Annotated in this window: 57 protein-coding genes, 1 other RNA gene and 1 pseudogene (1 of these 59 running past the window's edge); 17 read left to right on the top strand and 42 right to left on the bottom strand. The window is 58.6% G+C overall.

Annotated features, from left to right (window positions below; all coding sequences use genetic code 11):
* A partial coding sequence (locus G560_RS0112675) for an ATP-binding protein (protein WP_022704681.1) occupies nucleotides 1-266 on the top strand: 266 nt, incomplete at its 5' end.
* 67 nt (nucleotides 267-333) lie between these two features.
* Here the strand turns inward: G560_RS0112675 and G560_RS19270 are convergent.
* The 7 genes and pseudogenes from G560_RS19270 to G560_RS0112640 form a co-directional block, all read right to left on the bottom strand.
* Nucleotides 334-1,095 (bottom strand): EscU/YscU/HrcU family type III secretion system export apparatus switch protein, encoded by a 762-nt coding sequence (locus G560_RS19270; protein WP_022704680.1) that lies wholly within the window; start codon nucleotides 1,093-1,095, stop codon nucleotides 334-336.
* Nucleotides 1,092-1,871, bottom strand: a pseudogene (locus tag G560_RS20025) (flagellar biosynthetic protein FliR). Before G560_RS20025 ends, G560_RS19270 begins: the two are co-directional and overlap by 4 nt.
* Nucleotides 1,868-3,940 (bottom strand): flagellar biosynthesis protein FlhA, encoded by a 2,073-nt coding sequence (flhA, locus tag G560_RS0112660; RefSeq protein ID WP_022704679.1) that lies wholly within the window; start codon nucleotides 3,938-3,940, stop codon nucleotides 1,868-1,870. The pseudogene G560_RS20025 and the gene flhA overlap by 4 nt, the downstream one beginning before the upstream one ends.
* A complete protein-coding gene (locus G560_RS19260) occupies nucleotides 3,937-4,641 on the bottom strand; it encodes a lysozyme family protein (RefSeq protein WP_022704678.1) in 705 nt (234 codons plus the stop codon). Before G560_RS19260 ends, flhA begins: the two co-directional genes overlap by 4 nt.
* Nucleotides 4,642-4,755: 114 nt before the next feature.
* Nucleotides 4,756-5,490: a lysophospholipid acyltransferase family protein gene (locus G560_RS0112650; RefSeq protein ID WP_022704677.1), complete on the bottom strand. Its 735-nt coding sequence runs from the start codon at nucleotides 5,488-5,490 to the stop codon at nucleotides 4,756-4,758.
* Entirely contained in the window at nucleotides 5,490-6,389 is a 900-nt protein-coding gene (locus G560_RS0112645; protein ID WP_022704676.1) for a cell division protein FtsX, read from the bottom strand. Before G560_RS0112645 ends, G560_RS0112650 begins: the two co-directional genes overlap by 1 nt.
* Entirely contained in the window at nucleotides 6,386-7,057 is a 672-nt protein-coding gene (locus tag G560_RS0112640) for a cell division ATP-binding protein FtsE (protein ID WP_022704675.1), read from the bottom strand. Before G560_RS0112640 ends, G560_RS0112645 begins: the two co-directional genes overlap by 4 nt.
* A 186-nt stretch (nucleotides 7,058-7,243) precedes the next feature.
* On the opposite strand from G560_RS0112640, the gene G560_RS20695 reads away from it, so the two are divergent.
* Nucleotides 7,244-8,332, top strand: coding sequence for a zinc-ribbon domain-containing protein (locus tag G560_RS20695; protein WP_081647656.1), 1,089 nt, complete (start codon nucleotides 7,244-7,246; stop codon nucleotides 8,330-8,332).
* An 18-nt stretch (nucleotides 8,333-8,350) separates the two neighbouring features.
* Here the strand turns inward: G560_RS20695 and G560_RS0112630 are convergent, their stop codons facing one another.
* The 7 genes from G560_RS0112630 to argH all read right to left on the bottom strand — a co-directional run bounded on the left by G560_RS0112630 (nucleotide 8,351) and on the right by argH (nucleotide 15,096).
* Nucleotides 8,351-10,894, bottom strand: a complete 2,544-nt coding sequence (locus tag G560_RS0112630; RefSeq protein WP_022704672.1) for a TIGR02302 family protein — start codon at nucleotides 10,892-10,894, stop codon at nucleotides 8,351-8,353.
* Between the two features lie 26 nt (nucleotides 10,895-10,920).
* Entirely contained in the window at nucleotides 10,921-12,186 is a 1,266-nt protein-coding gene (gene lysA / locus G560_RS0112625) for a diaminopimelate decarboxylase (RefSeq protein WP_022704671.1), read from the bottom strand.
* Nucleotides 12,187-12,259: 73 nt separating this feature from the next.
* Entirely contained in the window at nucleotides 12,260-13,015 is a 756-nt protein-coding gene (locus G560_RS0112620) for a class II aldolase and adducin N-terminal domain-containing protein (protein WP_022704670.1), read from the bottom strand.
* Nucleotides 13,016-13,086: 71 nt separating this feature from the next.
* Nucleotides 13,087-13,404, bottom strand: a complete 318-nt coding sequence (locus G560_RS0112615; protein ID WP_022704669.1) for a DUF2834 domain-containing protein — start codon at nucleotides 13,402-13,404, stop codon at nucleotides 13,087-13,089.
* Nucleotides 13,404-13,529, bottom strand: coding sequence for a hypothetical protein (locus G560_RS21635; RefSeq protein WP_269430445.1), 126 nt, complete (start codon nucleotides 13,527-13,529; stop codon nucleotides 13,404-13,406). The genes G560_RS0112615 and G560_RS21635 overlap by 1 nt, the downstream gene beginning before the upstream one ends.
* Nucleotides 13,530-13,543: 14 nt before the next feature.
* Nucleotides 13,544-13,696, bottom strand: a complete 153-nt coding sequence (locus G560_RS21040; RefSeq protein ID WP_022704668.1) for a hypothetical protein — start codon at nucleotides 13,694-13,696, stop codon at nucleotides 13,544-13,546.
* Nucleotides 13,693-15,096 carry an argininosuccinate lyase gene (gene argH, locus G560_RS0112605; protein WP_022704667.1) on the bottom strand — a complete coding sequence of 468 codons (1,404 nt, stop codon included), beginning with the start codon at nucleotides 15,094-15,096 and terminating at the stop codon, nucleotides 13,693-13,695. The genes G560_RS21040 and argH overlap by 4 nt, the downstream gene beginning before the upstream one ends.
* A 24-nt stretch (nucleotides 15,097-15,120) precedes the next feature.
* Between argH and G560_RS0112600 the strand changes: the two genes are divergently transcribed.
* The gene (locus G560_RS0112600) at nucleotides 15,121-15,675 is read left to right on the top strand and encodes a TlpA family protein disulfide reductase (protein ID WP_022704666.1); all 555 of its coding nucleotides are present in this window, start codon (nucleotides 15,121-15,123) and stop codon (nucleotides 15,673-15,675) included.
* Here the strand turns inward: G560_RS0112600 and G560_RS0112595 are convergent.
* The gene (locus G560_RS0112595) at nucleotides 15,652-16,233 is read right to left on the bottom strand and encodes a DNA-3-methyladenine glycosylase I (RefSeq protein WP_022704665.1); all 582 of its coding nucleotides are present in this window, start codon (nucleotides 16,231-16,233) and stop codon (nucleotides 15,652-15,654) included. The two genes, G560_RS0112600 and G560_RS0112595, sit on opposite strands and share 24 nt — an antisense overlap.
* A 135-nt stretch (nucleotides 16,234-16,368) precedes the next feature.
* Here G560_RS0112595 and G560_RS0112590 point away from each other — a divergent pair, with 135 nt between their 5' ends.
* From G560_RS0112590 to yddG, 4 genes are all read left to right on the top strand, one after another.
* Nucleotides 16,369-17,199, top strand: a complete 831-nt coding sequence (locus G560_RS0112590) for an EAL domain-containing protein (RefSeq protein ID WP_022704664.1) — start codon at nucleotides 16,369-16,371, stop codon at nucleotides 17,197-17,199.
* A gap of 149 nt (nucleotides 17,200-17,348) precedes the next feature.
* Nucleotides 17,349-18,524, top strand: coding sequence for an acetyl-CoA C-acetyltransferase (locus G560_RS0112585; protein WP_022704663.1), 1,176 nt, complete (start codon nucleotides 17,349-17,351; stop codon nucleotides 18,522-18,524).
* Between the two features lie 93 nt (nucleotides 18,525-18,617).
* On the top strand, nucleotides 18,618-19,340 hold the full coding sequence (gene phbB / locus G560_RS0112580; RefSeq protein WP_022704662.1) for an acetoacetyl-CoA reductase: 723 nt from the start codon (nucleotides 18,618-18,620) through the stop codon (nucleotides 19,338-19,340).
* A 119-nt stretch (nucleotides 19,341-19,459) separates the two neighbouring features.
* Nucleotides 19,460-20,323 carry an aromatic amino acid exporter YddG gene (gene yddG / locus G560_RS0112575; protein ID WP_022704661.1) on the top strand — a complete coding sequence of 288 codons (864 nt, stop codon included), beginning with the start codon at nucleotides 19,460-19,462 and terminating at the stop codon, nucleotides 20,321-20,323.
* A 5-nt stretch (nucleotides 20,324-20,328) separates the two neighbouring features.
* Here the strand turns inward: yddG and G560_RS20690 are convergent, their stop codons facing one another.
* The 3 genes from G560_RS20690 to G560_RS0112560 form a co-directional block, all read right to left on the bottom strand.
* The gene (locus tag G560_RS20690; RefSeq protein ID WP_081647655.1) at nucleotides 20,329-20,493 is read right to left on the bottom strand and encodes a DUF465 domain-containing protein; all 165 of its coding nucleotides are present in this window, start codon (nucleotides 20,491-20,493) and stop codon (nucleotides 20,329-20,331) included.
* A 100-nt stretch (nucleotides 20,494-20,593) separates the two neighbouring features.
* Nucleotides 20,594-21,352 (bottom strand): tRNA1(Val) (adenine(37)-N6)-methyltransferase, encoded by a 759-nt coding sequence (locus G560_RS0112565; protein ID WP_022704660.1) that lies wholly within the window; start codon nucleotides 21,350-21,352, stop codon nucleotides 20,594-20,596.
* A gap of 35 nt (nucleotides 21,353-21,387) precedes the next feature.
* The gene (locus tag G560_RS0112560; protein ID WP_022704659.1) at nucleotides 21,388-21,603 is read right to left on the bottom strand and encodes a putative signal transducing protein; all 216 of its coding nucleotides are present in this window, start codon (nucleotides 21,601-21,603) and stop codon (nucleotides 21,388-21,390) included.
* A gap of 84 nt (nucleotides 21,604-21,687) precedes the next feature.
* On the opposite strand from G560_RS0112560, the gene G560_RS0112555 reads away from it, so the two are divergent.
* Nucleotides 21,688-22,683 carry a polyprenyl synthetase family protein gene (locus tag G560_RS0112555; protein WP_022704658.1) on the top strand — a complete coding sequence of 332 codons (996 nt, stop codon included), beginning with the start codon at nucleotides 21,688-21,690 and terminating at the stop codon, nucleotides 22,681-22,683.
* Here G560_RS0112555 and G560_RS19250 read toward each other — a convergent pair.
* From G560_RS19250 to G560_RS0112540, 3 genes are all read right to left on the bottom strand, one after another.
* Nucleotides 22,676-23,563, bottom strand: a complete 888-nt coding sequence (locus G560_RS19250) for a 4-(cytidine 5'-diphospho)-2-C-methyl-D-erythritol kinase (RefSeq protein WP_022704657.1) — start codon at nucleotides 23,561-23,563, stop codon at nucleotides 22,676-22,678. The two genes, G560_RS0112555 and G560_RS19250, sit on opposite strands and share 8 nt — an antisense overlap.
* Nucleotides 23,556-25,277 (bottom strand): tetratricopeptide repeat protein, encoded by a 1,722-nt coding sequence (locus G560_RS0112545; protein WP_033419398.1) that lies wholly within the window; start codon nucleotides 25,275-25,277, stop codon nucleotides 23,556-23,558. The genes G560_RS19250 and G560_RS0112545 overlap by 8 nt, the downstream gene beginning before the upstream one ends.
* 136 nt (nucleotides 25,278-25,413) lie before the next feature.
* Nucleotides 25,414-27,063 (bottom strand): electron transfer flavoprotein-ubiquinone oxidoreductase, encoded by a 1,650-nt coding sequence (locus G560_RS0112540; RefSeq protein ID WP_022704655.1) that lies wholly within the window; start codon nucleotides 27,061-27,063, stop codon nucleotides 25,414-25,416.
* Between the two features lie 308 nt (nucleotides 27,064-27,371).
* Here G560_RS0112540 and greA point away from each other — a divergent pair, with 308 nt between their 5' ends.
* Complete coding sequence (gene greA / locus G560_RS0112530) at nucleotides 27,372-27,842, top strand: transcription elongation factor GreA (RefSeq protein WP_022704654.1); 471 nt, start codon at nucleotides 27,372-27,374, stop codon at nucleotides 27,840-27,842.
* A 46-nt stretch (nucleotides 27,843-27,888) separates the two neighbouring features.
* Entirely contained in the window at nucleotides 27,889-28,905 is a 1,017-nt protein-coding gene (locus tag G560_RS0112525; protein WP_022704653.1) for a hypothetical protein, read from the top strand.
* Here G560_RS0112525 and G560_RS0112520 read toward each other — a convergent pair.
* The 6 genes from G560_RS0112520 to G560_RS0112495 form a co-directional block, all read right to left on the bottom strand.
* On the bottom strand, nucleotides 28,902-29,498 hold the full coding sequence (locus G560_RS0112520) for a GNAT family N-acetyltransferase (protein ID WP_022704652.1): 597 nt from the start codon (nucleotides 29,496-29,498) through the stop codon (nucleotides 28,902-28,904). The genes G560_RS0112525 and G560_RS0112520 overlap by 4 nt on opposite strands.
* Nucleotides 29,495-30,112, bottom strand: coding sequence for a hypothetical protein (locus tag G560_RS0112515; protein WP_022704651.1), 618 nt, complete (start codon nucleotides 30,110-30,112; stop codon nucleotides 29,495-29,497). Before G560_RS0112515 ends, G560_RS0112520 begins: the two co-directional genes overlap by 4 nt.
* 51 nt (nucleotides 30,113-30,163) lie before the next feature.
* Nucleotides 30,164-30,298, bottom strand: a complete 135-nt coding sequence (locus G560_RS0112510) for an aa3-type cytochrome c oxidase subunit IV (protein ID WP_022704650.1) — start codon at nucleotides 30,296-30,298, stop codon at nucleotides 30,164-30,166.
* A 95-nt stretch (nucleotides 30,299-30,393) separates the two neighbouring features.
* A complete protein-coding gene (locus G560_RS0112505; RefSeq protein ID WP_022704649.1) occupies nucleotides 30,394-30,858 on the bottom strand; it encodes a DUF6173 family protein in 465 nt (154 codons plus the stop codon).
* The gene (locus tag G560_RS0112500) at nucleotides 30,851-31,885 is read right to left on the bottom strand and encodes an MBL fold metallo-hydrolase (RefSeq protein WP_022704648.1); all 1,035 of its coding nucleotides are present in this window, start codon (nucleotides 31,883-31,885) and stop codon (nucleotides 30,851-30,853) included. Before G560_RS0112500 ends, G560_RS0112505 begins: the two co-directional genes overlap by 8 nt.
* The gene (locus tag G560_RS0112495) at nucleotides 31,882-33,591 is read right to left on the bottom strand and encodes an acyl-CoA dehydrogenase family protein (protein ID WP_022704647.1); all 1,710 of its coding nucleotides are present in this window, start codon (nucleotides 33,589-33,591) and stop codon (nucleotides 31,882-31,884) included. Before G560_RS0112495 ends, G560_RS0112500 begins: the two co-directional genes overlap by 4 nt.
* A gap of 120 nt (nucleotides 33,592-33,711) precedes the next feature.
* On the opposite strand from G560_RS0112495, the gene G560_RS0112490 reads away from it, so the two are divergent.
* Together G560_RS0112490 and mscL are read left to right on the top strand one after the other, a co-directional pair.
* Nucleotides 33,712-34,677 carry an L-threonylcarbamoyladenylate synthase gene (locus G560_RS0112490; RefSeq protein ID WP_022704646.1) on the top strand — a complete coding sequence of 322 codons (966 nt, stop codon included), beginning with the start codon at nucleotides 33,712-33,714 and terminating at the stop codon, nucleotides 34,675-34,677.
* A 166-nt stretch (nucleotides 34,678-34,843) separates the two neighbouring features.
* Entirely contained in the window at nucleotides 34,844-35,275 is a 432-nt protein-coding gene (gene mscL, locus G560_RS0112485) for a large conductance mechanosensitive channel protein MscL (protein ID WP_022704645.1), read from the top strand.
* Between the two features lie 71 nt (nucleotides 35,276-35,346).
* On the opposite strand, the gene ald is transcribed toward mscL, so the two are convergent.
* Entirely contained in the window at nucleotides 35,347-36,465 is a 1,119-nt protein-coding gene (ald, locus tag G560_RS0112480) for an alanine dehydrogenase (protein WP_022704644.1), read from the bottom strand.
* A 137-nt stretch (nucleotides 36,466-36,602) separates the two neighbouring features.
* On the opposite strand from ald, the gene G560_RS0112475 reads away from it, so the two are divergent.
* Nucleotides 36,603-37,061: an Lrp/AsnC family transcriptional regulator gene (locus G560_RS0112475; RefSeq protein WP_028914057.1), complete on the top strand. Its 459-nt coding sequence runs from the start codon at nucleotides 36,603-36,605 to the stop codon at nucleotides 37,059-37,061.
* Here G560_RS0112475 and pssA read toward each other — a convergent pair.
* The 5 genes from pssA to rpsU form a co-directional block, all read right to left on the bottom strand.
* Entirely contained in the window at nucleotides 37,058-37,804 is a 747-nt protein-coding gene (gene pssA, locus G560_RS0112470) for a CDP-diacylglycerol--serine O-phosphatidyltransferase (RefSeq protein ID WP_022704642.1), read from the bottom strand. The two genes, G560_RS0112475 and pssA, sit on opposite strands and share 4 nt — an antisense overlap.
* Nucleotides 37,801-38,526, bottom strand: coding sequence for a phosphatidylserine decarboxylase (locus G560_RS0112465; RefSeq protein ID WP_269430446.1), 726 nt, complete (start codon nucleotides 38,524-38,526; stop codon nucleotides 37,801-37,803). The genes pssA and G560_RS0112465 overlap by 4 nt, the downstream gene beginning before the upstream one ends.
* 71 nt (nucleotides 38,527-38,597) lie before the next feature.
* Entirely contained in the window at nucleotides 38,598-39,023 is a 426-nt protein-coding gene (locus G560_RS0112460; RefSeq protein ID WP_022704640.1) for an EamA family transporter, read from the bottom strand.
* Nucleotides 39,024-39,197: 174 nt separating this feature from the next.
* Nucleotides 39,198-39,626: a hypothetical protein gene (locus G560_RS21035; protein ID WP_028914056.1), complete on the bottom strand. Its 429-nt coding sequence runs from the start codon at nucleotides 39,624-39,626 to the stop codon at nucleotides 39,198-39,200.
* A 316-nt stretch (nucleotides 39,627-39,942) separates the two neighbouring features.
* Nucleotides 39,943-40,149 (bottom strand): 30S ribosomal protein S21, encoded by a 207-nt coding sequence (gene rpsU, locus G560_RS20685; RefSeq protein ID WP_081647654.1) that lies wholly within the window; start codon nucleotides 40,147-40,149, stop codon nucleotides 39,943-39,945.
* Between the two features lie 105 nt (nucleotides 40,150-40,254).
* On the opposite strand from rpsU, the gene G560_RS0112445 reads away from it, so the two are divergent.
* Together G560_RS0112445 and G560_RS0112440 are read left to right on the top strand one after the other, a co-directional pair.
* Nucleotides 40,255-40,989 (top strand): COQ9 family protein, encoded by a 735-nt coding sequence (locus tag G560_RS0112445; RefSeq protein ID WP_022704638.1) that lies wholly within the window; start codon nucleotides 40,255-40,257, stop codon nucleotides 40,987-40,989.
* Nucleotides 40,990-41,007: 18 nt separating this feature from the next.
* Nucleotides 41,008-42,000, top strand: a complete 993-nt coding sequence (locus G560_RS0112440) for an NAD(P)H-quinone oxidoreductase (RefSeq protein ID WP_022704637.1) — start codon at nucleotides 41,008-41,010, stop codon at nucleotides 41,998-42,000.
* 48 nt (nucleotides 42,001-42,048) lie between these two features.
* Here the strand turns inward: G560_RS0112440 and G560_RS0112435 are convergent, their stop codons facing one another.
* Entirely contained in the window at nucleotides 42,049-42,693 is a 645-nt protein-coding gene (locus G560_RS0112435; RefSeq protein ID WP_022704636.1) for a ribonuclease T2 family protein, read from the bottom strand.
* Between the two features lie 126 nt (nucleotides 42,694-42,819).
* On the opposite strand from G560_RS0112435, the gene G560_RS0112430 reads away from it, so the two are divergent.
* Nucleotides 42,820-43,587: a DUF1013 domain-containing protein gene (locus G560_RS0112430; protein WP_022704635.1), complete on the top strand. Its 768-nt coding sequence runs from the start codon at nucleotides 42,820-42,822 to the stop codon at nucleotides 43,585-43,587.
* 70 nt (nucleotides 43,588-43,657) lie between these two features.
* On the opposite strand, the gene G560_RS20360 is transcribed toward G560_RS0112430, so the two are convergent.
* The 4 genes from G560_RS20360 to G560_RS0112410 form a co-directional block, all read right to left on the bottom strand.
* Nucleotides 43,658-44,533: a LytTR family DNA-binding domain-containing protein gene (locus G560_RS20360; RefSeq protein WP_022704634.1), complete on the bottom strand. Its 876-nt coding sequence runs from the start codon at nucleotides 44,531-44,533 to the stop codon at nucleotides 43,658-43,660.
* A gap of 421 nt (nucleotides 44,534-44,954) precedes the next feature.
* The gene (gene recR / locus G560_RS0112420; protein WP_022704633.1) at nucleotides 44,955-45,554 is read right to left on the bottom strand and encodes a recombination mediator RecR; all 600 of its coding nucleotides are present in this window, start codon (nucleotides 45,552-45,554) and stop codon (nucleotides 44,955-44,957) included.
* Nucleotides 45,555-45,899: a YbaB/EbfC family nucleoid-associated protein gene (locus G560_RS0112415; protein ID WP_022704632.1), complete on the bottom strand. Its 345-nt coding sequence runs from the start codon at nucleotides 45,897-45,899 to the stop codon at nucleotides 45,555-45,557.
* Nucleotides 45,900-45,934: 35 nt separating this feature from the next.
* A complete protein-coding gene (locus G560_RS0112410) occupies nucleotides 45,935-47,683 on the bottom strand; it encodes a DNA polymerase III subunit gamma/tau (protein ID WP_022704631.1) in 1,749 nt (582 codons plus the stop codon).
* Between the two features lie 95 nt (nucleotides 47,684-47,778).
* Between G560_RS0112410 and G560_RS0112405 the strand changes: the two genes are divergently transcribed.
* Complete coding sequence (locus tag G560_RS0112405) at nucleotides 47,779-48,222, top strand: phosphatase domain-containing putative toxin (protein ID WP_022704630.1); 444 nt, start codon at nucleotides 47,779-47,781, stop codon at nucleotides 48,220-48,222.
* A gap of 10 nt (nucleotides 48,223-48,232) precedes the next feature.
* On the opposite strand, the gene rsgA is transcribed toward G560_RS0112405, so the two are convergent.
* The 4 genes from rsgA to G560_RS0112390 form a co-directional block, all read right to left on the bottom strand.
* Nucleotides 48,233-49,285 carry a ribosome small subunit-dependent GTPase A gene (gene rsgA, locus G560_RS19235; protein ID WP_231575840.1) on the bottom strand — a complete coding sequence of 351 codons (1,053 nt, stop codon included), beginning with the start codon at nucleotides 49,283-49,285 and terminating at the stop codon, nucleotides 48,233-48,235.
* A gap of 72 nt (nucleotides 49,286-49,357) precedes the next feature.
* Nucleotides 49,358-49,456: signal recognition particle sRNA small type (ffs, locus tag G560_RS20680), an RNA gene on the bottom strand.
* Nucleotides 49,457-49,492: 36 nt separating this feature from the next.
* Complete coding sequence (locus G560_RS19230) at nucleotides 49,493-50,125, bottom strand: HAD family hydrolase (RefSeq protein ID WP_022704628.1); 633 nt, start codon at nucleotides 50,123-50,125, stop codon at nucleotides 49,493-49,495.
* A 57-nt stretch (nucleotides 50,126-50,182) separates the two neighbouring features.
* Nucleotides 50,183-50,483: the 3' end of an amino acid aminotransferase gene (locus tag G560_RS0112390; RefSeq protein WP_022704627.1), read on the bottom strand. It continues 884 nt past the right edge of the window; 301 of the gene's 1,185 nt are visible here — the last part of the coding sequence; its start codon lies beyond the right edge, outside the window; its stop codon occupies nucleotides 50,183-50,185.

The raw sequence follows: 50,483 nt of genomic DNA, 5'->3' as shown, positions 1-50,483 counted from the left end.
TGCCGTTCAGTGCCTCTGGCGGTGCATTGCTCTTCCACCTTCTGAGCAAGCTGTATGAACGCACCAGCGTCATCATCACCACCAACCTGAGCTTCAGCGAATGGGCCAGCGTGTTCGGCGATGCCAAGATGACCACCGCACTGCTCGATCGTCTTACCCATCGCTGCCACATCCTCGAGACTGGCAATGACAGCTACCGCTTCAAGGCCAGCTCCGAAACAGCGAAGAAAAAGCGAAAGGAGGCAACAGCATTGACGCCATCATGACATAGAGAACATAACTAATGGGTGGGTCAAATCGCGGTGACAATGCCGGGTCAGTTCTCAGTGACAATCAACACTCTTGGGCCTTTTGACGCCGCTTTGCTTTTAGATAGGGGTCGCCTTCTGAGTTTTTATGTTCGTCCTCAAGCTCTTTGCGGGACATTCGATTGGATCGCAAATGTTCAGCACGCTGCCAGATATAATCGATCCCGCCGATCACCAAGGCCAGCACTGTCACCAGGGCCAAGAACTTCACCACCTTCATGAGCAAGAGTGCAGTAGAAAGTGCCGGAGTTAGGTAAATCATATTTGCGAAATCATTGACTTGATAGGTGAGAAAGCCAAAAAGCAGAACGGAAATGATCAGCAGTTTGAAGAAGCTTTTCGTAAATTCGAACAGGCCTTTGCGCCCGAATTTATTTTTCACGCCCGATAGGGGCGATATTCGATTTAGCTTTGGTTCAAGCTTTGAAGGCGTGAACAGCCATGTGCGTTGCAGCGCAACCATCAGTGCGGCTGCCGCGAATGGCAGGATAAAAAAGATCGAAAGCGCGCCTGCGAAGCTGCTTAGGATCCCGAGCAGGCTGTTGCCCGCGCCGTTCAAAAGCTGTGTTGAGAGTTGATCCGCCTGACCCAAAAGAATACTCGCATTCTCACCTGCCTTAAGAAGACTGGTACCACCAATTGTTGCCCCTGCCAAAAGGAGGCCCGCATAGGACCCTGCGGTGACAAGGTCATTTGAACGGGGGATTTCCCCTTTTTCTCGGGCATCGGCGAGCTTTTTTTGAGATGCCTCGTGTTCTTTTTCAGAGGCGTCTTGATCATCGCTCATGACAGGCCTTCAAACGGGTTGCCAAGATAGGCGTTGAAAGCATCAATCCAAAGCTTGAGCAGGAGAGGTGCTGCTATTGCGAGCAGAACCAACCCACCAAGCGTGAGCGCTGGCGCGCCGACAAAGATGACCATCAATTGGGGCATCGCCCTATTGATGACGCCCAGGGCAATGTTGTAAATGACCGAGGCGGCCAAGAACGGTACCGCCATCGTAAAGGCCAGTTCAAAGGCGTGGCTTATCTGATTTAGCCCTCAATTTGCCAGGCCATCTCCACTCGGAAACTGGCCTGGAGGCATCACGTCGTAAGAATAGATAAAAACTTCCGCCACTCGGATGTGAAAGCCAGATATTACGGCCAAGGCAAGCCCCGTCATGACAAATATGTGGGACATGGTTGGTTGCTGTTCGGCAGCTTGCCCACCAAAGAGCTGGGAGAGCGAGGTGGATTGCGCGGCCAAGGTCCCCGCAATTTGTAGGGCATGCACAAACAATCGCAGACCGATACCAATCGACAGACCCGCCATCACTTCGGTCGCTATCTGCGGCGCAAGTGCAGCTGTTAACGGGGCTACACGGTCCAGTACGGCAGGTAAAACGACGGCGGTAAAGCATAGGCCAAGTGCAAGGCGAATGCGTTGCGGCACGACTTGCTCTCCGAAGGCAGGAAGCAATGCCATTGCCGCGCCGATCCGCAAGAAAACCAGAAACGCGGCCCAAAGCCAGCCTTCGGTCAGATTGCTCGCCTCGGTCAATGGGGTAAGAAAATCGGTCATGCGGGAACTTGCCCGATCATCGCGGGGCGTGCCTCAAGTCCGATTTCCTCATATGACAGAACTGGTGTTGTCACCCCACGAGCGCCCAGTACGGTGCGAATGAAGCGGCGGCGCAGGGACGATGTGACAAGGGCGGGCTGTACCCCATTTTCCGCGGCCTTGTTCAGCTTTTCGGCCATGTTGTTGGCCAATCGGCTGAACTGATCAGGGGGCAGGGCAACATCGCGCTGACCTTTGTCACCGTCGATTTGGTAGGTCACAAAGGCTTTTTCCCACTCGGGGGCCAGCTGGATCAGCGGAATTGTACCGTCTTCGCGGCGCAATCCTGCAACAAGCTGAAAGCCAAGCCGCTGACGAACATGTTCGCAAATTGCTTCAGGCGCGCCCATGCCGCGCGCTTCGGCGATGCTTTCCAAAATGAGCGGCAGGTTGCGGATGGAAACGCGTTCTTCCAACAGTAAACGCAGCACGGCAAGTAACAGATCGACAGGCACCTTATCGGGCACCAATTCATCCAAAAGACGCTTGTTAGCTTGGGCGCGGGTCGGTTCCGACAAGTTTACGAATTCATCTAACAGGCGACGCAAACCGCGCAATGACAACAGCCGAGAAAGGTTGTTTTTAAGCACTTCCAACAGGTGTGTCGCCAGAACTTCGGTCGGTGACACAACAGTGAAACCCTGAATGGCAGCGTCCTCTTGGGCATCAGGGGGAATCCATCGCGCTGGGGCGCCGTATACAGGTTCGCGGACATCCATGCCGTCTGGTGGCGGCATGCCATCAGACAGTAGCGCCAAAACGCGGTCTGGCAGCAGGCGATCCCGCACCTGTTCCACGCCTTGCAAGCGGATCCTATAGGTGCCGGCAGGCAGCGACGCCTCATCTGTTAGGCGAATCTCGGGAAGAATGATGCCAAAGGCGCTGGCGATGTGGTTGCGCATATTGGCGATACGGGTGTCGAGGCCAGTCGCCGGATCCAGCACCATCGGCACAAGATCTGGGGCGAACTCGATGTGGATGTCGTCAAAATCAAGGATATCGCCAAGTTTGCGTTCAGTGGCGGGAGGCGCAGCCTCTCCCTCTTCGACTTTGGGTTTTGCGGCTTCATTTGCCCCCCAATAGGCCGCGCCTCCCAAAACCAACGCGCCGATGATGAAGGGAACGAAGGGCATCCCCGGCACCAGTGCAAAAAGCGCCATCAGAAAGGCAACCGTAGCCAAAGCGCCGGGATAGCGGCCCAACTGGGCAAAAAAGGATACGTCGGCAGCACCGGTTTGCCCCCCACGCGCCAAAAGAAGCGCTGCACCGATAGAGATGATCACTGCCGGGATTTGACTGACCAGCCCATCACCGACGGTCAGAATGGCATAGGTTTCAAAAGCCTGGCCGATTGGCATGCCGTGAACCACTGTGCCGATGATCAGCCCCATCACGATGTTCAGAATTGTGATAAGCAAGCCTGCAACAGCATCGCCCTTTACGAATTTCGAAGCGCCATCCAAAGAGCCGAAAAAGTTGGTTTCGGCCAGTTCGGTTTCGCGCCGCCGCTTTGCCTCGGTGTGGTCGATCGCGCCGGCTGACATATCGCTGTCGATTGCCAGCTGTTTGCCGGGCATCCCGTCAAGCGCAAAGCGTGCGCCGACTTCGGCCATGCGTCCTGCGCCTTTGGTGATCACCATAAAGTTTACGATCAGCAGGACGCAAAACACCACAACGCCCAGCAAAACAGACCCGCCCATAACGAAATTGGCAAAGCCTTCGATCACTTTGCCTGCCGCGCCTGTGCCAGTATGACCTTGGCCAATGATGAGTTTGGTTGATGATACGTTGAGCGATAGCCGCAGCATGAGCGAGGCCAAAAGGATTGTAGGGAAGGCGGAAAATTCAAGTGGGCGCTGGATGAACAGCGTTACAGTAAACATCAAAATAGCTAGCGCAAATGAAATTGCCAGCCCAATATCCAGCATCCAAGACGGCACCGGTAACACCATCATCACGATCACGGCCATCAGGGCGAGCGCGAGCAGGATGGTTGGCTGAAAGACACTTCGCAAGGTCAATTGGTTCATGGCACGTCCCCGATAAGTGGGCGCGCACGTGACGGGGTTTGCAACAGGGGGCCGCGCGCCGACACCAAGCCGAATCTTTCATAAACCTGCCGGTGTTTTGCGCGCTCTGGATCTGCAAAGGCCACCATTGCGGGTGCATCGAAAGAGGGGGCCATCGTGCCGAGGTGCCTATCAAAAATAGTCTCTAGTCGCCGAACATAGGCTTCGGCCCGTGCCCCATCACGTGAATGATAACGGCCCACTGCGGCGCGCCAGTCGCCGGTTTTGATATAGAGATCTTGCAGAAAGTTTGCAGCGTAAAGAGCGTTGTTTTGCGGCGAAAGCATATCCGACACGCTTTGAAACGCAGTTGCGTGCCAGCGTATGTTCAGTTGAAAACAACCGATATCCACGTTGCTTTTGCCTTGCGTAATCTGTTCTTCGGCAAAAGCGATTGCGGTGTATTGATCGGGAAACCAATGACCTTTGAGGTCGGCCATGACGGCCCAGGGCCAGGCGTCAAACCCCCCGCCGCTGGCCTGCGTATTGCCGGTTTCAGCAAGGGTAACGGCCCGCAGGATCGACAGAGGAACACCTGTCTGGTGTGACGCAAACTGCGCGGCCTCCTCGCACAGCGCTGCGGGTGAGGCGATTCCCTGTGCTCCGCAAAGCCCATAGACCATGGCAAAGATCGTTCGATGTAATGAAAGCCAAAAATTCATAAAGGTCCCATGGCTGTTTGGGGCGTTCTGCCCTAGCACCAGACCTTAACTATGATTCCTTTCCAATGTGTTTACCGCAGGCGGATGTGTTCGCGTTTTGATCGTGTGTCGACCCTAGTCGGACACGCGAAACCCGGCCTCGGCCATCACCGCATCGGATGCGGTTTCAACCTCGCGTTCCAGTCGCTCCATGAACGCGGCACTGGTCAGTCCAGGCGGAATTGTTGGTAAAAATTCGACTACCGCCAGCCCGCGTTTGCGCAAAATTCCGCGTTTGGGCCAAAGCACGCCGACATTGGTTGCAACTGGCACGCAATCCTGACCCAGTTGCAGATACAACGCTGCGGTGCCGACCTTATAAGGTACTTTGACGCCCGGTGCGACACGGGTGCCTTGGCTATAAATGATCAGCTGTCCTGCTTTTTGCGCACCTGATTTCACAGCAGCCATCATCTTGGTAATCGCCACCCCGCGTTTGCCACGATCAACAGGTACGCAGCCGATCCGCAGGCCAAACCAGCCTAAAACCGGGGCATAGACCAACTCTTTCTTCATGATGAAGCGGCCACGCGGCACGGCATGAAAAATCATCAAAATATCCAGAAAACTTTGGTGTTTCGCGGCAATCAGCACGGGGTGGGTTGGGGGCGTGCCGCGCACCTCGCAGCGCATGCCGGTTAGAACGCGCAATGAAAAAATCACCCAGCGGCAATAGGCATGGCACCCCGCCAGCGCGCCGTCAGGGGTGATCAGCGCATAGGGCAGGTACAAAACACCGACCACGAGCATCGCGATATACATCTGGATGATGAAGATTAACGACAACAGCCATTGGAGGGCATAGCGCATCAGGTCAGTTCCTTTAGTTTGCGAAAGGCGGCAAAGCGGGTGGCGAAGAACGCAACAAGAGCGGCGAGGGGAGGTAGCACGAACGGCCAGAGCCAGCCCGCACCTTGAAAACCCAGACCCGTCAGAAACCCGCCTGCCACATCGGCGGACGGCAAGAAAGCCACCCCGATCAGCCCCAAAAGCGCGCCAACCGCCGAGCCTGTCAGTGTGCGCAGCGTGAAGCGCCGCACGAAGGCGCGGGCGATATAGGCATCCTTAGCGCCCACCAAACGTAACACACGGATCACTTGGGCATTGGCGGAAAGTGCGGCATTCGCGGCCAGCGTAATCATCGCGGCCATCGTCGCCCCGATTAGCAAAATGGACGTCAGCCCCAGCAGTCGCAACCGACCCGCGGCCAAGGCCAGCGGTTTGCGCCAACGCGTGTGATCATCCAGCACGGCCCCCGGGGCCTCGGCTGCAAGGCGTTGGCGAAGGCCCTCGCTGTCATAGCCGTCACTGTCTTCGGTCACTTCGATCAGGCGCGGAACGGGCAGGGCATCCAAGGGCAGATCGGGGCCGAACCAGGGTTCCAACAAGGCGCGCTGTTCGGCATCAGACATCGCGCGGGCGCGTTCAATGCCGGGGGTAGTGGCCAACACATCCAACACGGCGCGGGTTTGCGCATCCATCTGGCCTGCGGGCGCAGAAATGCGGATGGTGGCACTGCGGGCTAGCGCATCACCCCAACGGTCGGCCAACCGCCCCGAAGCCAGCGACAGCGCCATGGCGAACACCGCCAGAAAGGTCATGGCGGCGGCGGTAAAACTGGTCAGCCACGCGGTATGCCCCGAAGGCGGGACCACACGGTCGGCTTGACTGTCGCCACGGAAAATCTCGGTCAGGGCCAGCAGTTTCACAGATCGGCCCCCGCGAGTTGCACCCTGCGTTTGACGATCCGCAGTACACGGGCGGGCACCTGCTGTTTCGCCGCACGGATCAGGTTCAGGTCATGGGTCGCCACCAGAATGGTCTTTCCCATTTTGTTCAGCTCGACCAGCAGTGTCAGCAGCCGCAGCGACATGTCCCAATCAAGGTTGCCGGTGGGCTCATCCGCCAGCACCACATCGGGCGACATCATCACGGCCCGCGCAAGGGCCGCGCGTTGGCGTTCGCCCCCCGACAGTTGCGGCGGCAAGGCATCGGCCAGCTTGGCCAAGCCGACCCAGTTCAGCAAATCCTCAAGATCGGCCAGTTCGGACGTTCGGGACGACACAATCGCGGGCAAGGTTACATTGGTTGCCAAAGGCAAATGGTCAATGAACTGGCAATCTTGATGGACGACCCCAATTCGGCGGCGCAACAGCGCCACCTCGTCCCGGTTCAGGCTGCGCACCTCGCGGTCAAACAAGGTCACACGGCCCGCAGTTGGCAGCAATTCCGCATAGCACAGTTTCAGCAGAGTCGATTTTCCCGCCCCCGATGGGCCTGTCAGAAAGTGAAACGACCCGGGCGCCAGACGCAAGCTGACCTCGGATAGCAATTCCCCCCCGCCATAGGAATAGGCGACATTTTCTAAAGCGATCACACGATGCTCCGTCTAGTTTGGCGTGTGATGCAGCGCCACACCGCTTGATTTGTTGCAGTTTTGCCCAGAGTGAGGGAGGTTTCAACGCCCTATTGTACACACAATGAGGACAAAGGCTTGGATATCCTTAATTTCGGGTCTACAAAGTGGTATGGGACGATTAGCTAAGGCGCGGAGAAAAAGCAAATGCGGCTAGTATGCCCGAATTGCGAAGCTCAGTATGAAGTTGATGATGGCGCCATCGCGGATGCGGGGCGTGATGTCCAATGTTCAAATTGCGGCCATACTTGGTTCCAGCTTCCCCCCGACCTAGAGGCAGAGCGTGATGCCGAAGACGCGCTGTTTGGTGCAGCCAAGAGGCCACAGGCATCACAGCCTAACACGCCCCCAGCCGCCGTTTCACAGCAAGGCCAAGTCGTTGGCAACGATGCAAGTAAAGCTGGTGTTTGGGATGATGACGCCAAAGAAGGCAATAATGATATCGGCCCCGTACCGGCCCCAATTCGTAGACCCGAAGGAATTGGCACGCCAAAAGCAGCGATGCCGGCAGCCGCAACACCCCCTTCTGCGATGCCAAGCCCGCCGCCCATGCCCGCGCCTCCTCCATTGCCTTCGAGGCCGCAAACTGAAGATGCAAAAGCTGACGCGGTTAAACCCGACGCCGTAAAGCCGGAGCCGTCGGCCAGTGCTATGACCCCACCACCACTGGCCCCTCGCCGTAGCCTTGACGAAAGCCTGATGGCAGTTTTGCGTGAAGAGGCCGAGCGTGAAACCGCTGTGCGCCGTTCTGAAACGCCGCGGTCCTTGGAATCCCAGCCCGATTTGGGGTTGGAGGAAACCACAGGGGCAGCAAGTGCTGCGAAAGCGGTTCGTGACCGCTTAGCGCGTTTGCGCGGGCCCGAGCCAGAACCTGAAACACCCGAAAAACCAACTGCGCGCCGCGACTTGTTGCCCGATATCGAAGAGATCAATTCGACCTTGCGCGCCAGCACCGAAAACCGTAGCGGCGATGAACTGGCAATGGCACAACCGGAGTCAGACAATCCTGCATCAAGTTCGGGGTTCCGTAGCGGATTTTCCTTAATGCTGTTGATCGCGGTTGTCTTGATCGCGACCTACCTTGCAGCGCCCAAGATCGCCGAACAGTTTCCGCCAACCAAAGCTGCGCTGGAAAGCTATGTGTCAATGGTTGATGCCGCGCGGATCTGGCTTGATAGCGTGATGCGCAATGCTATTTCGGGCCTGCAAAACCTGACAGGTGGGGCGCAAAGCTAACCGCTTGCGCGCCCGCTTTCAGTACATATCCAACAACCGTTTCAGATAGTCGCGTTCGCTTTCGGGGCGCGCTTGGTCGCCTTGGCGGCGGCGGATTTCATCCAGCAAATCCTGCGCGCGGCGGTACACGTCATCACCTTGCAGCAGGTTGCGGTCTGACCCAATGCGCGCGCCTTCGCCGGATTCTCGCCCTAATGGGTCGCGAGCGGAATTGGGGTCGGCGCGGCCAACAGCCTCGCCTTGGCCGTCATTTCCGTTCTCGCGGCGCTCTTGTGCCATGGCCTCGCCCAGATTGCGCATACCTTCGCGCATGGATTCCATCGCCTCGGCCTGACGGTCCAATGCGCCGGGCAAGTCGCCCTCGCGCAGCGCACGTTCCGCCTCTTCCATCGCGCGGCCCGCTTCATCCAGCGCGCGGCGGCCTGCTTCGCCTTGGTCAGACCCCGCACCTGGCAGCATATCGCCGTTCAACCGCCCAAGGCGGTTGCGCAATTCGCTTTGGCGGTCTTGCAGGCTTTTGCCCTGGCCCTGACCTTCGTTGCCCACACCTTCTTGGGATTGCCCGTTTTCGCCCTGTTCCCCTTGCTCGCCTTGTTGCCCATCTTGCTGGCCGTCTTGCTGCTCACCCTGCTCGCCTTGTTGCCCCGGGTTTTGCAATTCGGAAAAGCTGTCATCGGACAGGTCTTGCTGGTCGCGAAGGGTGTCGCCAAGGTCTTTCATCGCTTTCTGGCCGGGTCCACCTTGGCCGCCTTCGCCTTGGGTGACTTGCATATTTTCCATTAACTGACGCAGCATTTCCATCAGCTCGGCGGCCTCTTCCATCCGGCCTTCTTCCAGCAGCTTTTGCAGCTCTTTCAGCATGTCTTGCAACTGGTCGCCAGTAATCTCCATCGACTCCTGCTCGTTCGCGGCCTCGCCATTCGGGTTGCGCTCGGCCTCTTGGGCAAGCTGGCGCATGTAGTCGTCCATCGCCTCACGCAGTTCCTGCATCAGCTTGTCAATCTCGGCGGGGTCGGCGCCGTTGCGGATCGCTTCGTCCAGCTGGTCTTGCGCGCGTTTCAGACGTTCGCGCGCACTTTGCAAATCCCCCTCTTCGATCAGCAGAGCAATGTCCCAAAACGCTTCGGCCAATTCATCCCGCGTCTCTACGGTCAGCGCATTTGCCTCGGCGTCCAAACGGCGCAAGGCCACACGCAGCCGCAAATAGGCCTTTTCATTGCGGATAAGCCCTTCGGGGCGATGGGTCAGTGCCTTGAAAATTTGGGTGCTGCGGGGGGCATTGCTGCGTGACCACAGCAAATCGCGGCGCATTTCAATCACTGCGGCCGCCAGCGGGTCAAAGAACCGCTTGCCGGGCAGGGTGACATGCAAGGGGGCGGCAACGCCGGTTTGGCCCGGTGTGTCGGTGACGGACAAATCGATCGTCACGGGCAAATTGGCAAAGACGTGTTTGGACAGATCATCCACCAAAGTTTCGGCAAAATCGGTGCGCTGCCCGCTGATCGGCAAAGGCAAATCCAGTGTCACAGGATCGATATTTTCGGGATCAACAGCCAACCCATAGCGGCGGTCCAACGCGCCCATATCCAGCGAAATCACAGCTTTGCCACCCGTCACGCCAAAATCATCCTTGGCCTCGAACGGCAGTTTCAAACGGCCGTCGGCCTCTCGTGTCAACTCGCCCACAGCACTTACGCTGGGCGGTGCATCGCGGCCCACCTTGATCGACCATGTCCTGCCATTCGGGCCGTCAATCGCCAGTTCGCCGCTTTGGGTGATGTCAAAGTCCTGTGTCGGCGCAGTTGCATCGCCAGCCTCAAGCCGCCCCGATACGGTTTCGGTCAGCGATAGCGCGCCGACCTCGCCGTAAAAGCGCAGCTGCACACGGCTGCCGCTTGGCACTTCAAATTCCACGCGGTCAATGTCGTTCAAATACAGCGCGGGCTTGCCGGTATAGGGGGGTGGCTGCACCCAGCCTTCCCAGCTTGGCCCGTTGGCCAGTGCTTGCGCCGCCGTTGGCCCTAGCCCGGTGATCGACGCAACCCGCCAAAGTGAGCCGAACAGCAGCGCCATCACCAAACCCGTCAGCGCAATATACCGCAGGCCAAACGGGTCACGCGCGGCCAAACGCAAATCGGGTGCCACGGCTTTTGCACCCGCCGCTGCACGGGCCATGCGGGCCTGATGCGCGGCCCATACGGCCTGTGATGCGGGGTCACTGGCGCCAATCGCTTGGGTGTCTGCCAGTGTTGCAATCGGTCGGCCAGGAAGCGTAGCATCCAATCGGTCCAGCGCGTCTTGGGGCAGGGGGCGTCGAAACTGGCGAAAACCACGCCACGCGGTCCAAAGCACTGCCACGGCTGCCAGCGCAAGCCCCGTCCACACGGCGGGCAACGGCACGAAATCTTGCAAGCCAAAGGCCAGCACAGCCAGCGTGCCAATCAGCACCGTCCACAGCGGCCAGAAACAGCGCGCCAGCCGTTCAGCCCACAGCCCCGCCTGCGTCAGCGCAAGCGGGCGTTTCAACTGGGCTGCAACGTGGTCGCGCGGTGCTTGCGTCATTTACCCTGCCTTTTGGCCGCATTCCATCACAGCCATTCGGGGATGGTATCCCGAGAAAGCATTTCGTCAAACGTTGGACGTGCGCGGATGACCGCAAAGTGATCATCTTTCACCAAAACTTCGGGGATCAGCGGGCGAGAGTTGTATTCAGACGACATCACCGCGCCATACGCGCCCGCCGAGCGGAACGCGACCAGCGCGCCTTCGGTCAATTTCGGCAGGTTGCGCGATTTGGCAAAGGTGTCACCAGATTCGCAAATCGGGCCTACGATGTCATAAGGGGTTTGCTCCGCCGCCGCCGCCGCCTCAACCACCGGAATGATGTCATGGTGCGATCCGTACATCGCAGGGCGGATCAGGTCATTCATCGCGGCGTCAATAATCAGGAAATCGCGGTCTTCACCGTTTTTCACATAGATCACTTCGGACACCAAAATCCCCGCATTGCCGGAAATCAGGCGGCCGGGTTCAATTTCAATTTCGCAGCCCAAATCGCCCACGGTGCGCTTGATCAGTGCGCCATAGTCCATTGGCAAGGGCGGCGCGTTGTTGTCACGGGCATAGGGAATCCCCAAACCGCCCCCAAGGTCGAGCCGTTCAATCGTATGCCCATCGGCGCGCAAGGCGCGGGTCAGGTCGGCGACCTTCAGATACGCCGTCTCGAACGGTTCCAGCGCGGTCAATTGGCTGCCGATATGCACGTCGATACCAACAATTTTCAGGCCGGGAAGGCGGGCCGCCTCGGCATAGACTTCGCGGGCACGCGAAATCGGGATGCCGAATTTATCGCCCTTTTTCCCGGTTGAGATTTTCTCATGGGTTTTGGCATCCACATCGGGATTCACCCGAATGGTGATGGGTGCCACCAGCCCCAAGCCCTGCGCCACCTCGGACAACGCGCGCATTTCGGGTTCTGATTCGACGTTGAACTGCCGGATGCCGCCAGTCAGAGCCAGCCGCATTTCCGCGCGGGTTTTGCCCACGCCGGAAAACACGATTCGATCACCCGGCACACCTGCCGCCCGCGCCCGCATATATTCGCCAGCCGATACCACATCCATCCCCGCACCCAAATCGCCCAGCAGTTTCAGCACGGCCACGTTGGACAGGGATTTGATCGCAAAACACACCAGATGCGGCAGGGGAGACAGTGCCTCGGTGAACAGTTGGTAATGGCGGGTAAGGGTGGCGCTGGAATAGCAGTAAAACGGCGTGCCAACTTGCGCTGCAATGTCGGCAATCGCCACGTCTTCGGCATGCAATACGCCGTCTTTATACAGAAAATGGTCCAAACTCGCCCCCGTGGTGCAACCTGCTTGGCCAAGCGTTTACATGGTATCGCAGGCACAGCCAAGCACCGGAAGGTCAGTTGCGGAAATCGGGTTCGGATTTGTCCAGCAGGGTCTTGATGTCGGACATGAAACGGTCGGCTTGGCCATCGTAATGGTCCATCGCATCGGCCACGCCTTCGGCAACCGTATCCGACAAAAACCGCAGTTTCTGCCCCGTTTGCAACGCGCGGATATAGGTTTCAGCGGAGCGTTCGAAATAATACAATCGGTTGAACGCATCGGCGACCGAACTGCCCAGCACCAAAACGCCGTGATTGCCCATCACCATCACCTTATGCTTTGGGTCTTGCAGCATCGCGGCGCAGCGCGTGCCTTCATCCTCAAACGCCAAACCGGCATAGCCTTCGTCGACCACCACGCGGTTGAAAAACATCGCGGTGTTTTGGTCAATCGCAGGCAGGCGGCTGTCGGCCAAGCTGGCCAGAACGGTGGAAAATATCGAATGGACATGCATCACACAGCGGGCATGCGGCACATGGCGGTGGATCGACCCGTGCAGGCCCCATGCGGTCGGGTCCGGCGCATCGGGGCGGTTCAGCGCCTCGGGGTCATCGGCGTTCAGCAACAGCAAATCACTGGCCTTGATCAAGGAAAAGTGCCGCTGATTTGGGTTGATCAGGAAATCCTTGCCATCATGCGACACGGCCAGCGAAAAGTGGTTCGCCACCGCTTCGTGCATGTTTAGCCGCGCAGTCCAGCGAAAGGCGGCGGCCATGTCTACGCGTTCGGCCTCAAATGTCATGTTCGGGCTGTGGGTCATCGTGTTCATGGCTTTCCCTTATGGATAGCATCCAGCGTGGCCTGCGGACAGGCGTTTGCCAAGGGGAAACTACCACAAGTTCAGGTGACAGGCCGCGTGCGCAAGAACAAATAAAGCGGAAGGCCGCAGGACACCCCGATGCAAAACGTGGCCGGAATGGCGATCAGCGCCGACCAGTTTTTCCGCACGCGTGTCTCTGCGATAATCCACAGGGTCAGCGCAAGGGCCGCAATCGTCAGATCCCATGTCAGGCCCGTGGTGGATGCGTTTACATACCACGCGTCAATCAACCCGCTTAACCCCGTGCCTGTTTCCGCCATATAGGTCACGAACCAATACATCGGATGCACAGCCCCCCAAACGGCTAGCACCAGATAAGCCATGCGCAATGGTGACATCAGTTTGTCACCGCCACGCCAACGCGGGCATCGCCCGAAACCGAAAGGCCGGGGGCTGATGGAGGGCCATCTGCCCCGCAAGCAGCAAGTGTGGCGAGTGTGGCTAGAAGATATAGTGCGCGCATAGGGCTTCCTTTTGTTATGGGCTGACCGAAATATTGGCGCCGCCAACCCGTGCGGTGACCGCAGGGGTAACCGTCACGCCACCGGCACCAATACCGATATTGGCGTTCAAACGTGGCGCGGAACACGCCCCAAGCCCGACTACCATCACGGCAAAGACCAGTTTCATTTCAACACATCTTTCCAACGGGCAATCTGCGCGCGCACTTGGGTAGGTGCCGTACCACCATAGGACATACGGCTGCGCACCGAATTTTCCACACCCAACACATCAAAAACATCGGCCCGAATACCCGCATGCACCGTTTGCATCTGTGCCAGCGTCAGCTCTGGCAGGTCAATCCCGGCCTTTTCGGCCATCGCGACCAGCGTGCCCGTCACATGGTGGGCATCGCGGAACGGCAGGTTCAATTCGCGCACCAACCAATCGGCAAGATCGGTTGCCGTCGAAAACCCGCTGGCCGCTGCCAGTTTCAGATTGTCGCGCAGCGCGGTCATATCGCCAACCATCCCCGTCATCGCGGCAAGGCCCAGCATAAGGCTGTCAGCGGCATCAAAGGTTTGTTCCTTATCTTCCTGCATGTCCTTGGAATAGGTCAGCGCCAATCCCTTCATCACGGTAAACAGCGCCACCGTGGCCCCCAAAATCCGCCCCAACTTGGACCGCAACAATTCCGCTGCATCGGGGTTTTTCTTTTGCGGCATGATGGAACTGCCCGTGGTCCATTTGTCCGACAAACGGACAAAGCGGAACTGGGCGGATGACCAAATCACCAACTCTTCTGCAAAGCGCGACAGGTGCATCGCGCAAATGCTGCTGGCCGATAAAAATTCCAACGCGAAATCGCGGTCGGACACCGAATCAAGGCTGTTGGCCGTGGGCCGATCAAAACCCAAAGCCGCAGCGGTGGCGTGGCGATCAATCGGGAAAGACGTGCCTGCCAGCGCCGCCGCCCCCAACGGACATTCATTCATCCGCGCCCGCGCATCGATAAACCGCGACCGATCGCGCGCAAACATTTCCACATAGGCCAGCATATGGTGGCCCCACGTTACGGGCTGCGCGGTTTGCAAATGGGTAAAACCGGGCATCACCCAATCGGCCCCCGCCTCGGCCTGTGCCAGAAACGCCTTCATCAACGCCTCTAGCCCCGTAATCGCCGCATCGCATTGGTCACGCACCCACAGCCGGAAATCCACCGCGACTTGGTCATTGCGCGACCGCCCTGTGTGTAACCGTCCCGCAGGCTCGCCGATAATTTCCTTTAGCCGTGCCTCCACATTCATGTGGATATCTTCCAATTCCACCCGAAACGGGAACTTTCCGCCCTCAATTTCTGACAACACCGTGAGAAGCCCTTCACGGATCGCTTCGGCATCTTTATGGGTCAGAATACCCTGTGCGGCCAACATCGCCGCATGGGCGCGCGACCCTGCAATATCTTGCGCGGCCAAACGGCGGTCAAACCCGATAGAGGCGTTGATCGCCTGCATGATCGCGTCGGGTCCGCCTTCAAAGCGGCCGCCCCACATGGCGTTTGCAGTTGCGGATTTGGTCGTGTCGGTCATGGGTTGCCCCTTAAGGAGAATGAAATGTTGCGGAATATCCTAGCTGTCCTTTATACCGCCTGTGCGCTTGGTGCAAATCCCGTGCAGGCCGATGTTGCGGCGGCCCAATCCGCCCTTGCAGGCGATATGCGCAAGCTGGTGTTTCACGAACAGGCCAAGGATTTACCGCCCGAGGTTTTGGCCGATATGGCAGGCGCAGATCGCAATTTGGCCGAATGGCAGGGCCAATGGGTCGTGCTGAACTTTTGGGCCACATGGTGCGCACCATGCCGCAAGGAAATGCCCAGCCTTGACCGTTTGGCCGCTGCTGTTGCCGATACCGGCGTGACCGTTGTGACGGTGGCCACAGGCCGCAACCCGCCCGCCGCCGTGGCGCGGTTTTTTGAAGAAATCGGCGTGCAAAACCTGCCCGTTTTGCTTGATCCGAAATCGGCCTTGGCGCGTCAGATGGAGATTATTGGCCTGCCGTTGACCGTGATATTGGACCCAGAGGGCCGCGAAGTCGCGCGCCTGATTGGCGATGCGGAATGGGACAGCGCCGATGCCCGCGCGATGCTAGATGCCCTTACCGCTCCCTGATCCCGCCAGTTTCGCGTGGCAGGGGCAGCCGATCATATGGTCGTTCACCATGCCCGTGGCCTGCATGAAGGCATAAACAATCGTTGGCCCGCAAAAGGTAAAGCCTGCCTTTTTCAGATCTTTTGAGATTTGTGTCGAGAGCGGGGTAAATCCCGGAACCTCGGCCATTGTTACGAAATTGCTTTGCAGCGGGGCGCCATTCACATAGGCCCAAAGCCAGTTGGAAAACCCGACATCGGCCTCAATCTTCAAATAGGCGCGGGCGGATTTTATGGTGCCTTCAATCTTGCCGCGATGCCGCACAATGCCGGCATTGGCCAGCAAGCGCTGCACGTCCTCCTCGCCCCATTTGGCGATGACTTCGGGATGGAACCCCTCAAACGCATCCCGAAACGCATCACGTTTTCTCAATATAGTAATCCACGACAGCCCCGCCTGAAACCCGTCCAAGATCAGCTTTTCCCACAGCGCACGGCTGTCCCATTCCGGCACGCCCCATTCCGTGTCGTGATAGGCAAGATACATCGGATCGGTGCCAGGCCAAGTGCATGTCGTCATGGGGCGCTTTCTGATCAGGGGCAATAAGTCCCTAAAATTGGAACAATCCGTGAATTTTTACCAGCCCTTTACGCTGGTTGGGTCACAGTAGCTGAACAATTCAGGGGGATTCCCTATCATCTGCGGGGGCACAGCATGGCATTTATCAATCGCATAGACCGACGGCCAGGCGATGAAAGTCCGCTGGCTGCTGTAATTGCGGCCCGTGATCGTGAAACCATGTCGATGGTGCGCCAAGCGATCCAGGAAAAACGGATGCGCCTTGCTTTTCAGCCTGTTGTTGTGGGCTCTGACCCGTCGCGCATCGCCTTTTACGAAGGGTTGATGCGCGTCATCGACCCCACGGGCCGCGTTATTCCCGCCCGTGATTTCATCGACGCGGTCGAGGCGGATGAGCTGGGCCGCCAAATCGATTGCGTCGCGCTGGAAATCGGGTTGACCGCGCTTGCCCGTTTTCCACATGTACGCCTGTCCATCAATATGTCGGCGCGGTCGGTCGGGTATCCGCGCTGGATGAAAGTTCTGCGCAAAGGCCTGTCTGCCGATAAAACCATCGGCGAACGGCTGATTTTGGAAATCACCGAAAGCTCGGCGATGCTGGTGCCGGAATTGGTCATCGCCTTTATGGATGATCTGCAATCGCAAGGCGTGTCCTTTGCCCTTGATGATTTTGGTGCAGGCAATACCGCCTTTCGTTATTTCCGCGATTTCTTTTTTGACGTGATCAAGATTGACGGGCAGTTCATCCGCAACATCCATGCCGACTGCGATAACCAGGCGTTAACCCGTGCCCTTATGTCGATCGGACATCATTTTGACATGCTCACGGTCGCAGAATCGGTTGAAGAGGTGGCCGACGCCGAATGGCTGCAAGCGGCCGGAATCGGTTGTATGCAAGGCTATTTGTTTGGGGCGCCAACTGTGCGCCCCGATTGGGGAAATGCCCGCTCGGACAAAACCGCCTAACCCGCTTCCCATGCGTCACTCTTACCTCTGCAAGCTGGTGTGAAAACCTTGCTTTTTGATCCTGCTGGCCTTAGCCATGCTGCAGGGCGGCGCAGGAAACTGTTGTCGTATTCCGGCAAAACTGCCGACAATGGGGGAAGGAACCTAGCATGACCAATGTGGTAATCGTTTCAGCAGCGCGGACTGCTGTAGGCAGCTTTAACGGCGCATTTGCAAATACACCCGCACATGAAATGGGCGCGGCTGTTATTTCCGAAGTGATCGCCCGCGCAGGCGTTGATAAGGCCGAAGTTGAAGAAACCATTCTGGGTCAGGTTCTGACGGCTGGCCAAGGCCAAAACCCTGCGCGCCAAGCGCATATTCTGGCAGGATTGCCGCAAGAAGGTTCGGCTTGGTCGCTGAATCAGGTCTGCGGCTCGGGCCTGCGCGCCGTTGCCTTGGGCGCACAGCATGTGCAACTCGGCGATGCCTCGATCCTTATCGCGGGTGGTCAGGAAAACATGTCGATGTCGCCGCATGTGGCACATCTGCGGTCTGGCACCAAAATGGGCGACATGAAGATGATCGACAGCATGATCAAAGACGGTCTTTGGGATGCGTTCAACGGTTATCACATGGGCCAAACCGCCGAAAACGTTGCTGAAAAATGGCAAATCAGCCGTGAAATGCAGGATGCCTTTGCCGTGGCCAGCCAAAACAAGGCAGAAGCCGCGCAAAAGGCCGGACGTTTTGCCGATGAAATCGTCGCCTTCACCATCAAAACCCGTAAGGGCGACATCATTGTCGATGCGGATGAATATATCCGCCACGGTGCCACGCTCGAATCAATGCAAAAACTGCGCCCCGCTTTCACCAAAGACGGCACAGTCACCGCTGCGAACGCCTCGGGCCTGAACGATGGCGCCGCCGCCGTTTTGCTGATGACCGAGGCGGAGGCTGCAAAACGCGGCCTGACCCCGCTCGCCCGTATCGCGTCTTATGCCACCGCGGGTCTCGATCCCGCAATCATGGGTGTGGGCCCAATCCACGCCAGCCGCAAAGCGCTGACCAAAGCTGGCTGGAACGCCGCCGACCTTGATCTGGTCGAAGCGAATGAGGCCTTTGCCGCCCAAGCCTGCGCTGTGAACAAAGACATGGGGTGGAACCCCGATGTGGTCAACGTGAACGGCGGCGCGATTGCCATCGGCCACCCGATCGGTGCGTCTGGCGCGCGTATCCTCAACACCCTCCTGTTTGAAATGAAGCGTCGCAGCGCGAAAAAGGGCCTTGCGACCCTGTGTATTGGTGGCGGCATGGGCGTGGCCATGTGCCTTGAACGTCCATAACGCTTTTGGTTGAAAAATGCGGGCGCAACAATGTTGCGTCCGCATTCGATTATCGCTAACACTATTTCAAAGCAATCTCGTGGAGGAGATATTATGTCTAAAGTCGCCCTTGTCACCGGGGGGTCGCGCGGTATTGGCGCGGCCATCGCCACTGCCTTGAAAAGTGCAGGCTATACCGTCGCCGCCAACTATGCGGGTAATGATGACGCCGCCGCCAAATTCACCGCCGAGACGGGGATCAAAACCTACAAATGGAACGTCGCTGATTATGACGCGTCCAAGGCCGGTATCGCGCAGGTCGAGGCCGATCTTGGTCCGATCGACATCGTGGTCGCCAACGCAGGCATCACCCGCGATGCACCCTTCCACAAAATGACGCCCGAACAGTGGCATCAGGTTATCGACACCAACCTGACCGGAGTGTTCAATACGGTTCACCCCATCTGGCCGGGCATGCGTGAGCGCAAATTCGGCCGGGTTGTGGTGATTTCGTCGATCAATGGTCAAAAAGGTCAGTTCGCCCAAGTGAACTATGCCGCAACCAAAGCAGGTGATCTGGGCATCGTGAAAAGCCTGGCCCAAGAAGGCGCGCGCGCCGGCATCACCGCCAACGCCATCTGCCCCGGCTATATTGCGACCGAAATGGTCATGGCAGTGCCGGAAAAGGTGCGCGACTCCATCATCGCAGGCATCCCCGCAGGCCGTCTGGGCGAGCCTGAGGAAATCGCGCGCTGCGTGGTCTTCCTCGTTTCCGACGATGCGGGCTTTATCAACGGTTCGACCATCAGCGCGAACGGCGCGCAGTTTTTCGTCTGACCGCGATCAAACCTACTCAAAAGGGGCTGGCAAACCGCTGGCCCCTTTTGTTATTGCGGTTTCATCTTGGCCAAAATACCTAAGATCAGCCTTGGCCTCACTCTGAAAGCCCCCAGCACATGTCCCGCACCCGCGCCACGACCATCGGCTTTTCTGCCGTCCTGATGTGGGCGTTTTTGGCCTTACTCACCATCGGCTCATCCCCCGTTCCGCCTTTCCTGCTCAGCGCGATGTGCTTTGGCATCGGTGGTGCAATCGGGTTGGTCTGGACGGCGCGGCGCGCAGGGCTTGGCATCCTTAAAACCGTGCCTTGGCAGGCCTATGTCTTTGGCACACTCGGTCTTTTTGGCTATCACGCGCTCTATTTTACTGCCTTCCGGCTTGGGCCGAATGCCTCGACGGGGCTTATCGCCTATCTGTGGCCGCTCTTTATTGTGTTGTTTTCCGGCCTCCTGCCGGGCGAACATTTGCGCAAGGGCCACATTGCGGGCGCGATCATTGCGCTCATCGGCGCGGCCCTTATTGTCCTCACCGCAAAATCCGGCAGCGCTGCAATCTCCTACCCCGCCCTCGGCCTCGCCTTTCTATGCGCGCTAACTTGGTCCAGCTATTCCATCCTGTCGCGCAGATTTGGCGCCGTGCCAACGGAAAGTGTTACGATCTACTGTCTTGCTACCGCAGCCTTGTCCGCGATCGCGCATCTCGTGATTGAGCGCACCCAGTGGCCCAGTGGCATTCTGGGTTGGGCTTCAGTCGCAGCGCTGGGGATCGGCCCCGTTGGTGCCGCCTTCTTCACATGGGATATCGGAATGAAACGGGGTGACATCCAGCTTTTGGGCGTCGCATCCTATGCCGCCCCGCTGCTGTCTACCCTCATCCTTGTCGCGGCTGGCATTTCAGACCCTACGGCAACCTTGGCCATCGCGACCGTGCTCATAACGGCAGGTGCGGCACTGGCGGCACGCGCCAGCGCCGTGGGTTAATCCCGCTATTGGGCCAGCCGCGTAATCTCTTCCTTCAGCTTGAGCTTTTGTTTTTTCAATTCGGCAACCTTAAGGTGATCTGCACCGGGGCTGCGCTGGGCTTGTTCAACCATTGACGAAAGGTTTTCATGCTTTCTGCGCAATTCCTGCAGGTGCGAAGCGATAGTCATTCGTTTCCTCCTTTAATTGGTTATCGTAACACCATTGCAACATAAACTCTGCATCTTGTCACCAAAAACCGGAACGCCTCGGCCATCCTTTGCCTAAAACTTATGTAAACAGCGCTCCAAGCCCTTCACCCCGCCGGAAAACGGCCTCGGCCGCTGGCGAATGGTTGTCACGGTCGCCGGGATGTGTGTCGCCATCATGCAAGATCAACGGGGCCAACAGCCGCAACCCTGCCCGCCCGCCTTTGCGGGTTCGGATCAGCACGCGCCCTGCCTCACGCCCGTTGCGCGCCGCCACTGGCAGGATGGTTATTGATCCCATGCTGCTGCCCAATCCCACCATCACATCGCCCATTCGGTCGGCCCGTACAATCAGCGTTAACCACCCCAAAGGGGCCACCCGCCGCTTGGCGGCGGCGATCCAATCGGCAATAGACACCTGTTCGCGCAAGGCGGTGTCGCGGCCTGTGTCGGCGGCGGGGGTGCCTGCTGGCGGGTAATAGGGCGGGTTGGTGATGACATGGTCAAAGTCGCGGCGCAGTGGGCGCGGCATGTCCAGCACAGACCCCTCGTATACGTCAAAGGCAATCCCTGCGCGGGCTGCATTCCGCCGTGCCAGATCGGAATATTCCGTCTGCAGCTCTAGCCCCGAATGTACCACCCCCTGCACCCTTACCCCCAAACACAGCGATGCCGCCCCTGCGCCACATCCCAGATCCAGCACCGACTGCCCTGTTCGGGCAGAGCAACAAGCGGCCAGCAAAACGGGGTCGGTGGCGGCACGGTATCCCTGCTTGGGTTGCCACAATTGCAAACGCCCGCCCAGAAACGCATCGTCGGTCACTGCATCATCGGGGAACATAAACGCCCTTTTTGCTGCCCCGCCTACGGCCCTGCTTATTGGCCAGTCGGGATCTCATTATCTTTCAAAACGGCACGCGCGATAAACAGGTCCCTGTCCAGCACCATCAACCGCCGTGGCAAAATGCCCATCGAACCGTCCAACACGCTCATATGGACGTCCAGCTCAAACGTCTCTATACCTTCGCCATTAAGTATGGCGGTGGCCCAAGGGATAATTGTGGGGTCGGTTGTGCGCAAAAGTTCTTTCATAGCTCGGACATAATCGTTAGGCGCTTGTCTGTCGAGGTCTGTGTCATAGTTGTGACTGGACACAAGAGAAGGCTGGGGGACGTTATGGATCAAGACATCGCAAAACCGCAGGATAGGCTGGCCGCATGGTTGGCGTCCGATATGGCGGCGGTGAATGAGCTGATCCGCCTGCGTATGGCGTCCGAACATGCGCCGCGCATACCCGAAGTGACCGCGCATTTGGTTGAAGCTGGCGGCAAACGCCTGCGTCCCTTGCTGACCTTGGCGGCGGCGCGCATGTGTGGTTATGACGGCCCTTACCATGTGCATTTGGCCGCAACGGTTGAATTTATCCACACCGCAACCTTGCTGCATGATGACGTGGTGGATGAAAGCGAACGCCGTCGTGGCCGCCCCACTGCCAATCTGCTCTGGGACAATAAAACATCCGTTCTGGTCGGTGATTACCTGTTTTCCCGCAGCTTTCAGCTGATGGTCGAAACAGGGTCGCTGCGGGTGCTGGACATCCTCGCCAATGCATCTGCCACGATCGCTGAAGGCGAGGTGCTACAACTGACGGCCGCCCAGGATTTGGCAACGACCGAGGCGATTTACCTACAAGTCGTGCGCGGCAAAACTGCCGCCTTGTTTTCTGCCGCAACCGAGGTGGGCGGCGTGATCGCAGGTGCCCCCGAGGCACATGTCCTGGCGCTGTTTGCTTATGGTGATGCGCTGGGCATCGCCTTTCAGATTGTAGACGATTTGCTCGATTACGGCGGCTCGGCACAAGCGATTGGTAAAAACAACGGCGATGATTTCCGCGAACGCAAATTAACGCTGCCGGTGATCAAAGCGGTGGCGCTGGCCAATGATGAAGAACGCGCCTTTTGGCAGCGCACTATCACAAAAGGTGACCAGCAGGACGGCGATCTGGAACAGGCGATAGCAATCATGGCGCGCCACGGCGCAATGGAGGCCGCCCGCAAGGATGCGCTGGGCTGGGCCGATATTGCCCGCTCATCACTGGCCGAACTGCCTGCCCATGAGTTACGAGATATGCTGCGCGATCTGGCCGATTACGTCGTGTCTCGGATCAGCTAAGCGCCGCCGCACGCCCCGGATAAACCACACCCGATGCAACCCACCATTTCGGGTTCTGCGCCTGCACCGCGGTGGCAATCCGCTCGGCTTCGGCTTTGGTTTCAGACAGGGCAAAACAGGTGGCCCCTGATCCCGACATCCGCGCAATCAGCGTGGCGTGCTGGGCGCGCAAGGCGGCCAAAACATCGGCGATAACGGGCGCAATGGCAAGGGCTGGGGCCTCCAGATCATTGCGCTGGCTTTGCAACCAATCGGCCAAAGCGCGGACATCGGCCCAATCCGGCAAAATCTCGGGCATCGCAGCATTGGTGTTGCTGCGCAATCCGGCAAAAACCTGCGGCGTCGGCACCTCGACCTGCGGATTCACCAAGGTGATCCAGCATTCGGGGCAATTGACCAACGCCATGTCCTCACCAACCCCGCGCATCCGTGCAGGGTGCGACATCAGGCATACGGGAACATCGGCACCAAGGCGCAGCACCGCCGCGCGGTCGAGGGAGGCAAACATTGCTTCTATGGCCTTTGCATCCCCATCCTCGTTCAGCATCCGCAGAATGGCACGAATGGCGGCCGCCGCATCGGCAGACCCACCGCCAATACCCGACGCAGGCGGCAGGTTCTTTTGCAGCGTAAATGCAACGCCTCGATCGGCTGAAAACACCGCCGCTGCGCGCAGCACAAGGTTGTTCATATCGGCAGGGATGGCCGCCCCGAAAGGCCCCTCCAGCGTTAGCGATGACACGCCCGACTGCGCGGCATAAAGCCTGTCTGCGATCCCCGCAAACACCACCAAACTGTCCAGAAGATGATATCCGTCTTCCCGTTGCCCCGTCACATGAAGCGTCAGGTTTACCTTGGCATAGGCAAACTCATTAATCATTCGCAACGGCGTCCAGCGATTTTGCGCCTTCTTCAATCAGAACGGCATCCAACCCAATCTCCAGTTTGCGGCGGATGCGTGTTGCCAGTTCCTCGGTTGGGTCAAACGACAGCGCACGCCGCCACTGGAAATTCGCCTCCAGCGTGCGACCTACAGCCCAATACACATCGCCCAAATGGTCGGTCACCACGGGATCGACGGGTTCCAGCACCGACGCACGTTCCATCGGTTCCACCGCATCGGTATAACGGCCCGCTAGGAAATAGCCCCATGCCAGACTGTCAATAATATAGCCGCTGTCAGGGCGCTGGGCTACCGCGCGCTCAATCATCGACAAGGCCTCGTCGAAATTCTCGCCGCGTTCCAAAAAGCTGTATCCCAAATAGTTCAGCACTTGCGGCTGATCGGGGGCCAGTTCCAACGCCTTGCGGAAATCGGCCTCGGCGCGGTCCCACAGCTTTTGACGTTCCAACGCAATGGCGCGGCTGTAATAAACGGACCAATAGCCCGGCATTGCAGGCTGCGGAACTAAGGCGATGGCTGCATCGTAGGCCGCATTCGCCTCGGCCCAGCGTTCAGCCCCGCGTAACATGTCAGCCAGCGCCAGATGCACTGACAGTTGGTCGGGGTTATTGCGTGTCAAGGCGGTCAGCACCTCAAGCGCTGCGTCCAGCTTATCCGCCCCAAGCAAAGACCGTGCGCGGCCAATCTCGGCGGCGAAAAACCCACCATCCGTTTGCGGCACAACCGCATAGGCGGCCGTCGCCAGATCATATTGTTTCAGGTTTTCCAACATCGCGCCGGCCAGCAATGTGGCCTCGGCATGATCTGGGCGCAAATACATCGCCACGCGCGCATATTGCAGCGTAAACTCGTCTGCGGCCTCGCCGTTAAGCGCCAGACCAAGGGTGAAAAATACCTCGGCCAAACCATCCGTCACGTCGCGCACAATATCAAATGGAACCGGCTCGCCTGCTTCCAGCCGCGTCCGCAGCGCTCGGATTTGGGGGTCGGTGTCCCCTGGAAACGACGCGTCCAGCACGGCAATCGCGTCGGTGTTGCGCTCCAACTGGCTCAGGATTTGCGCATGGGCCACGGTGCCTCGCCGCATCGACGCTATTGCCCCTTCGGCTTCGCCTGACATAATTGCTTCGGCGCCTTCAAAGTCGCCCACCGAGGCCAAGGCAAGCGCTTTGTGAAACAGCGCAAACCCTTTCAAGCCTTCGGTTTCCCCCATCGTATCAAAGGCGTCCAGCGCCTCGGACATCCGGCCAGTGCCCAGTTCGGCCCAAGCATTAACCAAACCGTCCAACAGCAAAGCACCCGTGCGCCCATCCTTTGGCTTGGCCTGCAAGGCGGCGTAATCCTCGCGCTTTGCCTCATCGGCCATCAACACCAGTTCAGCCGCGGGCGAATTCACCCCCATCGCCTTCAACTTTCCGGCTACCGCAATCGCGCCTACCATATTTCCCGCACCGATATGGGCCGCAATAGCTCCTTCCATCAAGGCTTGGTCGTCGGGTGCCGCTATCATCGCGCGGGTAAACCAATGCGCGGCCTCGCGGTAATCATTGGCTGCGCCCGCCACGCGCGCAGCCAAATAGGCCCCGCTGTCAATGTTCTCTAAAACCGCTTCGGCAGTTTGGGCCTGCACGACCAAGGGCTGCGCCCAAAATGCCACCAACGTGGCTATGAGTAGCGGGCGAAACGGCATATTGGTCTCCTGATGACTAGGGGCCAAGGTAATCCTTGGGGCAGGGCAAGGCAATGCGACGCAAAGACGAAAGGCGGGGATTGCCCCCCGCCTCGCGCGATTGTTAGCGCCGTTTACCGGATGCGTGGCCGATTGCCTACATATTCGGGTAATTCGGCCCGTCCCCGCCCTGCGGTGTGGTCCAGTTGATATTCTGGCTTGGGTCTTTGATGTCGCAAGTTTTGCAATGCACGCAGTTTTGGAAATTGATCACAAAGCGCGGGTCTTTGCCCTCTTCACTCACCACTTCATAAACGCCCGCAGGGCAATAGCGCTGTGCAGGTTCGGCGTATTCGGGCAGATTCACCTTGATCGGCACGCTTGCATCTTTCAGATGCAAATGTGCAGGCTGGCTTTCCTCGTGGTTGGTAAAGGAAAACGCCACGTTGGTCAGACGGTCAAACGACAACACGCCATCAGGGCGCGGATAGGCGATCGGTGCGAAATCCTTGGCCTTGCCCGTGGCCGCCGCATCGGTTTTGCCGTGGCTTAGCGTGCCAAACAGCGAAAAGCCCAGCGTGTTGGTCCACATGTCCAGACCACCGCCCATAAGCGACGCAATCAGCCCGAACTTGGACCACAAGGGTTTGACGTTGCGCACTTTTTTCAGGTCTGCCCCAATCGCGCCACCGCGCACGTCGGCCTCATACGCTGTCAATTCATCCGAACTGCGCCCCGCGCCAATGGCAGCATACGCCGCCTCGGCCGCCGCTTTGCCCGACAGCATCGCGTTATGGTTGCCCTTGATGCGTGGCACGTTGACCATGCCCACCGAACAGCCCAACATCGCCACACCGGGGGCGACCATTTTCGGCATCGACTGATAGCCACCTTCGGAAATCGCCCGCGCGCCATACGCCACGCGCTTGCCACCGCGCAACAACTCGGCCACCATCGGATGGTGCTTGAACCGCTGGAATTCCATGTAGGGGTACAGATGCGGGTTTTGATAGTTCAAATGAACCACAAAGCCCACATAAACCTGATTGCCTTCAATGTGATAGATGAACGAGCCGCCGCCTGCATTGCTGCCCAGCGGCCAGCCCATCGTATGCGTCACGGTGCCCAGCTTGTGCTTTTCGGGGTCAATCTCCCAGATTTCCTTCATGCCAAGGCCGAATTTCTGCGGCTCTTTGCCCTCTGAAAGGTCGTATTTGGCAATCACTTCCTTGGCCAGCGACCCGCGCACGCCTTCGGACAGGAACACATATTTGCCATGCAGCTCCATCCCTGGCTCATAGTTCGGGCCGGGCGTGCCATCAGCGGCAAGGCCCATCACCCCGGCCACAACGCCCTTAACCTCGCCCTTGTCGCCGTAAACCAGTTCGGAACACGACATGCCTGGGAAAATCTCAACCCCCAAACCTTCGGCCACTTCGGCCATCCAGCGGCAGACATTTGCCATCGACACGATGTAATTGCCGTGGTTGCTCATCAACGGCGGCATCGGCCAGTTCGGAATACGCACGCTGCCACCTTCGCCCAGCATGTAAAAATTATCCTCGGCCACAAGCGTTTTGATCGGCGACCCCATGTCGCGCCAATCGGGCAGCAAGGCGTCCAAACCCGACGGGTCCAAAACCGCGCCCGACAGTATATGCGCGCCCACCTCGGACCCTTTTTCCAACACGACCACGTTCAGATCCGCATCCAGCTGTTTTAACCGGATCGCCGCCGAGAGGCCGGCAGGCCCCGCACCCACGATTACAACATCATATTCCATCGCTTCGCGTTCAATCTCGGCCATCTGGCTATTCCTCTACTGTAGGTGGTGCCGCGTAGCTTGCGGACCGGACATAATCTTTCGCGTCTGGGTATCCCAGCTTGGCGATCGTTTCAATCATTACCGCACGCATATGCCGCCCTGGCCTGCTCAAAACAGCCCCGAACGTGGCGTCTTTGCGACGGGTCGGCAAGAACCTCGCATGCCCCGCCCTGACACTGCCATTCCCCTTGCATTTACCGCCCCGCTGCTGTTGGGTAAGGTCAAGCAAACCTGAAACGAGGTCATGGCCCGCAACGGCTGTGGCTTTCTTACTTTATACGTGTAGGCCTATGGAAAAAATCCCGATGACACGCGCGGGCTTCACCGCGCTCGACGAAGAATTAAAAGTGCTGAAATCGGTGGAACGCCCGGCAGTAATCCGCGCGATAGCCGAGGCGCGCGAGCATGGCGATTTGTCTGAAAACGCCGAATACCACGCCGCCCGCGAAAAGCAGAGCTTTATTGAGGGCCGCGTCAAAGAGCTAGAGGCAATTTTGTCGCTGGCCGATGTGATCGATTCCAGCAAATTCACTGGCACGATCAAATTTGGCGCTTTCGTCAAACTTGTCGATGAAGACACGGACGAAGAGCGCAGCTTTCAAATCGTCGGTGAGCCCGAGGCGGATCTTGAAAAAGGCCTGCTCAACATCAAATCGCCTCTCGCCCGCGCCTTGATTGGCAAAGACGAAGGTGACACGGTTGAGGTGAAAACCCCCGGTGGTCAGCGCAGCTATGAAGTGCTTTCGATCAAATACAGCTAAGCGGCGCGTTTAGGGACGATTTGCGACCATAGGACGAGACAATCGGATGACCGACTCCAAGGCCCACACCAAACCACTCGTTGCAACGCCACCTGTAGATGACAGCAAGCTGGGGCCATCTGAAATGGTGGCTTTGGCGCTGGCCGTGATCTGGATCGTGGCGATCGTGGCGCAGCTCATCTTGTCCACTGAAAGCGTGCTGACTGGCCCCTTGTCAATGTTGATGCTGCTTTTGGTCGTATTCTTGCCTCTGGCGCTTTTGTGGGGCATCATATCCACTGCCCGCACCATCCGCGCGCTGCATGAGGAAGCATCGCGATTGCAAGTTGCCGTCGATGCCATGCGCCACGCTTATATCGTGGGCCAGCAGGGCGTGGGCGTCACCCAGCCGTCGGTTGAGAAGAAGCTGGATGAAATTGTCGCGGCACAGCGCAAAACCGAATCTGCATTGGCCATGTTCTCGTCGCGCCGCGACACCACCTTGACCGTGCCCTCGGCCGATCGCAAGGCGGCGCTGACGATGCCAATTAAAATGGCAAGCGACGAAGAGCCCTTCCTCGCCCTTGGCACCCCAGCCGAAGAATTGCGCGCGCCGCTGACCGTGGCGGATTTCGTGCGCGCCGTGCATTTTCCCGAAAGCGCCGAGGACAAGGCTGGTTTCCGCGCCCTGCGTCTGGCGCTGGAAGATCGTAAAACCTCGCGCTTGATCCGTGCGGCCCAAGATGTGCTGACCCTACTCAGCCAAGAAGGCATCTATATGGATGACCTGAAACCCGAGCGCTGCCGCCCCGAGGTTTGGCGCCGTTTTGCCAGCGGTGAACGCGGCCGTGAAATTGCGCCTTTGGGGGGTATCCGCGACCGGTCCAGCCTTGCGCTGTCGGCAGCGCGGATGCGCGAAGACCCCGTGTTTCGCGATGCCGCACACCACTTTTTGCGCAGCTTTGATAAAACTTTTGCCGAATTTGAAAAGAACGCGACCGACGCCGAATTGGCGGATCTGGCCGAAACCCGCACCGCCCGCGCCTTTATGCTGCTTGGCCGTGTGACAGGGACGTTTGATTAAAGCGTCTTGACCATCGTGGTCGATGCGTCAAACCCGAAAACATGGCGCAACAGCCCCAGCCTGTCCGTCTTTACCGCAACAAAACCAAAGCGTTCGTATAAGGCACGGGCGCGCGGGTTGTTTGAAATCACATCCAGCCGCACACCGCAAAAGCCGTGCGCTTGGGCTTCTTTGCAAACGGCGATCAACAGCAGTGTGCCAATCCCTTGTCCTCGTGCTGCGGGGGCCACGCAAATTCCGTCCATTAGGAACCGCTCGTTTTCCACATCGCGTTCCAGCAATGACAACACAGTCGCCCGCCAAGCGGCACCAAACAGGCCATAGACAGCTTTCAAATCGGTCCATTCGCCGCCCGCGAATGCCCCTGCGTGGGTTTTGAAGCCTGCGAGGCCCAGCAGATCGCCCCTATCTACCCCGCCTTGGGACAACGCCAAAATAACGTGATCTGCGCGCAGCGCGTTGTACAAAAACGCCAGCGCCCTTGGTTTTGGTCCCATTACGCGGCACAGCTTTTCGCCAAAGGCCTCCCAGTACAGCTCCGCCGCCTCGGCGCGCAGTCTGTCGGGCAGGCCGTGATGCAGCACAACCGTCATTGCAGGCGCGGGTCACCCGCCTGCACCAGCAAAACGCCGTGGTTGTTGTTCGTGTCCGTATCCGTGTATTTGCGCGCTTTCACCCCGGGTAACTCACCGAACGCCTCCATCAGTTTTTTCGGGAACCAAGTGCCGGGCAGGCCTTCAAATCCAGGAACGCCACGCAGCACGCTTGAAATTGCCAAGGTGCATTGCGCCTTTGGCACCGCGCCATAGGCCATTGCCCGCTGCATCACCAATTCTGCGACCTCGGCTGATACGACAATTGTCTGCTCCACTACGTCAAAGGTTTCGCGGGCGTGATAGTCGATGTAGAAATCCAGCATCAGCGGCGTCATGCCAAAATGCACGTCATTGCGCTCGGGCAGTTGGGGATGGTGCCAAGTGCCGGCCGGGTCAAAGATAACACGCTGCGATCCGTTAATCAGCAGGCCCGCATGCGCGCCAGACCCGTCTCTAGTGGCCAGCACCGTAAACAGCGTTACCGACGGCGGGCCTCCCGCCACGTACCGCGCGCGGGCGACATCGGCGTCAGGTGCCCATTTCGGTTCGGCAGGGCCGCCGCAGGCCGCCAAAGTAAACAGCAGAACAAAACACAGAACAATACGGCGCATAGCTACCCCTTGGGCGCAGCTTCACGCGCCGTACAATCTTGAAAGAATGGATCAGGCGTTTGCCAAAGCCATGAAAATCAGAACACCGATTGAAATCGCGGCGCCCCATGCTGACAGGCGCAAAAAGCCTTCAAAGGTCTTTTGCTGAACCTTCGTGTCCATGCTGCCATGCTTGTGTTCGGCCATCGCGGCGTCTCCTTTTCAAAATTGTCCATTCTCGTTTAACTGATTCATGTCTCGCTGTCACGGGGTCAGTGTATGCGACTTGGCTGCGGGCCTGTTCACGCCTCACCCAAATCCTGCGCCAACCGAAACCCTATGCGCCGTGCTGGCTCTTCCGCTGGGGTTGCTTTGGAAATTGCGCGCAATACCACGTTTAGCTGGGTCACATGCTGGATCAATTGCATCTTGGTGCCAGCCTCGTCGCTGCCGTAAAAGGTCAGGATATCGGGGTCGAAAAACCCAACCCCTTCAATCCGCAACACACCCGCCGTGCTTCCGGTGAAGCCCATCGCCACCTCGTGATTCTTGTCCAGCTGCTCCTCGAAATTCTTCAGATACAGTATCAACCGCTCATAGGCCCATTCCGCTGGGCTTTTCTGCCCGACAGGCTTGCGCGCCACGGCTTCGGGCAAGGGCAGTTGCTCAGGGGTTGCGGGGGTTTCGTCATCGCAATGTACCACACGGGCGCGTGGCATTGCGGTCGCCTCCATCGCCTCGGCAGCGGTCATAATCTCGTCAGCCATGCCTCACCCATTCCCACGCACCATCCTCCCGCATGGTCCGCGAAACCTCGCCCCGGTGCAAGAGGTGGTTCAAATGCGCCACCGCTTCGACCAAGGCAAGGCCATAGGCACTGCCGGTAATTTCACGTTTGAACAACGGCATAAAACATTCGGCCGCCGTGCGCGGCGTGGCCAGCGCCGCACGCAAACGGTCCAGCGCGCCAAGGTGGTTTTCAATCATCTGATGCAGCCGCAGGGGCAGGCCGGTAAAGGGCAGCTTGTGGCCGGGCAAAACGAAATGGTCATCACGGGCCAGCGGTTGAAAGGCCGCACAACTGGTCAGCCAATCTCCCAAAGGGTCGGCATCGGGTTCGGTTGGATAGACCCCGATATTGGCGGAAATAGACGGCAATAACTGATCACCGCCTAGCACCAGATCATCATCCAGCGACCAGAACGTCGCGTGTTCGGGCGCATGGCCGTTGCCCATCCGAATGGCCCAACGCCGCCCGCCCATGGTTATCGTCCCGCCCTCTTGCAGCCGCGTAAACCCCAAGGGCAACGGGGCCACAACATCGGCAAAATTAAAGGGCCGCTCTACCATGCGCTGCGCCAGCAGCCCCGCCTTCATCCCCGCCGCCCGCCAAAACGCCACTTGTTCGGGCAAGGGGGCGGCCTGCACATCAAGCGTCAGCATGCGCGCATACAGCCATGCGGTGCGCGTTGTCAGCAGTTCCGCCCCTTGCGCCTGAAACCAACCGGCAAGGCCAATGTGGTCGGGGTGGTGGTGGGTCGCCACAACGCGGGTTACAGGCTTGCCCGCCAAAGGGCCCGCCAGCAACCGCGCCCAAAGCCCGCGCCCGCGTTTGCTGTCAAATCCGGTGTCAATCAGCGTCCAGCCGTCACCGTCATCCAGCGCGAACACATTCACATGGTCCAGCGCCATTGGCAGCGGCAGCCGTATCCACAACACACCATCGGCCACTTCAGCCGCTTGGCCTTCTTCGGGCGGAGCGTCAAACGGATAGCGGATCCCAGCCTCCTTCAAGCCACCAAATCCTCATCCGAGAGTGCATAAAGCCCCGCAGCCCCTTCGCGCACCTGCGCAAGCAGCGCCACATGTTCCGGCAACAGCCGCTTGATCGCCACCCGCGCCAGCGCAGTGCGGGGACCATCCACGCCTTCGGCCATCGCGGCGCACAGGTGGTAATGGCTGCCCAACACCCGTGCAAAGGCGCGCAAATACGGCACGGCCCCTGCAAAACGATCGTTCATATCTTGTGCGACCAAGCCTTCGGTCGCTTCACGCAAGCTCTCGGCCGCATTCCACACAGCAGTCGCCATATTGGGGTACTGCGCCCGCACGCCATGCGCGTTCTGCTCGATCTCCTCGATCAACCGGAACGCCGCCTCGCCGTTATCCATCATCTTGCGGCTCACAAGGTCCATTGCCTGAATGCCGTTGGTGCCTTCATAAATCGCCGTCACCCGCACATCGCGTAGAAATTGCGCCGCACCCGTTTCCTCGATGAATCCCATGCCGCCATGCACCTGAATGCCCATATCGGCCACTGCAATGCCCGTATCGGTGCCAAACGCCTTGTTGATCGGGGTCAGCAAGGCCGCCCGCGCCGCCCATTCCGCCGATCCGGTCGCCTTGGCCATATCAATTGCTACGGCACAAGACAGCGCAATCGCGCGGGCCGAAAACACCTCGGCCTTCATCGTGGCCAACATGCGGCGCACATCGGCATGGTCGGCAATCACGCCCTTGCCGTTCGGGGTTTTGCCCTGCTTTCGGCCCATCGCATAGGCCAGCGCATGCTGATACGCCGCCTCGGCCACCGAAATGCCCTGAACCCCTACACCCAAACGCGCATTGTTCATCATGGTGAACATCGCGGCCAAACCTATATGCGGCTCGCCAATCAACCAGCCCTGCGCGCCGTCATATTGCATCACGGCGGTGGGCGACCCGTGCAACCCCATCTTATGCTCAAGGCTGACCACCTGAAGCGTGTTGCGCGCGCCCAATGTCCCATCGGCATTGGGGATGACCTTGGGCACCATAAACAGGCTTATGCCCTTAACCCCCGCAGGCGCATCGGGCAGGCGGGCAAGCACCAAATGACAGACGTTTTCGGTGAAATCATTATCACCCCAACTGATATAAATCTTTTGCCCCGACACGGCATAGGACCCGTCGCCATTGGGCTCCGCCTTGGACCGCAGCGCGCCAACATCACTGCCCGCCTGCGCCTCGGTCAGGTTCATCGTGCCGCACCATTCGCCCGAGATCAGCTTGGGGATATACAGCGCCTTGATCTCGTCACTCGCATGATGTTCCAACGCCTCGATCTGGCCTTGGGTCATCAACGGGTTCAACTGCAACGACAAACAGGCCGATCCCATCATTTCATTCACCGCCGTGGTCAGCGCCATCGGCAGGCCCAAACCGCCAAATTCGGGGTTGGCGGCAATCGCAACCCAGCCCCCTTCAACAATTGCGCGGTATCCTTCGGCAAAACCGGGCGAACAGCGTACAACCCCGTTTTCCAAACGTGCCGGGTGCAAATCCCCTGGGCGTTGCAAGGGGGCCAGAACGGTCTCGCTCAACTTGGCTGCCTCGGTCAAAATCGCGTCTACTGTGTCGGGCGTTGCCTCGGAGAACACCTGCGATTTGGCAACCTGCCCGAACCCGACCACATGGTCGAATAGAAACTGATACTCGGTCAGGGGCGAGCGGTACGGCATAATTGTCTCCTAAGGCAATCTGATGGCATTGACTTGGCAAAGCAACGTTACACAAGTATGTCCGGTCGTCATTAAGTTTAACCGCCACCCAACCGCCTTCAAGGTCAACGCTACGTCACGATGCCGATCAAAACCCAATCTCTTGACGCAACGTCAGATGGCATCGCAGCAGCGGCGGATATTTTGCGTGCGGGCGGGCTGGTCGGATTTCCTACTGAAACGGTATACGGTTTGGGTGGTGATGCCCGCAACGATACCGCCGTGGCGCGGATATTTGAGGCCAAAGCCCGCCCGCAGTTCAACCCGCTCATCGTGCATGTCCCCGATCTACAAACCGCCCAATCCTATGCAGCTTTTAACGATCAGGCCCTCGCACTCGCCGCCGCTTTCTGGCCGGGGCCGCTGACGCTGGTATTGCCGCTGAACCCCGATGCGGGCCTGTCCCCACTGGTCACCGCAGGCCTTGATACGGTGGCCATCCGCGTGCCGGCCCACCCCACGGCCCGTGCGCTGCTCCGCGCATTTGGCGGGCCGCTGGCCGCGCCCTCCGCCAACCCGTCGGGTCGCATTTCGCCCACCCGCGCCGATCATGTGCATGCGGGTTTGTCAGGGCGTATCGAGGGCGTTTTGGATGACGGCCCCTGTGTGGTTGGCGTGGAAAGCACCATTCTGGGCCTTGATGGCGCGCCCACCCTGTTGCGCCCCGGCGGCCTGCCGCATGAGGCGATAGAGGCGGCCCTCGGCATCCCCCTTAGCCTTGGTGGCGACTCCAATAAACCCACAGCTCCCGGCCAACTCGCATCGCATTATGCGCCAAATGCAGGCGTGCGGCTGGCCGTAACCACCCCCCAGCACCAAGAGGTTTGGGTCGGCTTTGGCCCCGATTGCCAAGGCGCGCCATTGACCCTTTCGCCAAGCGGCGATTTGATCGAAGCTGCTGCAAATCTGTTTCACACCTTGCGCCTTGCCGATGCCTTGGCCGCACAAACAGGGCAGGGCGGGATTGCTTTTGCCCCCATTCCCGAAACGGGGCTGGGCCGGGCAATCAACGACCGTTTGCGCCGCGCGGCCGCCCCGCGCGATTAAGCCTGCGTAAACTTCAAGCTTTTGCGCGCATCCCTGCACTTCTGCACTCAAAAACCGCATTTTCCCCCTTAAAATTCGGTTGATTTGTGTCAAAGTGACCCACACGATCTGTGCGCGTAACCCGTATTGGCCGAATGGCGCAGCCTAAGAAAATAAGGGACAAGAAATGATTAAAGAATTCAAGGACTTCATTGCCAAAGGCAACGTAATGGATCTCGCCGTTGGTATCATTATCGGCGCGGCCTTCACGGCGATCGTCTCATCGTTGGTTGGCGATCTTATCAACCCGCTCATCGGTTTGGTTTTGGGTGGCGTCGACTTTACCAATATGTATGCAGTCCTCAGCGGCACCGTGGCGGATGGCGTTGGTCTTGAAACAGCCCGCGAGTCCGGCGCGGCGGTATTCGCCTATGGCGCGTTCATCACCGCTTGCATCAACTTCCTGATCATCGCGTTTGTGGTGTTTCTGTTGGTCAAAGCTGTGAACCGCTTGAAAGAAAACGCTATTAAAAAGGATGAAATGGTTGCAGTTGATGCCCCAGCTGGCCCAACCGAGGTTGAATTGCTGGCCCAAATTCTGGCCGCGCTCAAGAAATAATCTACCAACCGGCAGATATGTATAAAGCCCCGCAGATCGCTCTGCGGGGCCTTTTTCCTGTCTCGGGTTGCTTAAACTTTCAGCGCCTCTGCTGCCGCCATAACAGGTAGGCCCAAGGCCTCACCCACTGCCGCATAGGTCAAATGCCCTGCATGGGTGTTCAATCCGGCCAGCAGGTGCTTGTCATCCGCGCAGGCCTGTTTCCAACCCTTATCGGCCAACGCCAGCATGAACGGCATCGTCGCATTGGCCAAGGCGAGGGTCGATGTCCGCGCAACAGCCCCCGGCATATTCGCCACGCAATAATGCATAATCCCGTCTACCTCATAGATAGGGTCTTGGTGCGTGGTGGCGCGCGATGTCTCAAAACAGCCGCCTTGGTCGATCGCCACATCTACCAGCACCGCCCCTTGCCGCATCGTAGCAAATTGCGCCCGTTTTATCAGCTTGGGTGCCGCAGCCCCTGGCACCAGCACCGCGCCGATCACCATATCGGCGGTCTTAACCAATTCGGCGGTGGCCGCTGCTGATGCATATTGCGTCATCAAACGCCCTTGCCACAAATCGTCCAGCCAGCTTAACCGCGCCAAAGACTTATCTAGCACTGTCACATTCGCGCCCATGCCAATCGCCACGCGCGCCGCCGCCGTACCAACCACGCCGCCACCAATCACAACGACATTGGCAGGCAAAACACCAGGTACACCGCCCAGCAAAACCCCGCGCCCGCCATTGGCCTTTTGCAGCGTCCAGGCCCCCACCTGCGGTGCCAAGCGCCCCGCCACTTCTGACATCGGCGCCAGCAGCGGCAAACCGCCCTTGGCATCTGTCACGGTTTCATAGGCAATCGCCGTGACGCCCGATTTCAACAAATCATGCGTCTGGTTAGGGTCGGGTGCTAGGTGCAGATACGTAAACAAAACCTGCCCCTCGCGCAGCATCGCGCGCTCACCTGCTTGGGGTTCCTTCACTTTCACAATCATTTCAGATTGCGCAAACACATCTGCCGCCGTGGCGCCAATCTTGGCCCCCGCCGCGATGTAATCGGTATCAGTGAACCCCGCACCAACACCCGCCTGCGTCTCTATCAACACACTATGGCCATGTGCCACGGCCTCACGCGCCGCATTGGGCGTGAGGCCAACACGGAATTCTTGGGGTTTAATTTCCTTTGGACAACCGATTTTCATTCAGAACCTCCCTTGGTTATTCAAAAATTATCGCGCGGCCCTTGCGCAGATTCTTTGATATCTGGATGGCAATTCTGAAAACTTGGCGTATAATCTTCGGTACAACCGCACATTCGTTGAAAGAAAGCACCTGTATGTTGGATCTTGACGCAACAGACCGCCGAATCCTGACCGTTCTGCAAAAAGAGGGCCGCGTCACAAACGCAGAACTATCGGAACGGATCAATTTGTCACCGTCCGCATGCCACCGGCGTGTGCAAAGGTTAGAGGAGGAAGGGTATATCGCAGGCTACGTCGCCTTGCTCGATGCCCGCCGCATGGGCCGGCCCACAACCGTTTTCGTTGAAATTACCCTGCAAGGTCAGGCCGACGACCTGCTCGACCGCTTTGAACGCGAAGTCGCCCGCGTTCCTGATATTCTAGAATGTCACCTGATGGCGGGGTCCGCTGATTACCTGCTGAAAATCATCGCCCAAGATACCGAAGATTTTGCGCGCATCCACCGCCAATACCTGTCTCGCCTGCCGGGTGTCGCACAAATGCAATCCAGCTTTGCCTTGCGCACCGTGGTCAAAACCACCGCAATGTCGGTCTAACTGATGCGCGGTTTGCGGAAATACTGCATCACGGCCACGGCCACAATCGCCGCATAGGCCAGATCTAAAATTACCAACAACAGCCAGAACCGCGTGACCATCAGCCCCACAATCACCGCCGCCGCCAACAGCACAACCAGCTGCCATTCGCGTTTGACCCGCACCGCCTTGGACGAAAGCGTCGGCACTTTGCTCACCATCAACCACGCCACGATCAGCGTCCACACGCCAAACACCACCGGAAAATCGCGCGCATCGACAATGCCTTGCTGGGTCAAGAACACAGGCAGCAACGCGAGCATCGCACCCCCTGGTGCGGGCACACCGACAAAATGCGGCTTGCCCACCGGCGGCGGTTCATCGCGCGACACGTTGAACCGCGCAAGCCGCAGGCAGGCACAGCACACATAGATCAGCACAAACATCCAACCCGTCGCAAAATCGCGGGCCAATGCGAACTGAAACACTAAAATACCGGGCGCCACGCCAAAGCACAGAAAATCCGACAGGCTGTCCAATTCGCCGCCAATATCGCTTGCGGCATTCAACCGCCGCGCCAGCAACCCGTCCAATCCGTCAATCAACGCCGCGAAAATGATCAGGGCCGCGGCAATATCATACCGCCCCACCAGCACAAACCGAATAGACGTCAGTCCCGCGCACAACCCCAAAATCGTCACCATATTCGGCAACATCAGGATCAGGGACAGGCTGTCGCGTTTGCGCTGTGGCTCCTCGTTCATCTTTCCCGCCCTACACGCGGTGCCTCGGTCGATGTGATATCGGCCAACACCGTTTCACCCGCGACCATCGTCTGGCCAAGGCACACTAGCGGTTCTACCCCTTCAGGCAAATACACATCCAACCGCGACCCGAAACGGATCATGCCAAACCGCTCTCCGGTTTGCAAACGCGCACCTTCGGGCACCTCGCACACAATCCGCCGCGCCACCAACCCCGCAATCTGCACCACGGCCAAATCGCGCCCGTCTTCCATCCGTACCACAAGCGCATTCCGCTCATTGTCCACGCTCGCCTTATCCAGGCTGGCATTCAAAAACTTGCCGGGACGATAGGCAATTTTCGTGATCTGCCCTGCAATCGGCAAGCGGTTCACATGGCAGTTGAACACGTTCATGAACACCGACACCCGCATCATCGGGTCCGGCCCAAGGCCCAGTTCCGATGGCGGCACCGCAGGTTCCAACAAGGATATCACCCCATCCGCAGGGCTTATGATCAGCCCGTCACGTGTCGGCGTCACCCGCTTTGGGTCGCGGAAAAAGTAATAGCACCAAACCGTCAGCCCCAAACCAACCCAGCCCAGCGGTTGCCACACGAAAAACAACACCAACGCCACAACCGCGAAAATCGGGATGAAACGCCAGCCTTCACGGTGGATCGGTTTGATAACGGTCGACATCATGCTGGCGGACATATTTGGAACTGCCTTTGTTGGTTCGATAAGATTACGCCGTTTTACATAAAATTGTAGCCGAAACAATGCCGCCGCATACTACGTTTCGCTGCGTTCCCTTATCGCCACGCCACCATAACCGCGCCCCCCGCAATCATTGCCACGCCCAACCAGTTGGGCAGGCTCAGATGCTCGCCCAAAAACACGGCGGCAAAAATGGCAACCAGCACCACACTCAGCTTGTCAATCGGGGCCACCCGTGCCGCGTCACCCATCTTCAGCGCCCGAAAATAACACAGCCATGACGCACCCGTGGCCAGCCCCGACAATACCAGAAACACATAAGACTTGGCCGAGATGGCCAGGGGCGAAAACCCCTCCCGCCCCAGCAGTGCGATCAGCGCCACCAGCACCAAAATCACCACCGTGCGCACCAAGGTGGCACTGTCGGGTGGCACATCGCCCACCCCCACCTTTGCCAAAACCGCCGTCATCGCCGCAAATCCGGCAGATGCCAGCGCCCAAAACTGCCATGTCATCTGCATCACGGGTCCCCTTTTGCGCCAGCCTGAGCCTGTGATCGCCTAAAGGCAAAGAAAAATGCGTATTGCGAAACGAAGTTGGTCTAATTTGCGGGGCGATGTGTTGGTCCGCCGGTTATGCAACAGCGACGCCATGTATCAAACCGTTCAATAAACGGTCGTTTTTGGAAAGCATTGCTAGCGTAGCGCATGACGGTCTCGCACCCATTGCAGACTGTCGGAACCTCGTGTGATGATTGCCGCAAGGCCTTTATTGTAATGAGGAACAAGTAAGATGGGTGGAACAGGAGCTGGCGCAGGCCTTTTTTTCCTTATTCCACTCATTTTTGGTGCTCCAGTCATCTGGCTGGTAGCGGCATTTATCGCTTGGATATTGGTGCTACCCAAATGGACATCTGCGGCAATAATATTCTCTTTTTTATCTTGCTGCCCGCTAGCCGTCCTTTTGTATGCGGAAGTAGAGTCGCTCCTTAGCAAGGCAGCGATAATTGGCTGTTTAGCTTTTTCCGCTGGCGCAATACTATCGATACCTGCCGCAATGGCTTTAAGATTAGTGACCATTTTCTCTGCGACGAAAGTTCGCAAGGAATAATACTGTGCAGCCATTAATGGCAAGTGGATGTCCGCTCCGTTCGTTGGCGGACCTCAGGGTCGTTCCAAAACGCTCGTTTTTGGAACATCCGCAAAACACCCCGTTTTCCGCCACCAAAAACCCTGTTCAAAACCCAATCCGTTATTGAAGGGTTTTGTCCCTCCAGCGACAGCGGACCGCCGCGCATCCCGCAGCACCCCACACAAAGACCCCATAGCCAACTCAACCCACTCCGCCCCAATACCAAAAGAAAAACCCCCAAGCTCGCGCAAGGGGGTTAGCCTTTTAGTGGGGTCGCCCCCACCAGTGTTCGCAAACGTCGATCTTTACTTAAAGACCGCCTTCACGCTGGAGCTTCTTGCGCGCGAGCTTGCGCGCACGCCGGATGGCTTCAGCTTGCTCACGGGCTTTCTTGACGGACGGTTTCTCGAAATGCTGTTTAAGTTTCATTTCGCGGAACACGCCTTCGCGCTGGAGCTTTTTCTTCAAGGCCCGAAGGGCTTGTTCGACGTTATTGTCGCGGACGCTGACCTGCATGTGGTTTTCACCACCTTTCTAAGTTAAATTTGCACGGATGTGCAGGCAATCGCCCTATAACAAAGGGGGGGTGGCTTGTCTACCGTGCCAATACCGGAGGATGTGATGACCGAAACGCAAAACGACCCGAATGCCGAAGGAAACGGGCTGAACCAAGCAAAACAGGCGATTTTGCAGGCGGCACTTGGTCACGTGCCCTTTGATGGCTGGACCGAAGTGACCTTTCGCGCCGCCGTGGCCGATTCGGGCGTAGCCGATGGTTTGGCCCGCGCCTTGTACCCCCGCGCAGGCCTTGACCTCGCGTTAGACTATCACCGCACGGGTGATGGCGCGATGGTTGAACGCCTCGCCAGCGCCAATCTGGCCAGCATGCGCTATTCTGACCGTGTCGCCTTTGCCGTTCGTGCAAGGTTGGAACTCGTGACGGATAAAGAACTGGTGCGCCGTGGCACCACCCTGTTTTCCTTGCCGCAAAACGCGGGCGAGGGGGCCAAGCTGATCTGGGGCACTGCCGATGCAATCTGGAAGGCGCTGGGCGATACCTCGACCGATTTCAACTGGTACACCAAACGCGCGACCCTGTCGGCGGTTTATGGGTCCACTGTGTTGTTCTGGCTGGGCGATGACAGCCCGAACCACGCCGCCACATGGGATTTTTTGGACCGGCGCATCGCGGACGTGATGCAGATCGAAAAGCTAAAGGCAGGTTTGCGTGACAATCCCCTTGCGCGCGCCATGCGGTCAGGGCCTTTTGCGGGTGCGGTTAACGCGATGGAAAAGTTCAAGATGCCAGATATGCCCAAAATGCCCGATGATCTGCCCGGAAAATTCCGGCTCTGACCCTTTAGGAAACAGTAAATGACCGTCCCACACGCCATGCTCGCGATCGAAATCACCCAGCCGGGCCCCCCCGATGTGCTGGCCCCGTGTTCTGTGCCGGTGCCCGTGCCGAAACACGGTCAAATCCTGATCCGCGTGGCCTATGCGGGTGTGAACCGCCCTGATGCCTTGCAACGTGCTGGTGCCTATAACCCTCCCGCCAACGCCTCACCCTTGCCGGGGCTGGAATGTTCGGGCCATGTCGCGGCGATTGGCCCAGGTGTGACCCGCTGGGCCGTGGGTGACGCGGTTTGCGCGCTACTGCCTGGTGGTGGCTACGCCGAATACGCCCTCACTGCCGCTGACCACGCCTTGCCCATCCCTGATGGGATAAGCCTGCGTGACGCCGCCTGCCTGCCCGAAACCTGCTTTACCGTCTGGTCCAACATCGTCATGCGCGGCGGCCTGCGGGCGGGTGAAAAATTCCTCATCCACGGCGGTACCTCGGGCATCGGCACAACCGCCATTCAAATCGCCCGCGCACTCGGGGCCCGCGTTTTCACCACCGCCGGATCCGATAAAAAATGCGCCGTCTGCACCGATCTGGGGGCCGAGGCCGCGTTTAACTATACCGAACAGGATTTCGTCTCGGAAATGAAACCCCACGGCGGCGCGGACCTGATCCTTGACATGGTCGGCGGCAGCTATCTGCCCCGCAACATCAAAACCTTGGCGGACGACGGCCGCCTTGTCCAAATCGCCTTCCTCACGGGGCCAAAGATTGAACTCAACTTCGCCGAACTCATGGTGCGCCGCCTTACCATCACCGGCTCTACCCTGCGCCCGCAATCCGACCTTGCCAAGGCCCGCATCGCCGCGCAAATCGAACAGCATGTCTGGCCCATGATCGCCCGCGGCGCCCTAAAACCCGTGATCGACAGCGAATACCCGCTCGACCAAGCCCCCGCCGCCCATTGGCGGATAGAGACACCGGGCCATATCGGGAAAATAGTCCTTAAAATCCAAGACTAATTTTATCTTGGCAAAAATACTCCCGCCAAAGGCAGGTCAAGTGCCAGCTTACCGAACCGCCCCCAGCACCGCATCCGTCATGCGGCAATCTCGGATGACATCGTCACCACAGCGGCGCGGCTGCAAATCCTTGGTCAGGCACAGCCGCACCTCTTGGATCATGCCCGCGCTACAGGTCACTGTTATCATATCTTTTGCTAACCCCGGATTGGCGGCCAAAAATGCCTCCTCCACTACGGCGGCAGGCACCTCTAACGCCTTGCTAACCTTGGCAAACACCTCCGGCTCCTTGATCGACCCAAACGCCTTACGCGCCGTAGCAAAATAGTCCTGCGCGCTCAGTCCTGCACAGCGCCCGTGCTTTTTCCACTGATACCAGGCCAGCCCCGCGCCGCCCATAATATCGGCCATTGCCCCTGATTCCCCGCGTGACGGGTCGCGTGCCGTGGTCCGGCAATAGGCGGGCCAGCCGTTTTCATACTGCGGCCACAGCCCGTGCAGCGTGAATGTCAGGCCCTTACCCGGCAAACATTGGTCCTCGCCCCGCGCATCGCCTTCCAACGCACACCAGTTCGATGACCAGCTTAACGCCATGACATAATAGTCGAAATCTCCGGCCTTTTCGCCGTCCGCCCGCGCCACAGCCCCCGAAAAAGCCATCACAAAACCGATCACTACTGCAAAAACACGCATTTTCTCTTTCCTCTGGCCGCTCGGCCTATTATATGCACGATTGACTTCCCCGAAAACGAGAAGACGCGAGGCCCCGGCCCGCAGCCGTTTTTCCGGCATGGAAGGGATATATAAAGGAGTGTTGCGATGAACAAGCCACTGATGTCCAAAGCAACCGCCGTCTGGCTGGTGGACAACACAACCTTGACCTTTAAACAGGTCGCCGATTTCTGCGGGTTGCACGAACTTGAGGTGCAAGGCATTGCCGATGGCGATGTTGCCACTGGCGTCAAAGGCTTTGACCCCGTTTCCAACAACCAGTTGGATCATGGCGAAATCGAAAAGGGTCAGAAAGACCCTGCCTACCGCCTTAAGCTTAAATTCATTGCTTCGGCTGTTGGCGAAGAAAAACGTCGTGGCCCGCGCTATACCCCGCTGTCCAAGCGTCAGGACCGTCCTGCATCCATCCTCTGGCTGGTGAAATTCCACCCCGAACTGACCGATGGTCAGGTGGGCAAACTGGTCGGCACCACCAAGCCAACCATTCAGGCGATCCGCGAACGCACCCATTGGAACATCAACAACATCACCCCGATTGATCCGGTGGCTTTGGGCCTGTGCAAACAGACCGAACTTGATGCCGCCGTGCAAATCGCCGTCCGCAAAAAGGCTGCCGAAGGTGGCGTGATGTCGGATGATGAACGCCGCAAGCTGGTTTCGACCGAACAGTCGCTTGGCATGTCGGATGAACCCAAAATGCCATCGTCCATCGCAGGGCTTGAAAACTTTACCCTGTCGGAAAAAGAGGAAAAACCAACCGATTATTCCGATGCCGACAGCTTCTTCAACCTCCCCGATGCGGATGATGAAGATGACGAGGATGAAGACGGCATGGACCCGCGCCGCAAAAAATAAGCGCGGCAAGCTGGCCCCAAGACAAAACACCCGCCAAGGATTTGGCGGGTGTTTCCATTTCCTTAAACCATCAGGATGCTTGCAACGCCGCTTCGACCCAACTGCGCACCTCGGTTTGGCGGTTGCGGGCCACTGGAACATCTGCGCCATTTTGCAACCGCAGCCGCCAGCCATCACGTTTGCGGTCCAGATCGGCCAGCGCCGACCGCGCGACCCAGTGGCTGCGATGCACCTGCAAACCTGTCTCGATCGGCACTTGTGCAATCGCATCGGCAAGCCGCCCCCGCAGCAGCAATGACGATCCGTCCCGCAGGCTCAGCAATACATAATGTTCCTCGGCCTTCAGGTGCCAGATCTGATCCAGCGCCACGGGTTGCCCCAAAATCTCAAGCTGCTGGGGTCTTGGCGGCGTGGCAGGTTCGGGCCTGTCTGATACTATCGCCTGTTTTGCCGCAGGCTGGAGCGATTGCGAAAAAACGGCGATTGGATGGGCGCGCAATCCGGTTTCCAACGCAATGCGCCGCAACAGAAAACTTGCCAAAATCAGCTCGCCCACCAGACAGAACACAAAATTGAACGCAATCAGTTGCACCCAACCCATTGCACCCAATGCGTGCCCCCCGGCAAAAACGCTTAGGTTGACGGCCCAAACCGATGTGACAATATTCGCCGGAACAATGACTGCGACGCCATAGGTGCGGGTTCGCGTCCGCGCACAGCGGTACAGGCAGAAAATCGCAAAGGCTAGAAATACAACGACGGCGCTTGCGACGATCAGCGTGCGCAAAATTACCTCTTCGGGCAGAATGTGGTCATAAGGTCGAACCAGAAAAATGACTGCCGTCATTCCCAGAACCAGCAAAATGAACAGTGGATGCCACAGCGCGCGGGTGAATTCGCGCCAACTGCCCCTGAATTCGCTACCGTTCAAGAAAATGATGTGCATTTCATTCCAAAATTGATGTTTTCCGTGTGAGATTCAATACTGGTTATCACAGGGTCGGGGGCTTACGCCCGTGAATAGTAATTCTGTAGCGAATACCGACCCGCCTTTACCTGAGATTGGTTGCTAGTTACCGCACTCCGCATTGTCACCCAAAGCCCCTTCCCTTTTTACCAAAAGATTACGGCTTAGGTAAATGTTTTTGCCAGATGCGCTCGCCCAGCCCTTAAACGCCAGTTTCTAAACACGTTGCGCGTTGATGTTTCTTATCCGAGAGAGGGCGTGCCCTGTGCTACGTGTCAGGTGCAAAATCAGGGCGTCCGCAATGTGCAGGTTAAAATCTGGTAAATGAAAACGTAAAAACTACTTTATATCAATTGCATAGGTGAATGTTCGCGCGCGGACACATCGCGGACCTGCCCCCTTAGAACGTCCGCCGCGCCTTCAATGCCGCTCCGATGGTGCCATCATCCAGATAATCCAGCTCGCCCCCGATCGGCACCCCTTGGGCCAGACTGGTGACCAAAACTCCGGTTCCTTCCAAGGCTTCGGAAATATAATGGGCCGTAGTCTGCCCATCTATCGTGGCATTCAGGGCAAGAATGACCTCGCGCGCATTTTCATGGCCAACCCGTTCAATCAAGGCAGGGATTCGCAGCTCTTCGGGCCCAATCGCATCAAGGGCCGAAAGCGTGCCCCCCAGCACATGATAGCGCCCCTTAAAGGCATGACCCCGTTCCATCGCCCATAAATCGGCGACGTCCTCAACCACACAAATCTCGCCGGTAGCACGGCGCTCATCTTGGCAGATCTCGCAAATTTCGGCACCGCTGATATTGCCGCAGGTCTGGCAATCGCGGGCCTTTTCGGCCACCTCGGCCATAACCCGCGCCAAGGGGCCCATCACCGCGCCCCGCTTTTTCAACAGCATCAAAACAGCCCGCCGCGCCGACCGCGGCCCGAGGCCCGGCAAGCGGGCCATCAGGTCAATCAACTGCTCAATATCGCGCGGAGCTTGGGTCATTTAGAACGGCAGCTTCATGCCGGCAGGCAGGCCCAAGCCTTCGGTAAGCTTGGCCATTTCGGCCTGCGCCCGTTCGCTCGCTTTGCCTTGTGCGTCCTTGATCGCGGCAAGGATCAGATCCTCGACCACTTCCTTCTCAGAGGCGACAAAGATCGACGGGTCAATTTCCAGCCCCGTCAATTCGCCCTTGGCCGTGGCCCGGGCACGGACCAGCCCAGCCCCGCTTTCGCCAACCACAACGATCCGCTCCAGCCCCGCTTGCATCTCGGCCATTTTGCCCTGCATGTCCTGCGCGGCTTTCATCATCTTGGCCATATCGCCAAGCCCACCCAAACCTTTTAGCATCGTCTCTTCTCCAATTGTTTCATCCGGGTCCAAGGCTAGCCTTCCTCGAACGGGTCCCATTCATCCTCAACCTCGGGCAGGGCATCAAAGGCCGCCTCCAGCTCGGGTTTACGCATCGCGGTGATTTTCACCCCCGGAAAGGCGGCGAACACGGCTTGCACCAGCGGGTTCTCCATCGCCTTCGCTTCCGCCTCGATCCGGCCTTTGTCTTGATCCTCGGCAATCGTTGCTGCACCGCCGGTATTCACCACCGTCACGGCCCAGCGTTGCCCTGTCCACCCCTGAAGCCGCCCCGCCAGCCGCGCCGCAAGGTCACGTGGGGCTTTTTCGGTCGGTTCAAATTCAATCCGACCGGGCGTATATTTTGCCAGCCGCAAGTTCGTCTCAACCTCGACCAGCAAGGTCATATCGCGGCGTTCGCGGATCAGGTCGACAACATGCTCAAAGGTGACAAAACTTTCCAAGGCACCAGGGGCAAGCACCACCGCCGCCGATTGCCCGCCTTGCATGGTGACGGCCCCATGAACCGGCCCCATCGCGGGGGCATGCAGCCGCGTGGTGGCATGCACCATCCCGCCCCCGCCGCTCGCAGGCGCGCCGCCAGTGGGGGCCGCGTTTTGGGCCGTTTGCAGTTTGCGGATCAGGGTTTCGGGGTCGGGCAAATCGGCGACATGGGTCAGGCGGATCACGGCCATTTCTGCCGCCATCATCGCATTCGGGGCCAGCGCCACCTCTTCCAGCGATTTCAACAGCATTTGCCACATCCGCGTTAGCACCCGCATCGGCAGGCGCGACGACATATCAAGGCCGCGCTTGCGCTCATCAGGCGGGATGGTTGGGTCATCTGCGGCCTCTGGCGTGATTTTTATAACCGACAACCAATGTGTAATTTCTGCCAAATCGCGCAGCACGGCCATCGGGTCCGCGCCGTCTGCATATTGGCCCGCCAGTTCGGTCAAGGCCGCCGCCGCGTCACCGCGTACGACCATATCAAACAGATCCAGCACACGGCCCCTGTCGGCCAGCCCAAGCATCGCGCGGACTTGGTCGGCAGTGGTTTCGCCAGCCCCGTGGCTGATCGCTTGGTCCAGCAGGGATGTCGCATCACGCGCCGACCCTTCGGCAGCGCGGGTAATCAGGGCCAGCGCGTCATCGGAAATATTCGCGCCTTCGCCTTTGGCAATCTTTTGCAGCAGGGCGATCTGCACCTCGGGTTCAATCCGTTTCAAATCAAACCGCTGGCAGCGCGACAATACGGTCACGGGAACTTTGCGGATTTCGGTTGTCGCAAAGATGAATTTTACATGGGCTGGCGGTTCCTCGAGCGTTTTCAGCAGCGCGTTGAACGCGTTGGTCGACAGCATGTGAACTTCATCGATGATATAGATTTTGTAGCGGGCTGATGTGGCGCGGTAGGCCACCGAGGCGATGATTTCGCGGATGTCATCAACGCCAGTACGCGAGGCGGCGTCCATTTCCATCACATCGACATGGCGACCTTCCATGATCGACTTGCATTGATCACAGACGCCGCAAGGTTCGGTCGTGGGGCCACCCGTGCCATCGGGGCCAACGCAGTTCAGGCCTTTGGCGATGATCCGCGCCGTGGTGGTTTTGCCGGTGCCACGAATCCCTGTCATAATAAAGGCTTGCGCGATGCGATCTGCGGCAAAGGCGTTTTTCAAGGTGCGCACCATCGCCGACTGGCCGACCAAATCGGCAAAGGTTTCGGGCCGGTATTTGCGGGCCAAAACCTGATAGGCGGGTTGGGCGGTGTCTGACATGCGGTTCCCTCGGATTCGTCGTTGGGGGTAATCTAAGCACTCGCTTGCGGCGCGTCCACCCGTGGGGCTAGTCTATTGGAAAATGGGGGCGCACGGTGTTTTCGATTTCCGAGATTTCAGTGGGGGGCGGGGTGTTGGGCCTGTGCCCTTTGCCGCAAGCGGGCGATGTGGCGGCCTTGCAGGACTGGCGGGCGGATTTGGTGCTGAGTTTGGTGGAACCTGCTGAATTTGAAGCGTTATCACCGGATCTGAACGGGGCTTTGGCGGCGGAGGGGATTGCGCAGCGCTGTTTTCCGATTGCCGATTATGGCGTGCCAATGGGCGGTTGGGGCGACCTGTCAGCCGATCTGCACGCTGCTTTGGCGAATGGCGCGCGGATTGTGGTGCATTGCCGGGGCGGTTGCGGGCGCACGGGGATGATTGCGCTGCGGTTGATGGTGGAATTGGGTGAGGCGCCTAAGGCGGCCTTGGCGCGGCTGCGTTTGGTGCGGCCTTGTGCGGTGGAAACGGATGCGCAAGGGGTTTGGGCGGGCCTTTGATTTGGGCGCTTTAGCGTTTTTTATGCTTTTGCGCGGCTTTGATTTGCTTGGCCACCGCTTTGCCCTTGCCGCGTTTGGTGATGCCGTAGCCTTTGCCCATCGCAGCACCGGAACTGGCGGTGTTCACCGCATCTTCGGCCGATAATTTGCGCCAGCGGTCAAGGCGGTCGGCGTCAATCTCGCCACTTTTAATTGCGGCTTGCACGGCGCAACCGGGTTCGCCTTCGTGCGCGCAATCGCGGAATTTGCATTGGGCGGCAAGCTCGGTAATCTCGGCAAATGTCACATCAATGCCCGTGGCCGCGTCTGAAACGCCCAGACCGCGAATGCCCGGCGTGTCGATCAGCCAGCCGCCTTGGGGCAAGGGGTGCAGGCTGCGGGCGGTGGTGGTGTGGCGGCCGCGCGTGTCATCGCGCACGCCTTGGGTCGCCTCATCTCCACCGGTTAAGGCATTGGTTAAAGTGGTTTTTCCGACACCGGACGAGCCGGACAGCGCCACCGTTTTGCCCATTGTACACCACTGCGCCAGCCGTTCGGGCACATCAGGGGCGTGGGCATCCAGCACCAGAACTGCAAGGTCGCGGCCCAGCTTTTGCGCCTCAATGGCATAGCTTTCGGGGTCATCAGCCATATCGGCTTTGGTCAACAAAATTACGGGTTCGACGCCTGCGTCATGCGCAAGGGTCAGATAGCGTTCAAGGCGCGCCACGTTGAAATCGGCGTTGCAGGACGTCGTGATAAACAGCGTGTCGATGTTTGCGCCGATCAGGCGGTATTCACCGATATTGCGGCTGCCTGCGCGGGAATGGACACGGCGTTGCAGCAGGCTGTGACGGTCCAACCGCCTACGCATCACAGATTGGCTGGCGGAAATCATCACCCAATCGCCCACGGCAAAGCTGCCCGAGGGGTGGCCATTGGGCAGCGCCACCTCGCGCGGGCCATCGGCCGTTAGCACTGCCAAACGGTCGCGGTGCACTTGGGTCACGCGGGCGGGCAGGCTGCCGTCATCGTCTGGGGTGATTTGGCGCGCGAAATCTTCGGTCCAGCCGAGGGTAGCCAAAGCATTGTTTTCAATAAGGGAAATGGTGTTGCATCCCAATGCGGGCGGCCATATTGCGCCGCGTGGGGGGTAGGGTGAGAGGCTGGACATCGACCCAAGTGGGGCTCGTTGTGGCTGCTTCCTTCCGGACCTGACCAGGTTGGCGAGGCACCTGCCCGCGCCAACCTCTCACCCCTCATATAAGACGAGGATAGGGGATTCGCAAGATCACTTGGGAATAAGGCCGATTTCGCGTGCGCCCGTCAGCAAATCGGGGGCGACCAGATGGGCAAAGCGGCCAGAGGCGGGGTTGATATCAGGGACTTGGACCACGGTCATGCCGGCGCTGTGGGCGGATTCTGCGCCTGCCTCGCTATCTTCAAACGCCACGCAACGGGCGGGATCGACGCCCAAAAGATGGGCGGCCAACAGGAACGGATCGGGGGCGGGCTTGGCGTGTTTCACATCGTTGAAGGTGACGAAGTGTTTGAAATAGCGAGAAATATCGCTGACACCCAGCTTGTAATCCAACTGTGCGCGGGTCGAGGATGTGGCAATCGCGATGGGCAGATCAATCGCGCCCAGAAGGTCATGGGTGCCAGGTTTTAGCGGGATGCCTTTGGCGTAATGCGCGGCGACCTGGCGGGTCCACACCGCTGTGAAAGTGGCGAAATCCAGATCGGGAAACTGCGCGCGGATAAGGCCTGCGCCTGTCACGTCATCCCGCCCGATCAGCCCGTGCAAAAACGCGGGGTCGACGGTCACACCGCATTCGGCAAAGGCCAGAATGCCAGCCGCTTGGGTCAGGCTTTCGGTGTCGAGCAAGGTGCCGTCCAGATCAAAGATGACTGCATCAAACATGCGTATTTTTCCCGTATGCTGTCTGTATGTTTTCCGTACATACACCCGTGTGTACGGTCAAACGCCTGCGTCGATGATGGCCTGCGCCAAAATCGGGACGGTGCGGGCGTTCAGGCCTGCGATGTTCATGCGGCTGTCACCGACCATATAGATGCCGTGATCGCGGCGCAGGGATTCGACCTGTTCGGGCGTGGCCCCAAGGCGCGAGAACATGCCGCGATGCTGGGCGAGAAAGCCAAAACGGTCGGACCCCGACAGGCGGCGCAATTCGGCGGCGAGGGTTTCGCGCAAGGTGAGCATGTTCTGGCGCACCTCTTCCAGTTCTGCCTGCCAATCGGCGCGCAAGGCGGGGTCGTTC

Origin of the sequence: Pseudorhodobacter ferrugineus DSM 5888, assembly GCF_000420745.1 — a bacterium.
Lineage (GTDB): Bacteria > Pseudomonadota > Alphaproteobacteria > Rhodobacterales > Rhodobacteraceae > Pseudorhodobacter > Pseudorhodobacter ferrugineus.
Note: the sequence above shows the minus strand (reverse complement) of the source record. Positions and strands in the feature narration are given on the sequence as shown.

Coding starts and splice junctions, on each gene's coding strand:
- G560_RS0112445 (WP_022704638.1), top strand. CDS start 40,255: ATGACCGAAACGCAAAACGACCCGAATGCCGAAGGAAACGGGCTGAAC.
- G560_RS0112600 (WP_022704666.1), top strand. CDS start 15,121: ATGTTGCGGAATATCCTAGCTGTCCTTTATACCGCCTGTGCGCTTGGT.
- phbB (WP_022704662.1), top strand. CDS start 18,618: ATGTCTAAAGTCGCCCTTGTCACCGGGGGGTCGCGCGGTATTGGCGCG.
- flhA (WP_022704679.1), bottom strand. CDS start 3,940: ATGAACCAATTGACCTTGCGAAGTGTCTTTCAGCCAACCATCCTGCTC.
- G560_RS0112525 (WP_022704653.1), top strand. CDS start 27,889: ATGACCGACTCCAAGGCCCACACCAAACCACTCGTTGCAACGCCACCT.
- G560_RS0112590 (WP_022704664.1), top strand. CDS start 16,369: ATGGCATTTATCAATCGCATAGACCGACGGCCAGGCGATGAAAGTCCG.
- argH (WP_022704667.1), bottom strand. CDS start 15,096: ATGACCGACACGACCAAATCCGCAACTGCAAACGCCATGTGGGGCGGC.
- G560_RS0112490 (WP_022704646.1), top strand. CDS start 33,712: ATGCCGATCAAAACCCAATCTCTTGACGCAACGTCAGATGGCATCGCA.
- pssA (WP_022704642.1), bottom strand. CDS start 37,804: ATGAACGAGGAGCCACAGCGCAAACGCGACAGCCTGTCCCTGATCCTG.
- recR (WP_022704633.1), bottom strand. CDS start 45,554: ATGACCCAAGCTCCGCGCGATATTGAGCAGTTGATTGACCTGATGGCC.
- greA (WP_022704654.1), top strand. CDS start 27,372: ATGGAAAAAATCCCGATGACACGCGCGGGCTTCACCGCGCTCGACGAA.
- G560_RS0112505 (WP_022704649.1), bottom strand. CDS start 30,858: ATGGCTGACGAGATTATGACCGCTGCCGAGGCGATGGAGGCGACCGCA.
- G560_RS0112650 (WP_022704677.1), bottom strand. CDS start 5,490: ATGCGCTATGCCCTCCAATGGCTGTTGTCGTTAATCTTCATCATCCAG.
- G560_RS0112510 (WP_022704650.1), bottom strand. CDS start 30,298: ATGGCCGAACACAAGCATGGCAGCATGGACACGAAGGTTCAGCAAAAG.
- ald (WP_022704644.1), bottom strand. CDS start 36,465: ATGAAAATCGGTTGTCCAAAGGAAATTAAACCCCAAGAATTCCGTGTT.
- G560_RS0112615 (WP_022704669.1), bottom strand. CDS start 13,404: ATGTCACCATTGCGCATGGCTTATCTGGTGCTAGCCGTTTGGGGGGCT.
- mscL (WP_022704645.1), top strand. CDS start 34,844: ATGATTAAAGAATTCAAGGACTTCATTGCCAAAGGCAACGTAATGGAT.
- G560_RS0112515 (WP_022704651.1), bottom strand. CDS start 30,112: ATGCGCCGTATTGTTCTGTGTTTTGTTCTGCTGTTTACTTTGGCGGCC.
- G560_RS0112435 (WP_022704636.1), bottom strand. CDS start 42,693: ATGCGTGTTTTTGCAGTAGTGATCGGTTTTGTGATGGCTTTTTCGGGG.
- G560_RS21040 (WP_022704668.1), bottom strand. CDS start 13,696: ATGAAACTGGTCTTTGCCGTGATGGTAGTCGGGCTTGGGGCGTGTTCC.
- G560_RS0112410 (WP_022704631.1), bottom strand. CDS start 47,683: ATGTCAGACACCGCCCAACCCGCCTATCAGGTTTTGGCCCGCAAATAC.
- G560_RS0112520 (WP_022704652.1), bottom strand. CDS start 29,498: ATGACGGTTGTGCTGCATCACGGCCTGCCCGACAGACTGCGCGCCGAG.
- G560_RS0112430 (WP_022704635.1), top strand. CDS start 42,820: ATGAACAAGCCACTGATGTCCAAAGCAACCGCCGTCTGGCTGGTGGAC.
- G560_RS21635 (WP_269430445.1), bottom strand. CDS start 13,529: ATGCGCGCACTATATCTTCTAGCCACACTCGCCACACTTGCTGCTTGC.
- G560_RS19250 (WP_022704657.1), bottom strand. CDS start 23,563: ATGATTAATGAGTTTGCCTATGCCAAGGTAAACCTGACGCTTCATGTG.
- G560_RS0112560 (WP_022704659.1), bottom strand. CDS start 21,603: ATGAAAGAACTTTTGCGCACAACCGACCCCACAATTATCCCTTGGGCC.
- G560_RS0112585 (WP_022704663.1), top strand. CDS start 17,349: ATGACCAATGTGGTAATCGTTTCAGCAGCGCGGACTGCTGTAGGCAGC.
- G560_RS0112620 (WP_022704670.1), bottom strand. CDS start 13,015: ATGAACACGATGACCCACAGCCCGAACATGACATTTGAGGCCGAACGC.
- G560_RS0112630 (WP_022704672.1), bottom strand. CDS start 10,894: ATGACGCAAGCACCGCGCGACCACGTTGCAGCCCAGTTGAAACGCCCG.
- G560_RS19260 (WP_022704678.1), bottom strand. CDS start 4,641: ATGAATTTTTGGCTTTCATTACATCGAACGATCTTTGCCATGGTCTAT.
- G560_RS20360 (WP_022704634.1), bottom strand. CDS start 44,533: ATGCACATCATTTTCTTGAACGGTAGCGAATTCAGGGGCAGTTGGCGC.
- G560_RS19270 (WP_022704680.1), bottom strand. CDS start 1,095: ATGAGCGATGATCAAGACGCCTCTGAAAAAGAACACGAGGCATCTCAA.
- G560_RS0112545 (WP_033419398.1), bottom strand. CDS start 25,277: ATGCCGTTTCGCCCGCTACTCATAGCCACGTTGGTGGCATTTTGGGCG.
- G560_RS0112495 (WP_022704647.1), bottom strand. CDS start 33,591: ATGCCGTACCGCTCGCCCCTGACCGAGTATCAGTTTCTATTCGACCAT.
- G560_RS21035 (WP_028914056.1), bottom strand. CDS start 39,626: ATGGCTGCACAGTATTATTCCTTGCGAACTTTCGTCGCAGAGAAAATG.
- G560_RS20695 (WP_081647656.1), top strand. CDS start 7,244: ATGCGGCTAGTATGCCCGAATTGCGAAGCTCAGTATGAAGTTGATGAT.
- yddG (WP_022704661.1), top strand. CDS start 19,460: ATGTCCCGCACCCGCGCCACGACCATCGGCTTTTCTGCCGTCCTGATG.
- G560_RS0112555 (WP_022704658.1), top strand. CDS start 21,688: ATGGATCAAGACATCGCAAAACCGCAGGATAGGCTGGCCGCATGGTTG.
- G560_RS20690 (WP_081647655.1), bottom strand. CDS start 20,493: ATGACTATCGCTTCGCACCTGCAGGAATTGCGCAGAAAGCATGAAAAC.
- G560_RS0112460 (WP_022704640.1), bottom strand. CDS start 39,023: ATGCAGATGACATGGCAGTTTTGGGCGCTGGCATCTGCCGGATTTGCG.
- G560_RS19230 (WP_022704628.1), bottom strand. CDS start 50,125: ATGTTTGATGCAGTCATCTTTGATCTGGACGGCACCTTGCTCGACACC.
- G560_RS0112440 (WP_022704637.1), top strand. CDS start 41,008: ATGACCGTCCCACACGCCATGCTCGCGATCGAAATCACCCAGCCGGGC.
- rpsU (WP_081647654.1), bottom strand. CDS start 40,149: ATGCAGGTCAGCGTCCGCGACAATAACGTCGAACAAGCCCTTCGGGCC.
- G560_RS0112540 (WP_022704655.1), bottom strand. CDS start 27,063: ATGGCCGAGATTGAACGCGAAGCGATGGAATATGATGTTGTAATCGTG.
- G560_RS0112415 (WP_022704632.1), bottom strand. CDS start 45,899: ATGCTAAAAGGTTTGGGTGGGCTTGGCGATATGGCCAAGATGATGAAA.
- G560_RS0112565 (WP_022704660.1), bottom strand. CDS start 21,352: ATGTTCCCCGATGATGCAGTGACCGACGATGCGTTTCTGGGCGGGCGT.
- G560_RS0112595 (WP_022704665.1), bottom strand. CDS start 16,233: ATGACGACATGCACTTGGCCTGGCACCGATCCGATGTATCTTGCCTAT.